At 72.1% G+C, this 55,092-nt stretch carries 55 protein-coding genes (1 of these 55 running past the window's edge); 29 read left to right on the top strand and 26 right to left on the bottom strand.

The window, feature by feature from the left end; all coding sequences use genetic code 11:
* Window positions 1-171: 171 nt before the first annotated feature.
* Both ACZ6Y1_RS20025 and ACZ6Y1_RS20030 read right to left on the bottom strand, forming a co-directional pair.
* The gene (locus tag ACZ6Y1_RS20025) at window positions 172-903 is read right to left on the bottom strand and encodes a hypothetical protein (RefSeq protein ID WP_469631148.1); all 732 of its coding nucleotides are present in this window, start codon (window positions 901-903) and stop codon (window positions 172-174) included.
* A gap of 1,168 nt (window positions 904-2,071) precedes the next feature.
* On the bottom strand, window positions 2,072-4,000 hold the full coding sequence (locus ACZ6Y1_RS20030; protein ID WP_469631151.1) for a helix-turn-helix domain-containing protein: 1,929 nt from the start codon (window positions 3,998-4,000) through the stop codon (window positions 2,072-2,074).
* Window positions 4,001-4,626: 626 nt separating this feature from the next.
* Here ACZ6Y1_RS20030 and ACZ6Y1_RS20035 point away from each other — a divergent pair.
* Window positions 4,627-5,106 (top strand): helix-turn-helix domain-containing protein, encoded by a 480-nt coding sequence (locus ACZ6Y1_RS20035; RefSeq protein WP_469631154.1) that lies wholly within the window; start codon window positions 4,627-4,629, stop codon window positions 5,104-5,106.
* Window positions 5,107-5,109: 3 nt separating this feature from the next.
* Entirely contained in the window at window positions 5,110-5,880 is a 771-nt protein-coding gene (locus ACZ6Y1_RS20040; protein WP_469631157.1) for a hypothetical protein, read from the top strand.
* Between the two features lie 170 nt (window positions 5,881-6,050).
* On the opposite strand, the gene ACZ6Y1_RS20045 is transcribed toward ACZ6Y1_RS20040, so the two are convergent.
* Together ACZ6Y1_RS20045 and ACZ6Y1_RS20050 are read right to left on the bottom strand one after the other, a co-directional pair.
* Window positions 6,051-7,241, bottom strand: coding sequence for a cytochrome P450 family protein (locus tag ACZ6Y1_RS20045; protein ID WP_469631161.1), 1,191 nt, complete (start codon window positions 7,239-7,241; stop codon window positions 6,051-6,053).
* A 141-nt stretch (window positions 7,242-7,382) separates the two neighbouring features.
* Window positions 7,383-7,922 carry a hypothetical protein gene (locus tag ACZ6Y1_RS20050; RefSeq protein ID WP_469631164.1) on the bottom strand — a complete coding sequence of 180 codons (540 nt, stop codon included), beginning with the start codon at window positions 7,920-7,922 and terminating at the stop codon, window positions 7,383-7,385.
* A gap of 239 nt (window positions 7,923-8,161) precedes the next feature.
* Here ACZ6Y1_RS20050 and ACZ6Y1_RS20055 point away from each other — a divergent pair, with 239 nt between their 5' ends.
* Window positions 8,162-9,205 carry an SGNH/GDSL hydrolase family protein gene (locus ACZ6Y1_RS20055; protein WP_469631167.1) on the top strand — a complete coding sequence of 348 codons (1,044 nt, stop codon included), beginning with the start codon at window positions 8,162-8,164 and terminating at the stop codon, window positions 9,203-9,205.
* A gap of 113 nt (window positions 9,206-9,318) precedes the next feature.
* Here ACZ6Y1_RS20055 and ACZ6Y1_RS20060 read toward each other — a convergent pair whose 3' ends face one another.
* The 3 genes from ACZ6Y1_RS20060 to ACZ6Y1_RS20070 all read right to left on the bottom strand — a co-directional run bounded on the left by ACZ6Y1_RS20060 (window position 9,319) and on the right by ACZ6Y1_RS20070 (window position 10,840).
* Complete coding sequence (locus ACZ6Y1_RS20060) at window positions 9,319-9,795, bottom strand: MSMEG_6728 family protein (RefSeq protein WP_469631170.1); 477 nt, start codon at window positions 9,793-9,795, stop codon at window positions 9,319-9,321.
* 186 nt (window positions 9,796-9,981) lie between these two features.
* Window positions 9,982-10,389, bottom strand: a complete 408-nt coding sequence (locus ACZ6Y1_RS20065; protein WP_469631173.1) for an STAS domain-containing protein — start codon at window positions 10,387-10,389, stop codon at window positions 9,982-9,984.
* A 13-nt stretch (window positions 10,390-10,402) separates the two neighbouring features.
* Window positions 10,403-10,840 (bottom strand): AsnC family transcriptional regulator, encoded by a 438-nt coding sequence (locus tag ACZ6Y1_RS20070; protein ID WP_469631176.1) that lies wholly within the window; start codon window positions 10,838-10,840, stop codon window positions 10,403-10,405.
* Window positions 10,841-11,065: 225 nt separating this feature from the next.
* Here ACZ6Y1_RS20070 and ACZ6Y1_RS20075 point away from each other — a divergent pair, with 225 nt between their 5' ends.
* Window positions 11,066-13,861, top strand: a complete 2,796-nt coding sequence (locus ACZ6Y1_RS20075; protein WP_469631179.1) for a heavy metal translocating P-type ATPase — start codon at window positions 11,066-11,068, stop codon at window positions 13,859-13,861.
* A 28-nt stretch (window positions 13,862-13,889) separates the two neighbouring features.
* On the opposite strand, the gene ACZ6Y1_RS20080 is transcribed toward ACZ6Y1_RS20075, so the two are convergent.
* The gene (locus ACZ6Y1_RS20080; protein ID WP_469631182.1) at window positions 13,890-14,312 is read right to left on the bottom strand and encodes a DUF6223 family protein; all 423 of its coding nucleotides are present in this window, start codon (window positions 14,310-14,312) and stop codon (window positions 13,890-13,892) included.
* Window positions 14,313-14,532: 220 nt separating this feature from the next.
* On the opposite strand from ACZ6Y1_RS20080, the gene ACZ6Y1_RS20085 reads away from it, so the two are divergent.
* The 5 genes from ACZ6Y1_RS20085 to ACZ6Y1_RS20105 all read left to right on the top strand — a co-directional run bounded on the left by ACZ6Y1_RS20085 (window position 14,533) and on the right by ACZ6Y1_RS20105 (window position 22,136).
* Window positions 14,533-15,660 (top strand): sensor histidine kinase, encoded by a 1,128-nt coding sequence (locus tag ACZ6Y1_RS20085; RefSeq protein WP_469631185.1) that lies wholly within the window; start codon window positions 14,533-14,535, stop codon window positions 15,658-15,660.
* Window positions 15,657-16,319 carry a response regulator gene (locus tag ACZ6Y1_RS20090; protein WP_469631188.1) on the top strand — a complete coding sequence of 221 codons (663 nt, stop codon included), beginning with the start codon at window positions 15,657-15,659 and terminating at the stop codon, window positions 16,317-16,319. The genes ACZ6Y1_RS20085 and ACZ6Y1_RS20090 overlap by 4 nt, the downstream gene beginning before the upstream one ends.
* A gap of 130 nt (window positions 16,320-16,449) precedes the next feature.
* A complete protein-coding gene (locus ACZ6Y1_RS20095; protein WP_469631191.1) occupies window positions 16,450-17,724 on the top strand; it encodes an APC family permease in 1,275 nt (424 codons plus the stop codon).
* Window positions 17,725-17,901: 177 nt separating this feature from the next.
* On the top strand, window positions 17,902-20,070 hold the full coding sequence (locus ACZ6Y1_RS20100) for a choice-of-anchor A family protein (protein ID WP_469631194.1): 2,169 nt from the start codon (window positions 17,902-17,904) through the stop codon (window positions 20,068-20,070).
* Window positions 20,071-20,747: 677 nt separating this feature from the next.
* Window positions 20,748-22,136 (top strand): 8-oxoguanine deaminase, encoded by a 1,389-nt coding sequence (locus ACZ6Y1_RS20105; RefSeq protein WP_469631196.1) that lies wholly within the window; start codon window positions 20,748-20,750, stop codon window positions 22,134-22,136.
* Window positions 22,137-22,215: 79 nt separating this feature from the next.
* Here ACZ6Y1_RS20105 and ACZ6Y1_RS20110 read toward each other — a convergent pair whose 3' ends face one another.
* Both ACZ6Y1_RS20110 and ACZ6Y1_RS20115 read right to left on the bottom strand, forming a co-directional pair.
* Complete coding sequence (locus tag ACZ6Y1_RS20110; RefSeq protein ID WP_469631199.1) at window positions 22,216-22,632, bottom strand: VOC family protein; 417 nt, start codon at window positions 22,630-22,632, stop codon at window positions 22,216-22,218.
* A gap of 63 nt (window positions 22,633-22,695) precedes the next feature.
* Window positions 22,696-24,327, bottom strand: a complete 1,632-nt coding sequence (locus ACZ6Y1_RS20115; RefSeq protein WP_469631202.1) for a putative glycoside hydrolase — start codon at window positions 24,325-24,327, stop codon at window positions 22,696-22,698.
* A gap of 200 nt (window positions 24,328-24,527) precedes the next feature.
* On the opposite strand from ACZ6Y1_RS20115, the gene ACZ6Y1_RS20120 reads away from it, so the two are divergent.
* From ACZ6Y1_RS20120 to ACZ6Y1_RS20135, 4 genes are all read left to right on the top strand, one after another.
* Window positions 24,528-25,544, top strand: coding sequence for a polysaccharide deacetylase family protein (locus ACZ6Y1_RS20120; RefSeq protein WP_469631206.1), 1,017 nt, complete (start codon window positions 24,528-24,530; stop codon window positions 25,542-25,544).
* 183 nt (window positions 25,545-25,727) lie between these two features.
* Window positions 25,728-26,684, top strand: coding sequence for a GlxA family transcriptional regulator (locus ACZ6Y1_RS20125; RefSeq protein WP_469631209.1), 957 nt, complete (start codon window positions 25,728-25,730; stop codon window positions 26,682-26,684).
* Window positions 26,685-26,801: 117 nt separating this feature from the next.
* Window positions 26,802-27,800, top strand: a complete 999-nt coding sequence (gene gap / locus ACZ6Y1_RS20130; RefSeq protein WP_469631212.1) for a type I glyceraldehyde-3-phosphate dehydrogenase — start codon at window positions 26,802-26,804, stop codon at window positions 27,798-27,800.
* Window positions 27,801-28,004: 204 nt separating this feature from the next.
* Window positions 28,005-28,628, top strand: a complete 624-nt coding sequence (locus ACZ6Y1_RS20135; RefSeq protein ID WP_469631217.1) for a hypothetical protein — start codon at window positions 28,005-28,007, stop codon at window positions 28,626-28,628.
* Between the two features lie 41 nt (window positions 28,629-28,669).
* Here ACZ6Y1_RS20135 and ACZ6Y1_RS20140 read toward each other — a convergent pair whose 3' ends face one another.
* A complete protein-coding gene (locus ACZ6Y1_RS20140; protein ID WP_469631220.1) occupies window positions 28,670-29,230 on the bottom strand; it encodes a TetR/AcrR family transcriptional regulator in 561 nt (186 codons plus the stop codon).
* Between the two features lie 113 nt (window positions 29,231-29,343).
* Between ACZ6Y1_RS20140 and ACZ6Y1_RS20145 the strand changes: the two genes are divergently transcribed.
* The 4 genes from ACZ6Y1_RS20145 (at window position 29,344) to ACZ6Y1_RS20160 (ending at window position 31,305) form a co-directional block, all read left to right on the top strand.
* On the top strand, window positions 29,344-29,997 hold the full coding sequence (locus tag ACZ6Y1_RS20145) for an FMN-dependent NADH-azoreductase (RefSeq protein ID WP_469631223.1): 654 nt from the start codon (window positions 29,344-29,346) through the stop codon (window positions 29,995-29,997).
* Entirely contained in the window at window positions 29,994-30,317 is a 324-nt protein-coding gene (locus ACZ6Y1_RS20150; protein WP_469631227.1) for a DMT family transporter, read from the top strand. Before ACZ6Y1_RS20145 ends, ACZ6Y1_RS20150 begins: the two co-directional genes overlap by 4 nt.
* A 91-nt stretch (window positions 30,318-30,408) precedes the next feature.
* Window positions 30,409-30,819, top strand: a complete 411-nt coding sequence (locus tag ACZ6Y1_RS20155) for a hypothetical protein (protein WP_469631230.1) — start codon at window positions 30,409-30,411, stop codon at window positions 30,817-30,819.
* 39 nt (window positions 30,820-30,858) lie between these two features.
* On the top strand, window positions 30,859-31,305 hold the full coding sequence (locus ACZ6Y1_RS20160; protein ID WP_469631233.1) for an SRPBCC family protein: 447 nt from the start codon (window positions 30,859-30,861) through the stop codon (window positions 31,303-31,305).
* A gap of 97 nt (window positions 31,306-31,402) precedes the next feature.
* Here ACZ6Y1_RS20160 and ACZ6Y1_RS20165 read toward each other — a convergent pair whose 3' ends face one another.
* Complete coding sequence (locus ACZ6Y1_RS20165; RefSeq protein ID WP_469631236.1) at window positions 31,403-32,509, bottom strand: substrate-binding domain-containing protein; 1,107 nt, start codon at window positions 32,507-32,509, stop codon at window positions 31,403-31,405.
* Window positions 32,510-32,825: 316 nt separating this feature from the next.
* On the opposite strand from ACZ6Y1_RS20165, the gene ACZ6Y1_RS20170 reads away from it, so the two are divergent.
* The 3 genes from ACZ6Y1_RS20170 (at window position 32,826) to ACZ6Y1_RS20180 (ending at window position 34,840) form a co-directional block, all read left to right on the top strand.
* The gene (locus tag ACZ6Y1_RS20170; protein ID WP_469631239.1) at window positions 32,826-33,467 is read left to right on the top strand and encodes a hypothetical protein; all 642 of its coding nucleotides are present in this window, start codon (window positions 32,826-32,828) and stop codon (window positions 33,465-33,467) included.
* A gap of 326 nt (window positions 33,468-33,793) precedes the next feature.
* Window positions 33,794-33,979 carry a hypothetical protein gene (locus tag ACZ6Y1_RS20175; protein ID WP_469631242.1) on the top strand — a complete coding sequence of 62 codons (186 nt, stop codon included), beginning with the start codon at window positions 33,794-33,796 and terminating at the stop codon, window positions 33,977-33,979.
* Between the two features lie 399 nt (window positions 33,980-34,378).
* On the top strand, window positions 34,379-34,840 hold the full coding sequence (locus ACZ6Y1_RS20180; protein ID WP_469631245.1) for a hemerythrin domain-containing protein: 462 nt from the start codon (window positions 34,379-34,381) through the stop codon (window positions 34,838-34,840).
* 53 nt (window positions 34,841-34,893) lie between these two features.
* On the opposite strand, the gene ACZ6Y1_RS20185 is transcribed toward ACZ6Y1_RS20180, so the two are convergent.
* From ACZ6Y1_RS20185 to ACZ6Y1_RS20195, 3 genes are all read right to left on the bottom strand, one after another.
* Complete coding sequence (locus ACZ6Y1_RS20185; RefSeq protein WP_469631250.1) at window positions 34,894-35,754, bottom strand: C40 family peptidase; 861 nt, start codon at window positions 35,752-35,754, stop codon at window positions 34,894-34,896.
* A gap of 184 nt (window positions 35,755-35,938) precedes the next feature.
* Window positions 35,939-36,526, bottom strand: coding sequence for a DUF4291 domain-containing protein (locus ACZ6Y1_RS20190; protein WP_469631253.1), 588 nt, complete (start codon window positions 36,524-36,526; stop codon window positions 35,939-35,941).
* A gap of 160 nt (window positions 36,527-36,686) precedes the next feature.
* On the bottom strand, window positions 36,687-37,367 hold the full coding sequence (locus ACZ6Y1_RS20195; protein ID WP_469631255.1) for a DUF4232 domain-containing protein: 681 nt from the start codon (window positions 37,365-37,367) through the stop codon (window positions 36,687-36,689).
* Window positions 37,368-37,788: 421 nt separating this feature from the next.
* Here ACZ6Y1_RS20195 and ACZ6Y1_RS20200 point away from each other — a divergent pair, with 421 nt between their 5' ends.
* Window positions 37,789-38,316, top strand: coding sequence for a hypothetical protein (locus ACZ6Y1_RS20200; RefSeq protein ID WP_469631258.1), 528 nt, complete (start codon window positions 37,789-37,791; stop codon window positions 38,314-38,316).
* Between the two features lie 68 nt (window positions 38,317-38,384).
* Here ACZ6Y1_RS20200 and ACZ6Y1_RS20205 read toward each other — a convergent pair whose 3' ends face one another.
* From ACZ6Y1_RS20205 to ACZ6Y1_RS20220, 4 genes are all read right to left on the bottom strand, one after another.
* Complete coding sequence (locus ACZ6Y1_RS20205; protein ID WP_469631261.1) at window positions 38,385-39,515, bottom strand: FAD-dependent oxidoreductase; 1,131 nt, start codon at window positions 39,513-39,515, stop codon at window positions 38,385-38,387.
* 243 nt (window positions 39,516-39,758) lie between these two features.
* Window positions 39,759-40,592: an ATP-grasp domain-containing protein gene (locus ACZ6Y1_RS20210; RefSeq protein WP_469631448.1), complete on the bottom strand. Its 834-nt coding sequence runs from the start codon at window positions 40,590-40,592 to the stop codon at window positions 39,759-39,761.
* A gap of 553 nt (window positions 40,593-41,145) precedes the next feature.
* Window positions 41,146-41,340, bottom strand: coding sequence for an antitoxin (locus ACZ6Y1_RS20215; RefSeq protein ID WP_469631264.1), 195 nt, complete (start codon window positions 41,338-41,340; stop codon window positions 41,146-41,148).
* A 110-nt stretch (window positions 41,341-41,450) separates the two neighbouring features.
* Complete coding sequence (locus tag ACZ6Y1_RS20220) at window positions 41,451-42,815, bottom strand: glycosyl hydrolase family 28-related protein (RefSeq protein WP_469631267.1); 1,365 nt, start codon at window positions 42,813-42,815, stop codon at window positions 41,451-41,453.
* Between the two features lie 123 nt (window positions 42,816-42,938).
* Between ACZ6Y1_RS20220 and ACZ6Y1_RS20225 the strand changes: the two genes are divergently transcribed.
* The 5 genes from ACZ6Y1_RS20225 (at window position 42,939) to ACZ6Y1_RS20245 (ending at window position 48,275) form a co-directional block, all read left to right on the top strand.
* A complete protein-coding gene (locus ACZ6Y1_RS20225) occupies window positions 42,939-43,505 on the top strand; it encodes an ArsR/SmtB family transcription factor (RefSeq protein WP_469631270.1) in 567 nt (188 codons plus the stop codon).
* A complete protein-coding gene (locus ACZ6Y1_RS20230) occupies window positions 43,505-44,758 on the top strand; it encodes an MFS transporter (protein ID WP_469631274.1) in 1,254 nt (417 codons plus the stop codon). Before ACZ6Y1_RS20225 ends, ACZ6Y1_RS20230 begins: the two co-directional genes overlap by 1 nt.
* A gap of 55 nt (window positions 44,759-44,813) precedes the next feature.
* Complete coding sequence (locus ACZ6Y1_RS20235) at window positions 44,814-45,827, top strand: SPFH domain-containing protein (protein WP_469631277.1); 1,014 nt, start codon at window positions 44,814-44,816, stop codon at window positions 45,825-45,827.
* Complete coding sequence (locus tag ACZ6Y1_RS20240) at window positions 45,824-46,720, top strand: hypothetical protein (protein WP_469631280.1); 897 nt, start codon at window positions 45,824-45,826, stop codon at window positions 46,718-46,720. The genes ACZ6Y1_RS20235 and ACZ6Y1_RS20240 overlap by 4 nt, the downstream gene beginning before the upstream one ends.
* A 139-nt stretch (window positions 46,721-46,859) precedes the next feature.
* The gene (locus tag ACZ6Y1_RS20245) at window positions 46,860-48,275 is read left to right on the top strand and encodes a cellulase family glycosylhydrolase (protein WP_469631283.1); all 1,416 of its coding nucleotides are present in this window, start codon (window positions 46,860-46,862) and stop codon (window positions 48,273-48,275) included.
* A 13-nt stretch (window positions 48,276-48,288) separates the two neighbouring features.
* On the opposite strand, the gene ACZ6Y1_RS20250 is transcribed toward ACZ6Y1_RS20245, so the two are convergent.
* Together ACZ6Y1_RS20250 and ACZ6Y1_RS20255 are read right to left on the bottom strand one after the other, a co-directional pair.
* Window positions 48,289-49,107, bottom strand: coding sequence for an SGNH/GDSL hydrolase family protein (locus ACZ6Y1_RS20250; protein WP_469631286.1), 819 nt, complete (start codon window positions 49,105-49,107; stop codon window positions 48,289-48,291).
* Between the two features lie 5 nt (window positions 49,108-49,112).
* Window positions 49,113-49,829, bottom strand: a complete 717-nt coding sequence (locus ACZ6Y1_RS20255) for a hypothetical protein (protein ID WP_469631289.1) — start codon at window positions 49,827-49,829, stop codon at window positions 49,113-49,115.
* Window positions 49,830-49,898: 69 nt separating this feature from the next.
* Between ACZ6Y1_RS20255 and ACZ6Y1_RS20260 the strand changes: the two genes are divergently transcribed.
* Window positions 49,899-50,399 (top strand): MarR family winged helix-turn-helix transcriptional regulator, encoded by a 501-nt coding sequence (locus ACZ6Y1_RS20260; protein WP_469631292.1) that lies wholly within the window; start codon window positions 49,899-49,901, stop codon window positions 50,397-50,399.
* A gap of 146 nt (window positions 50,400-50,545) precedes the next feature.
* Window positions 50,546-51,151: a GPP34 family phosphoprotein gene (locus ACZ6Y1_RS20265; RefSeq protein WP_469631296.1), complete on the top strand. Its 606-nt coding sequence runs from the start codon at window positions 50,546-50,548 to the stop codon at window positions 51,149-51,151.
* 54 nt (window positions 51,152-51,205) lie between these two features.
* On the opposite strand, the gene ACZ6Y1_RS20270 is transcribed toward ACZ6Y1_RS20265, so the two are convergent.
* Entirely contained in the window at window positions 51,206-51,838 is a 633-nt protein-coding gene (locus ACZ6Y1_RS20270; RefSeq protein WP_469631299.1) for a hypothetical protein, read from the bottom strand.
* A 64-nt stretch (window positions 51,839-51,902) separates the two neighbouring features.
* Complete coding sequence (locus ACZ6Y1_RS20275; RefSeq protein ID WP_469631302.1) at window positions 51,903-52,811, bottom strand: NAD(P)-dependent oxidoreductase; 909 nt, start codon at window positions 52,809-52,811, stop codon at window positions 51,903-51,905.
* An 83-nt stretch (window positions 52,812-52,894) separates the two neighbouring features.
* Between ACZ6Y1_RS20275 and ACZ6Y1_RS20280 the strand changes: the two genes are divergently transcribed.
* Window positions 52,895-53,266 carry a winged helix-turn-helix transcriptional regulator gene (locus ACZ6Y1_RS20280; RefSeq protein WP_469631305.1) on the top strand — a complete coding sequence of 124 codons (372 nt, stop codon included), beginning with the start codon at window positions 52,895-52,897 and terminating at the stop codon, window positions 53,264-53,266.
* A 78-nt stretch (window positions 53,267-53,344) separates the two neighbouring features.
* On the opposite strand, the gene ACZ6Y1_RS20285 is transcribed toward ACZ6Y1_RS20280, so the two are convergent.
* The 3 genes in view from ACZ6Y1_RS20285 to ACZ6Y1_RS20295 are tightly spaced (at most 47 nt apart) and all read right to left on the bottom strand, a layout consistent with a single transcriptional unit that may run on beyond the window.
* On the bottom strand, window positions 53,345-53,824 hold the full coding sequence (locus ACZ6Y1_RS20285) for an NUDIX domain-containing protein (RefSeq protein ID WP_469631308.1): 480 nt from the start codon (window positions 53,822-53,824) through the stop codon (window positions 53,345-53,347).
* Window positions 53,821-54,309, bottom strand: a complete 489-nt coding sequence (locus tag ACZ6Y1_RS20290) for an NUDIX hydrolase (protein ID WP_469631311.1) — start codon at window positions 54,307-54,309, stop codon at window positions 53,821-53,823. Before ACZ6Y1_RS20290 ends, ACZ6Y1_RS20285 begins: the two co-directional genes overlap by 4 nt.
* A gap of 47 nt (window positions 54,310-54,356) precedes the next feature.
* Window positions 54,357-55,092, bottom strand: partial view of a PIG-L family deacetylase gene (locus tag ACZ6Y1_RS20295; protein WP_469631314.1) — the 3' portion only. Its footprint extends 98 nt past the window's final position; 736 of the gene's 834 nt are visible here — the last part of the coding sequence; its start codon lies off the right edge, out of view; it ends in the stop codon at window positions 54,357-54,359.

Below are 55,092 nucleotides of genomic sequence, written 5' to 3' on the forward strand. Positions count from 1 at the left end.
CAGGTCGTCTCTTCAGGATCCTGCCGGTCAAGCCCGCGTCGTCCGGTGCCGTGCATCGGCGCCTTGGCGGAGCGGCCTTGTGCTGGACGTACTCGGGCGCTCCGGCAAGGCGGCGAGGTGCGGTGCGGCGCGGGCCAGGCAAGATCCGGAAGAGACGGCCTGGTCCCGTCGTCAGGCCTGGGCTTCCCATGCGGACATCAGGCCGTCCAGCCACGCGGGCGGCAGCTCCGCCGCGTTCCACTCCTCCCGCAGCGCCGGCGCCGCGGCGAGGAGCCGCTCCAGCACGGCGATGCTCGTCACGGAGTGGAGAAGCGAATAGCGGCCGTGCACGGTGATGGCGCTGCCCGGTCCGAACGCGTCGAAGAGCCGCGCCAGCCGGGCGCCGTAGACCGCGGCGAACTCCGTCAGCCGTCCCGGGTACCCGGCCCGCTCCCGCGGGGTCATGGTGGCGAGGACGGCGACGAGCACCTCCTCGGTCACCTCCGGATCCAGGTCGGAGGCCTCGGTGAACGACAGGTACAGCGGTGTGAGCGCCACCCGCGCCCGCTCCACCTCCATACGGCCGACCCGCTGAGGCTCGCCCGCCGGGCCCCGCTCCCCGCCCGCCCCGACGGCCCGGACCAAGGACCGCTCGGCAACCGCGCCCAGGCCCTTCAGGATTTCCGCCGCACCGTCGCGCCGGCCCTCCCCGTACGCGCCGCCTCCGTCCCCCGGCGCGCTGCGGGCGCCGCCGCTCAGTTCCGTGTGCGCAAGGGCCAGCGCACCCGCCTCGACCAGCCCGATCAGTTGCCACGCGTCATCGGAGCCGACTCCCGCCCGCGCGAGGAGCTGCACCAGCGTCGTCCTCGCGTTGTCGGTACTGACCTCGTCCGGCCAGTGCCGTCCCTCATCGGCCGCTCCCATCGAAGCCTCCTCTTCTCCACCCGTGCGTGCGCGCCGCTTCCTCGTCCTCTGCAATGATCAACGTACGGTGGCCGAGCCGTGCTCCCGGACGCGTTCGGCGGGACGGTAACAGGTGGTCCGGCCAGGATTTCCCGACGGGGACTGCGAGCGGCGGTCCGGCTGTGCCGGGTGCTCGTCCGGGACCCGGTCCGCCACCTGGGCGTCGACGCGCGGGTCGGGGCGGAAGCCTGGTTCGCACGGTAGGCGGGTGATCCGGTGGGAGCGGTTGGAACCGCTCCCACCGGATCACCCGCCTACCGGTGTACGCGACGACCAGGTCGCCGCAAGCATCGCCTTCGCCCTCACGAGCGCGCTCGTGTGCCGTACACCCCCGTGGTCCGGCACTGCGCGATGTCTCGTTCCCCGGTCGTCCAGACCTTCGAATGCGGGATCCGGCCGCGCTTGCATCCACAACGCTATGCATGCGCAGAAAGACCCACCACTGCACAGGTGCACAAACCAAGCGGTACGACCTGAGGGTTCTGCACCACTCGCGGGGCGCATGCCACAGAAATGCACATGCCGCGGCTTCGGCTTTGCGGAACTGCACATCGGGCCTTTTCCCCTCACGCCGCTCCGGGCCCCGCACCGCTTTTCAGCCACTTCATTCAATTCGCAACGCGCCGAAACACGCAGAAGTAAGGGGAAATCCGCGGGCGCCACTTTTTTACGGTCAGTTCGAGACGATTTTCAGCCACACATGGCTCCCGTGTCCACACTACGGAGCCAGGAGATACACCACAGCAACCTCGCGCACGAATCCCCCAGTGGCCGAATCCCATCGACCCCACCGTCACCTCTTCACCGTCGACGACGAGAATGGCGAGGCCTCCACACAACCCTCACATCGGATCTGCGCGATGCCCGCCGAAGATGAAACCGCCAACAATTCGAACGGTCGGCAGAAAAGCCCTTGCAACGCCCTGGCGGGCGGGAGCATACGCCCGCTCCACCGCCACGGTCCTGCGTTTTCGGAGAAATCCCGGGCGGCTCTTCCGAACCATTGGCCAACGCCATCCCCGGCCTACGGAAAGGATCAATACCGAGCCGCGTCAGCTCTGCGGCGCGCCGCCCGGCCCGGGGCCTGTTTTCCGTGGACGCGCCGGCTCCGGGCCCTGCGGCTCCCGGCTCAGGCAGCCGCGCACAGTTCGCGCGACGCCTCGGGGAGTCGGGGCGCACCCGTCATCAGGTGCAGCGCGAACAGCAGGTCGCGCATGCCCGTCAGCGAGGACAGGTCACGGGACAGGTGTCCCTCCAGCGCCCTGATGTGTGAACGCACCGTGGCCTCCGAGAGGCCCAGTTCGCGCGCGGTCGTCTCCAGGTGCGCGTCGGACGTGAGCCAGACCGTCGCCGTGGCGAGCAGCCCACGCCTGTCCTCAACGGCAGATCTGAGCAGCGATTCGGCCCAGGCGCGGATCTGCGGCCCATCGAGCAGCCCCCGAAGGGTGGGCGCAGCGGTTTCCGGACTCCCGGCGGGTGGCTGGGGCAGCTCCCGGTGGGTGACGAGTTCGAGCGCCAGGCCGACGGTGACGCGGTCGGCCAGAGTCGCGAAGTCCATGTGCAGCAGTTCGGCGGCGCGTGCGACCCGCCGCGTGACGGTGTTGCGGTGCAGGTCCAGGCGGCGGGCGGCCACGGTGTAGGGGTAGGCGAGGGCGGTGGGAAGGGTCTCCCGGAGCAGTTCCCACTGCGTTTCGGTCTCCATGAGGGGGTGCAGGAGCCGACGGGCCCACACCTGCGCCTCGTGTGCCGGAAGCAGGCTGAGCAGGTCGGTGTCCTGCACCGAGAGGGCCACCGAGTCCGGCTGGTGCAGGGCGAACCGCTGGGCGGTGGTCGCTTCGTGGAGGGCGTGGGCGAGCAGGGACATGGAGTAGACCCCGCTGCCGCCCAGCGATGCTCCGGCACCGACCGCGGAGACCAGGTGGGTGAGTTCGAGGGCCACCCTGTCGTCCGCCTCCCCGCCCCGGACCGGGTGGATCACCAGGATCCGGTCGTGGCGGCGCCAGTCCGCGACGACCAGGGCGCGGCTGCCCGCGATGGACTCGCAGCGGCTCATGGCGGCGTCCCGTCGGGTGGGCGAGATCTCGACGACGAAGACGCGGGCCGTCTCGGGGTCGAGCAGCCCCGGCGCGAGGTTCCTCATGACCCGGCGGGCCTTGGAGACCTCACCGTCCAGCAGGAGCTCCACGGCGGCGTTGCGCGCGGCCCGGGAGGCGTCCGATGCCGCCCGGTATTCACGGCGCGCCTGGTCCACCAGCCCCAGGAGCTTGGCGGCATGGCGCAACAGCCGCAGATCCGCGTCGTCGAAGGGCGTACGCCGGGCCACGGCGAGGACGGTGTCCGCGGTGGAGGACGGCCCCAGGGAGATGAGCTGGGTGTGCGGACCCGAACGGGCGTCAGGGGTGTTGCCGTCCACGGACTGGCGGATGATGGCCTGCGCGAGTTCCTCGGCGGCCGTGGCCGGCGACGCGACCAGGACGCGGTCCGGTTCGCTGACCAGCACCTGGACGTCGAGGGCCCCGGCGAGCCAGTCGGCGATGCGCTGCATCGCCCGGTGGTCGGCGAGCCGCGCCGGGAGTTCCTGTACGAGTGAGGCGAGTTGGGTGGCCCGGCGCTCGGCGAACGTGAGCCGGAACTGCTGGATGCCCTCGTGCACCCCCTGCCACTGCTCCACCGGCGCGGTGGTGGCGAGGAGGGGGATGCCCAGCCTCTCGGCCAGGTCGACGACGGACTGGGGGTACGGCTGGCGGGAACTGGGCTGCGCGCTGACGATCAGTCCGGCGCTGCGGTCACGGCTCATGCGCTGGAGCAGTACCTCGAGCACCGTGGTGATGCGGCCGCGCAGCCGGAAGGGGGCCGAGCCCGTGATCAGGACCAGGACGCCGCCGGCCAGCGTGGCCGGTGCCCCTTCCTCCAGGAGCTTTTCCGGGGTCACGGAGAAGACGCCCGTGACCTCTGTCGCCTGGGCGGCGACGCTGCACCGGCTGACGAGTGTCAGTTCGAGTTCGGGGTTGCGGGAGGGCAGTGTGCCCAGGGTGGGCAGTGCGCCCAGGGTTGGCATCGAGCGCTCCTCGAAGCGGTCCGGAAGTTGTCGCGTACGGGGTGCCCGTGCCGCCTTCGAGGCCGGCATCAGCACCCCGGTCACGACCTCACGCCTGATCTCCCGCGAGCACGGGGCGCCCGTACGGAAGCGGCATCGCGCCTGCGCGACGCACTGTGCGGAAGGAGCGTTCGGGCGTGCTGGGCGGCGGCCGGAATCCCACCGCCGGAGGACGCGCCTCCCGCGCCATGGCTGCCGGCCTGCGGCCGTCGGCCCTGGATGCCAACTGCGGACTCAACTCTCCCCCTGTGTGGTGCAGCACCGAGCGGCAGGCGCGAACTGCCGGATGTACGGCCGCTTCCGGCCGGTCTCTCCGCCGTGTCCGGCTGCCGGGCCGCCACGGATCGAGGGCCGCCGCGGCAGCTCGATATTCCCTGGTCGCAGGCCTGACAGCCTGTACACGCACGCGGGTGCGCAAGGTTGCGTTCCTGATCGGGATCCTGCCTTGCACACCCCATCGTGTCAACTAAAGTACACAAGCACAGGGCAGGCAGAGCGAGAGACCGGTACGTGGTTGTGTGCATTCATCAGCGGGACCTCCTTGGGGCCGTGAGCGGCACCTCGCGCCCGAGGTGAGCAACAGCCGTTTGTCGATCGCGGACAAACTCAAGGCCCTCATGGCCGGCCGGCGAGGCCGTGGCCACACATCGCGGTCGCTCTCGGAGTCCGTCGACGCCCTGCCCGGCGGCCATCCGTCCGTTTCCTTCGCCACCATCGCCAAGATCGCCAACGGCTCCCAGGACAACCCGACCGTCGGCACGCTCCTGGCCCTGTGCGAAGCTCTGGGCGTCCCACCCGCTCACCTGCTCCCGCACGGCACCTATGACGATCTTGAGGCGCTCGAGGCGTTCGAGGACCCTCTCGCGCGACACGTCCTGGCGCTACTGCGCGGTCTCCCGCACAGTGAGCTGGCGGGCGTCATCACGGACTTGGAACGGCGAAGGGCCCAACTCGGCCTGGACGGGGTTCCGCGCAGTGCGGCCGAGACGCCGCCGAGCAAGCGCCGACGACGGCGGAGTACGGACGAGGCCGCGCGGTATGCGGCCGATTCACTGGAAGGGCTGTAGGCAGTGGACGGCATAGTCTTCGGGACGTGCACGGTGGCCGGTTTGCTGGTCACCGTGCTCTGCACGCGGAGGGCCCTGGGAAACCCGCGGATCTCCACATGGGCCATCGCCACGGCGTTCGGGGTGTGCACCGTGGGCGTCCTGTGCGCCGTCCCCGTGGTCGCGCAGGCCGCACAGGAGACCACCGGCGTCGCCAACTTCGGCAAACTCGTGGCCCACGTCTGCGCGATCCTGTGGTGTGCCGCACTGCAGATCACCATGGTGGACCTGGCCTACCGCCCCGAGTACGTGAGGTCGGCGATCTTCCAGCGCGGCTTCGCCGCCGCGGTCGAGCTGGCGATCATGGTGCCGCTCTTCCTGGCGACGAACGCACCCGACGTCGAGTTCACCACCGCCTACGTCGACGACCCGAAGATCGCGGCCTATCTGCTGCTCTACCTCTCCTACGTCATGATCACCTGCGGGGAGCTGGCGTTCATGTGCGGCAGGACGGCACGGCGCAACTGGGGGATCCGCCCCTGGAGCGGCGTCGGGTTCTCCCTGTCCGCCGTGGCGGCCGCCCTCGGACTGGCGTACGCACTGACCAAGGGGAGCTACATCATCTTCTTCACCCTCGACCACCCGTGGTCGCTGAAGGCCGAGGAGTTCATCAGCCCCACCCTGAGCGGCCTGGCGGTGCTCTTCCTCTTCGCGGGCCTGACGCTCCCCATGGTCGGCACCCTGCGTGAACGACTCCGCCAGAAGAAGGCTGTGGCTGCGGGCCAATACAGCTAGGGGTTCGGCCGGAGAGGTTTGCCGGGTCGCGGTGTCGCGCGAGCCCTGCCGTCGCCTCCGAGGCGGCGGCAGGGCCGTACTGTCGGGCGGGTTCGGACTCGTCACCGGCGGCCCGCCCCCAGTGACCTGACCCGCCACCGGCCGGTGACCCACCGGAAACCCCGCAGGGCTCAAGCCGATTCGAGCACCGCTCGGTACCGGACCGGCAGCTTCTCCAGGCCCCGCGCGCGCAGCGACCGGCGCCACCGGGGGGCCGGGTCCACCAGTTCCAGCGTGGGGTAGCGCTCCAGGAGGGCGGCCAGGGCGATCTCCGTCTCGGCGCGCGCCAGGGGTCCGCCGATGCAGTAGTGGATACCGTGCCCGAGCGCCAGGTGGCCGCTCGTGTCACGGTCGAAGTCCAGCGCCCCGGGGTGCGGGAAGCGTGCCGGGTCCCGGTTGGCGGCGGCGAGGGACAGGAGCACCGTCTCCCCCGCCGGAACGGTGACCCCGGCGATGGTGACGTCCTCGGTCGGGAACCTGCGGATCGCGAGGAGGGCGGGTCCCTCGAGCCGGGCGAGTTCGACGACCGCCGCCGGAAGCAGGGAAGGGTCCTTGCGGAGCCGGGCCAGGTGGTCCGGTTGCCGCAGGAGGGTGTGGACGGCGTTGCCGATGAGCTGGGCCGTGTTCTCGTAGCCGGCGAACAGGACGAGGAAGACCACCGACAGCAGTTCGTCCTCGCTCAGGCGGTCCCCGTCGGCGTCCCGGACGGCAATCAGATCGGACAGCAGGTCGTCGGCCGGTTCGCTGCGCTTGTGCGCCACGAGCCCGGTGAGGAAGCCGAGCATCGCCACCAGCGCCTCCTTCACGGCCGCCGGCCGGGCGGGGTCCGGCGCGACCAGGGCATCGGTCCAGCTGCGGAAGTCCACGCGACGCTCTTCAGGTATCCCCAACAAGTCACAGATCACGATGACCGGAAGCGCCACTGCGTACTCGGCCACCAGGTCCGCGGTCCCGGCCGGACCCAGCTTGTCGAGAAGGCGGTCGGCGGTCGTACGGATCGGTGCCCGCAACCGCTCCACCCGCCGTGAGGTGAAGGCCCGGCCCACCAGTCCACGGATCCGGGTGTGATCCGGAGCGTCCATGTTGAGCAGGTTGGCGTCCAGCGCCGGCGGGAGAGCGAAGCCGCGGTACGTCCCCTCCGCCGCATTCTTCTTGTCCAGGGAGAGCCTGGGATCGGCCAGCGCCTCACGGACGTCGTCGTAGCGCGTGACCAGCCACGCAGGAGTGCCATCGGTGCCCGTGATCCGGCACACGGGCGCAGTGTCCCGAAGCCGCTCGTAGACGGAATACGGGTGCTCGATCAGTTCGGCATGAAGATCCATGAGCCCACCCTAGAGCGCAGCGGCATCCCCGCCGCGCCCGCGGTCTTGCGTACGGCGCCGCCCCGGCCGACCACGCTGGGCGGCACGGGCACGACGGGGGGCCGCGCCGGTGCGACCGGCATGGAGGGCGCAGCCGGGAGGTCAGCATCCTTCCTCCTCGACCTCCAACGCTTGCCGCGCGAGGCCGATGAACTGGACGTGGGCGTCCCGGAAATCCCGGTAGGCAGCGTCGTAGTCGCGTCTCCGCTGTGGACCGCCGTCACCGACGAGCGCCTTCAGCAGCGGCTGCACCCGTCGCGCCATCTGCCGCACTTCCTCCGCCGCGGCGGAGACTTCGGCAGGACCGTCGAGCCGAACCTCATGGGTCGCCTTGTTCATCTTCCCGATGGCCGGGCCGATGCGCTCATACATCCGCGTCAGGAGCCGGTCCTTGGTCCCGCGGTCAGGCGCCGCGTCAACGTCGTCGATCTGCCAGGTGACTTCATTGAACGCGTGCGCGCAGTTCATCATTTCCAGGTAGGTGGATCGACGGCGGTCGCGCTGCTCACGAAGTGCCTGTGCCCTCGCGGTTGTTCGGGCCTGGGCCAGCGCCGCGCCCGAGGTCGCCCGTGCCGTGATGCAGCTGGCCCCGAGTGCCGTCAGCGCAGTGAGGATGCCGACCCACAGTCCGCTGTTCGCCATGATCGTGGAGTCTGCCACCGGGGGACCCGACGGGACAGACCGCATATCGGCCGTGCCTCCGACACAGAGGACGGCATGTGACGGCGCGAATGATCTGACCATTTACCTCCATCGAGGGTGGTAGGCCCGATTCGTCGCATGGGCAGGCCGACGACCTGGATGATCTTGGCCGAGGCGCCTTCCGCCCGCCCGGGAGCCACGTTCCGGCCCCGGGTTTCTTTGCTGACCCCGGAGGATCCATGCGACACCCTGTTTCCCGCCTGCGCACGCGGGCGTTGGCCGTCGGGCTCGTGCTGGCCGCGTCCGCCCTCGTGCCTTCCGGCACGGCCGGTGCGGCCGATCAGTACGAGTGGGCCGCGCTCGGCGACTCGTACACCGCCGGCGGCTTCGTCGGCGAGCCGCTGCCCGCGCTGGGCGATGCGTCGCGGGACGGCTGCGACCGCACTTCTGACGCATACCCCGGCCTGGTCGAGCGGGAGCTCGCGGAGTTCCCTCCGGGCAAGCCCGTCAACCTGACCAACGTCAGCTGCGGCAACGCCGCCATCGCCCACATCGCCAAGGACAACCAGACGCCGATCAGCCCGGTCCAGCCCCCCGCCGACGGCTGGCCCGCGGTGGACCCCCAGATCAAGCGGGCCAGCCTCAACGAGCAGACCGACATCGTCACCATCGGCGTGGGCGGCAACAGCCTGCCCTTCGGCGGCATGCTCCTCAAGTGCCTCGAACAGGGTGCGGCCAACAAGTCCTGCCGCGAGTACTACACCAACCCGCCCCAGGGCGAGGAGAACATCCAGGACAAGCTCGCCCGAGTCCAGGACGAGTACATCGAGATGCTGGCCCTGGTGCACCAGGCCGCACCCAACGGCAAGGTGATCACGGTCGGCTACCCGGCGGTCCTGCCGGAGGAAGCCGGCTCCTGCAACCGCCTCTCCCTCAACGAGCTCGGCTCGATCACGCACGCCGACGTCGACTGGCTGCGTGACGACGTCCTCAAGCAGCTGAACAGCACCATCAAGCGGGTCACCGAATTCTTCGGCGACCGCTACGTCGATGTCTACTCCTCCAGCGTGGGCCACGACGCCTGCCAGCCCGCCGAAGACAAGTGGGTGGAGGGCATCTGCGGCGACGCGGCGGACTACTGGCCCGCCGGGGTCCCCGGCACCCTGCTGAACTGCGCTCTCCTCGGCAAGCGCGCCACCCTGGTCCACCCCAACGCCGAAGGCCACGCCAACGCCGCCGCCCACGTCGAGCGAGCCATCCGCATCGCTCTCCTCGATCGCTGACCACGGAGCCCCCGCCCGGTCCCCTCGCCGCCCCGGCCGTCGTGCGCGGCGGGGCGGCGGGGCGGCCGTTCGCCAGGGGTTGCGGACGGTGGCTCCCGGCCGCCTCCGGGTGCTCACGCCGGCCGGGTGTCGCGGTCGGAGGCGGGCCAGACGTACGGCAGGTCGTCCGCCACGCGGGGGAAGTGCGGGCGGTAGAAGTCCGGGTCCTTGCGCACCAGGGCGGACTGGTGGCTGCGGTGGAAGTCCGGAGCGCCGAGCCACGGGGGCAGCTCGCCCTCCTCGGCCAGCCGCTCCTGCGTCCTGGGCTCCCCGCCCGGCAGCCACGACCGGAAGTCCCGCATGAGGGTGACGGCGCACGTGTCACCGCGTCCCTCGGCCGTCCAGGTCAGGCAGATGTCCAGTCCGTACCGTACGAGGGCCTCCTCGTACCCGGCCCACATGCGCACGGCCGGGTGCCGGCGCCACCCGTAGCCCGGGACGATCAGCCCGCGCAGCACCTGGAGCGCCTCGACGCGTTGCTTGCCCAGCCGCCGGACGTCGAGAACCGCCGCCGAGTCCTGGAACGACGGGTAGGGAAGGAACGTCTGCACCGGGTCACCTCGATCGTCCGCACCACGTGTCACGTCTCGCGCAGGACCCGGACGCTCATTCACGGCCATTTCAATGGACGACTTGCCGCCCGGGCTCGACCGACACGCGCTCGATCGACTGGACGAGTCCTCCGCCCGCCTCGTCGCGTCATCGGCGCGGGGCCACGGTGTCCGCGCGGGCGTCCGTCACCGCACCGTTCCTGGGAGAGAGCCGCCCGGCGGGACTGAAGTCACGGCCGGCCCGTAGCGCCTGGCCGTCACCTGCAGGTGTGGAGGGTGGACGGTCAGCAGACGCTCGGCGCCGGTGACGCTCAGCAGACGGGTGACCGGGCGGCTGAGTGCGGTGAGGACGACGGTCTTCCCGGTCTCCTGGGCCAGCTCGTCCAAGTCCAGCAGGACGTGCAGGCCCGAGCTGTCGCAGAAGGTGACGTCAGCCAGGTCGATGTCGAGACCGCCGCGGCTTGCGGACAGGGCCGCGGTGAGGGCTTCCCGCAGGCCGGCCGCATGGTCCACATCGATCTCGCCGCTCAACCGGGCCAGCACCCGGGGCCCCGATTCGAAGACCACGGCGACGCGTTCGGCATATGAGGTCATGGCCTTGCTCCCTTCACCGCCCCGATACGCGGGGAAAGGCCTGGCAGGACAGGGGTGCGGCCCGGTGACCGCCTGCGGCGCGCGGATCAGCCGCGCGGTCGCGCTCACGACGGTCACCGGCCGTGGGAGGGGCGCCGCCGGCCGGTCGGGCCGCCGGGCCCAGGCCGATCAGCAGCTGCAAGAGGTTGGCGATCTGATGGGCCCCCTCCGCCGGGTGGCGGAAAAGGGTCCCGGGGGTGACCGCGTAACGGTTGCGGCGGCCGTTCCGTACCCGGGTCAGGTACCCGGCGCTCTCCAGATCCGCGACGATGGCCTGGGCCGCCCGTTCAGTGATCCGGCAGGTCTCGGCCATGTCCCGCAACCGCGTCTCCGGATCCGCGAGGATCATCGCGAGGATCCGGGCGTGGTGCGTGACGAACGTCCAGCTGGTCCGAGGCTTCACCGGCTCCATACCCGAATTGTACGATTTGCGATTCCGGTTTCGGCAGCCCGGAATCCGCGATCGGGAACGCCCTGATCCGCGCCGGTCTCCTCGGCCAGCAGCCGCGACCAGCCACGCACTCGGGGTCGCGCCTCCCCGCCACCGGCGCGTCCCGCCGGTCGGCGGGGCCCTGCGCGGAGGGCCGGGAGCGGGCGCATGCTGGAAGGGACGGGCCGAACCGGGAGGCGAGGACCCATGGACTCCCTTGACGTGGTGGTCGTGGTGGCCGCGGTGGCCGTGATCGGCGGGTTGGGCTGGTACTTCTTCGGCCCCCGCCGGGCCGGATCCGCCCGGCTGGAGGACGGGGTGCAGCGGGTGGACGTGGTCGTGCGGGGCGGCTACAGCCCGAACCTGATCAAGGTCCGCCAGGGCACGCCGCTGGAGCTGGTCTTCGACCGCCAGGAGTCCGGGGAGTGCACCTCCCGGGTGGTGTTCCCGGACCTGCACGCGAGTGCCGGGCTGCCCGCACACACACGTACCACGGTGCGTCTGAACCCGGACCAACCGGGGACGTTCGGCTTCGCCTGCGGCATGAACATGATCCACGGCACCCTGCTCGTCGAACCGGACGGCCGGCCGGAAACCGCGTCACCGCCGCCACCGCCGGCGGCCGACCGGGCCGCCACCCCGTCGAGCGGCGCCCCGGCGACCCCAGCCTCGGCCTCGGCCGCCGTGGAGCGGTCGGCGGCCCAGGCCGAGGCCGCCGACGCCGCCGAGCGGCAGGCGGAGATCGCGGATCTGACCCGCAGGGTCGTGACCGGTGCGGTCCTCACCGCCCCGGTGCTGTTCGCGGTGATGGCGCACGAGCTCTTCGGGGCCGAGTGGATACCGGGATGGATGCTGAACCACTGGCTCCAGCTGGCCCTGATCACCCCGGTGATGGTCTACACCGGGTGGCCGGTCCACGTGACCGGCTGGCTCGCGCTGCGCCACCGCAGCGCCGACATGAACTCGCTCATCACCCTCGGCACCAGCGCCGCCTACGGCTACAGCCTCCTCGTCACCCTCGCCCCCGGCCTGCTGCCGGAGGACGTACGCGAGGTGTACTACGAGGCCGTCGGCGTCATCCTCACCCTCATCCTGCTCGGCAGGCTGCTGGAGGCCCGTGCGAAGGCCGGCACGGGCGAGGCCATCCGTTCCCTGCTCGGGCTCCAGGCCCGCACCGCGCGTGTCGTACGGGACGGGACCGAGAGCGAGATCCCCGTCGAGGACGTGGCCGTCGGCGACGAGATCGTGATCCGGCCGGGAGAGAAGATCCCGGTCGACGCCGAGGTACTGAGCGGATCCTCCGCGGTCGACGAATCGATGGTCACGGGCGAGCCGATGCCGGCCACCAAACGCGCCGGGGACACGGTCGTCGGCGCCACCGTCAACACCACCGGCTCCCTGCGCGTACGCGCCGCCAAAGTCGGCGCGGACACGATGCTCGCCCAGATCATCCGTCTCGTGCAGGCGGCGCAGGCGTCCAAGGCGCCCATCCAGCGTCTCGCGGACGCCGTCTCCGCCTACTTCGTGCCCGCTGTCATCGCCATCGCCGTCGCCACGTTCGCCGTCTGGTTCACCGTCGGGCCCGCCCCCGCCCTCACCCTGGCCCTGGTCTCGGCCGTCGCCGTGCTGATCATCGCCTGCCCCTGCGCACTCGGGCTGGCCACCCCCCTGTCGGTGATGGTCGGCACCGGCAAGGGAGCCCAGGCCGGCATCCTCATCCGCTCCGCCGAGGCCCTGGAGACCGCCCACAAGCTCGACACCGTCGTCCTCGACAAGACCGGCACCGTCACCGCCGGAAAGCCCGTCCTCACCGACGTCCACACCGCCGACGGCACCGACGAGGCCGAGCTGCTGCGCCTGGTGGCCGCGGCCGAGGAACCGAGCGAACACCCGCTCGGACAGGCCATCGTCGGCGGCGCCCGAGAACGCGGGATGACCGCGGCTTCCGCTTCCGCTTCCGTCTCCGGCTTCGACTCCGTCACCGGCCAGGGCGTCAGGGCGACCGTCGACGGCCACGCGGTCCTCGTGGGCACCGCCCGCCTCCTGGCCGGCGCCGGAATCGACACCGGCTCGCTGGGCGCGGAGGCGGCGCGCCTGTCGGCCGAGGGGAAGACGCCCGTGCTCGCCGGGATCGACGGCAGGCCGGCGGGGGTCCTGGCGGTGGCCGACACCGTCAAGGACGACTCCGCGGACGCCATCGCGGCCCTGCGACGCCTCGGCATCGAGGTGGTCATGCTCACCGGCGACAACGCGCGTACCGCCGCCGCGATCGCCGCCCAGGTCGGCATCGGCCGGGTGCTGGCCGAAGTACTGCCCGAGCACAAGGCCGACGAGATCCGCCGTCTCCAGGCTGAAGGCCGCACCGTCGGCATGGTCGGCGACGGCATCAACGACGCCCCCGCACTGGCCGCCGCCGACGTGGGCCTCGCGATCGGCACCGGGACCGACGTCGCCATCGAGGCCGCCGACATCACCCTGATCTCCGGTTCCCTCACCGGAGTCGTCACCGCCGTCAGCCTCTCCCGCGCCACCATGCGCAACATCAGGCAGAACCTGTTCTTCGCCCTCGTCTACAACGCCGTCGGCGTCCCCCTCGCCGCCGGCGTCCTCTACCCGCTGTGGGGCATCCGCCTGAGCCCGATCATCGCCGCCGGAGCGATGGCGCTGAGCTCCCTGTCCGTCGTGACCAACGCCTCCCGCCTGCGCCGGTGGAGCCCCGCTCCCCTGCCGCACGGCGCACCGGCGCGGGTTCAGCCCCGGGTCGAGACTCCGGCCGAGCACCCGAAATCCCCCAGCCGCCCCGTCACCGCGGGTACCGCACGCCGGGTCGTGGACCCCGTGTGCGGTATGCGGATCGACCCGGCGGACGCCGCGGAGCACCGCAGGACCGACACCGGCGAGTACTTCTTCTGCTCCGCCCACTGCGCGGCCGCCTTCGACGCCGACCCGGGCCGGTACACCGCCACACACGCCACACACGACGGCGCCCGCGAAAACCGGTGAGCCGGACGTGCGCTCGTGGACGCCGCGGTCAGCTGGCGCGGCGGTAGCGGGCTCGGGCCAACCCGCCGAGGACCGTGGCGAGCAGGCCCAGCACCAGGGCCCCGGCGCCCGCGACCACCCCGTTGCCGGTGCCGGGACCACCATCGGCGGTGGCCAGCACCAGCCCGCCGTTGACCAGGGCGATCAGCCCTGCCGCCAAGGCCACGACGGCCTTCCTCTCCCCGTTGCCCTCTCCGGTACGACGGGCGGAGCGGGTCAGGGCCAGCCTGCCGACGACCACGGCGGCCACCGCCAGCAGCGCGGCCGCGCTGGCCCAGATGCGATCGAAGGTCGGGCCGTAGACGGTGGCGGCGGCGGACTGGACCGAGGTGTGTGCCGACGCCGGTGCGGCGAGCCCGATACCCGCGATGGCGGCGGACGCGGCGGCGGTGGACAGGCGACGAACGGACATGGGAGGTGCTCCTTCTCTTGCTACGACTGGACGCAGTCCGAGCATGTCCGCCGGCCCCGCGCCGGTCGTCCTGCCGCGGCAGGCACTTGGCGCTGCCGCCGACGGCGCACCCGGCTGCCGCGGACGCGGCAGAAGCCGCGAAAGTACTGCGTACGCGGTAGTCGGCCGCTCATCCGTGAGCGGGACTCGCCCCAGGGCGGCATCCGGCTAGGGTGCGCGCATGAACAGAGGACGGTTCGGCCTCCCGGCCGGTGTCGAAGACTGGGCGGTCGCCGTAGGCGTGGCGGCGGCGCTGCTGGTCACCGGGCTGTCCGGGCAGCACTCCGCGACCGGCCTCCACCTGCTCGGGTACGTGCTGCTGGCGGCCGGCGGGCTGGCGCTGGCCGCGCGACGCCGGGCTCCGCTCCCGGTCCTGGCGGTCACCGGGCTGTGCGCGGTGGGTTACCAGGCGGCCGGTTTCGACGTGCCCGTCGTCGCGTACCTGTTCGCGGTGTACGCCGCAGTGCGGGCGGGACACCGCACCCTCACGGTGGCGGCGAGCGTGATCATGCTGGCGGCTCTCCCCCTCGCGGCCCTGGCCTCGGGCCTGCACAGCGCGGGTGAGGCGTTCGCGCAGGCCCGGGGTGCCCTCGAGATCGCCTGGCTGATCGCGGCCGGCGCCGCGGGCGAGGCTCTGCGGCAGGCGGAGCGGCGGGCGGAGGAGGCCGAGCGCACCCGGGAGGAGACCGCGATGCGCCGCGCCGACGAGGAACGGCTGCGCATCGCACGGGAGTTGCACGATTCGCTCACCCACCAGATCTCGGTGATCAAGGTGCAGGCCGAGGTCGCCGTCCACGTCGCCCGCAAGCGCGGCGAACGGGTGCCGGAGGCCCTTCTGGCGATCCAGGAGGCCGGACGTGAGGCGACCCGGGAGCTGCGCGCGACGCTGGAGGCGCTGCGCGACGACGACACGGCCCCGCCGCGCGGGCTCGACCACGTCCCGGAACTGGTGGAGCGGGCCCGTGCCATCGGCCTGGAGGCGACGCTGACGATCGAAGGCCGACGGCACGACGTACCGGCCGCGGTGGAACGCACCGTCTACCGCATCGTTCAGGAATCGCTCACCAACGTCGCCCGTCACGCGGACGCGGCCACGGCGTCGGTCCGGATCGACTGCCGTCCGGACGTCCTCGCCATACGCGTCGATGACGACGGCAAGGCCGCACCGGGCACCTCCCCGGCGCCCGGCGTCGGGCTGCTCGGCATGCGCGAACGCGTCACCGCCCTCGGCGGCCGGCTGCGCGCCGGACCGCGCGGCGAGGGCGGCTTCAGCGTCCAGGCCGAACTTCCCGTGGGTCAGACGTCGTGATCCGTGTCCTGCTGGTCGACGACCAGCCGCTCCTCCGCAGCGGATTCCGGGCGCTCCTCGACCTGGAGGACGACATCGAGGTGGTGGCCGAGGCCGCCGACGGCGACGAAGGGCTGGAGCTCGCCAGGCGGCACGTGCCCGACATCGCGCTCGTCGACATCCAGATGCCGGTCATGGACGGCATCGAGGCGACCCGGCGCATCGCGGCAGACCCGGCCCTGGCCGGGGTGCACGTCGTCATCCTCACCAACTACGGCCTGGACGAATACGTCTTCGACGCCCTGCGCGCCGGCGCCGCCGGATTCCTCGTCAAGGACATCGTGCCGGAGGACTTCCTGCACGCCGTCCGCGTTGCCGCGCGCGGTGACGCCCTGCTGGCGCCCTCGATCACCCGCAAGCTCATCCATCGGTACGTCAGCCGGCCGCTGCCCGCCACCACGGCACCGGCTCCGGGAGGGCTGACCGGCCGCGAACGCGAAGCCGTCGTACTCGTCGCGCAGGGCCTGTCGAACGACGAGATCGCGGACCGCATGGTGATCAGCCCGCTGACCGCGAAAACCCACGTGAACCGGGCCATGGCCAAGCTCCATGCCCGCGACCGTGCCCAGCTCGTGGTCTTCGCCTACGAATCCGGCCTGGTGACCGCGCGCAACGGCTGACGTCCACCCGCCCGAGCCCGGCCGCCGTCCCCGTGGCCGGACGAACGGCCGGGGTGTTCAACTCGATCCCTTATCGTGCCCGCGGACCGCGGAACCTGTCCGCGGGCGCATCCGTCAAGGAGAGACTCACTTGAGCAGCACGCCTTCCCCCGTCTCCGGGTTGCCGGACGAGCTCCACCGGCACCTCGGCGTACCGGACGCGGTGCTGATCGGGCTGGGGTCGATGATCGGCGCCGGGATCTTCGCCTCCCTGGCTCCGGCGGCCCGCGCTGCGGGCTCGGGCCTGCTGCTCGGCCTCGCTCTGGCGGCGGTCGTGGCCTACTGCAACGCCACCTCCTCGGCCCGGCTCGCCGCCCTCTACCCGGCCTCCGGCGGCACCTACGTCTACGGGCGGGAGCGCCTCGGCGAGTTCTGGGGCTACCTGGCCGGCTGGGCGTTCGTGGTGGGCAAGACCGCCTCCTGCGCGGCGATGGCCCTGACCGTCGGCAGCTACATCTGGCCCGGCCAGGCCCACGCGGTCGCGGTCGCCGCCGTGGTGGCCCTGACCGCGGTCAACTACGCCGGCGTCCAGAAGTCCGCCCTGCTCACGCGCATCTTCGTGGCCTTCGTCCTCGCGGTGCTCACCGCGGTCGTGATCGCCTGCCTCACCTCCGGCGCCGTGGATCCGGCCCGTCTGGACATCGGCACGGACGCGACCGCCGGGGGAGTCCTCCAGGCCGCGGGGCTGCTCTTCTTCGCGTTCGCCGGCTACGCCCGCATCGCCACCCTCGGCGAAGAGGTCCGCGACCCCGCCCGCACCATCCCCCGCGCCGTCCCGATCGCGCTCGGCATCACCCTCGTCGTCTACGCCGCCGTCGCCGTGTCCGTCCTGCTGGTCCTCGGCCCGGGCGGCCTCGCCGCGGCCGGGGCCCCGCTCACGGAAGCCGCGCGTGCGGCCGGCGCCGACTGGCTCGTCCCCGTCGTACGCGTCGGCGCCGCCGTCGCCGCCCTGGGCTCCCTGCTCGCCCTCATCCTCGGTGTTTCCCGCACCACCCTGGCCATGGCCCGCGACCACCACCTCCCCCACGCCCTCGCCGCGGTCCACCCGAAGTTCAAGGTCCCCCACCGTGCCGAACTCCTCGTCGGCGCCGTCGTCGCCGTAGCGGCCGCGACCACGGACGTGCGCGGCGCGATCGGCTTCTCCTCCTTCGGAGTCCTGGCGTACTACGCCGTCGCCAACGCCTCGGCATGGACCCTGAGCCCCTCCGAGGGCCGTCCGGCCCGGATCGTCCCCGCCCTCGGCCTCGTCGGCTGCCTCGTCCTGGCCTTCGCCCTGCCGCTGCCCTCCGTGATCACGGGTGCGGCCGTACTGCTCCTCGGCGCCGCCGCATACGGCATCCGCCGCACGACGGCCCTCCGGGATTAGGTACATGCACGCTCCCAGCCGAAGCCGGCCCGCTTCGCCCGCACGGAACGCCCGGCAAGTGAGTGATTGTCGTACCGGGATTCCGTAGCGGAGGAGTGTCCTCCGGCCGTCGTGCCTCACCGCGCCCACAGTCTGTCAGGGCATCAGCGTGAGCAGTGCCGTAACGGACGGAGCGTCATGTCAGCAGGAAACCGGGCCCTCGGGCTGGCCGTGGGGATCGTACTGGCCGCCGTCGGGTCGCCCACCGCCCTTGCCGCCGGGCACGGCGCCGGCCCGGCGGCCGCACACGCCCTGCGGGCCCCGCTGCCCAGCGGTCTGGGGCCGTGCATCCCCGGTACGGGACCCGGCGAAGCCTGTCCGCCGTTCTGGCCGGAACCCAACAACCTCCCCTTCACCGGCCGGGACAACAACATCAACGTCTTCGTCGGCGGCAACATGCTGGTCCGTCGCGGCGCCGCCGAGGCCGAGGGCAAGGTCGTCGTCCTCGGCGACTTCGACATGAACAAGAGCGCCGGCGGCAACGTCTACAACGTCGGCATCGCCGGAGTCGGCTCCCGGGTGCCCCCGTCGAACGGCTCTGACTTCCTGACCGCCGGGAACGACGTACGCGTGGCCTCGGGCCAGCGGCTGCTGGCCGACGGGGGCGTGATCCGCTACGGGGCGGCCCTGACCGGAACCGCGACCGGCACGCTCACCCACGACCCGGACGCGGCCGCCCCCTACACCGTCCTGCGGGACCGCCTCACCGCCGCGAGCGACTGCTACGCCGGCCAGGTGGCGACCGGTACCACCACGTGGACCCCTCAGGAGACCGTCTTCACCGGCAACGGAACCTCCCCGTTGCAGGTCTTCACCGTCTCCCGGGACCTGTCGGGCCCGGGCACGGCCCAGCAGACGATCCGCTTCGAGGGCGTTCCGGCCGGCGCCACCGTCCTCGTGAACGTGCTGGGCTCCTCCCCCACGGTCCGCGTCAACAACGTGCTCCTGCCCGCCGGGCTGCGCGAGCGGCTGCTGTGGAACTTCCCCGGCGCCGACACCGCCGAGATCGCGGGCTCGGCGCAGCTCGGCGGCAGCGTCCTGATCGGCCCCCGGACCTCCGTGGCCACCGTCTCCGTGATCGGCCTCAACGGCCGCTTCCTCACCGCCGGCAGCATGACGCACACCAGCCCGACCGAAACCACGGGTCTCGGAGCGGAATTCCACGCGTACCCCTTCAACGGCGACCTTCCCTCGTGCACGGCGGTGCCGCCCGTCACCGGGAACGTGTCCGTGGTCAAGCACGACGAGGACGGCAGCGCGCTGGCCGGGGCCGTCTTCGAGCTGTGGCGGGAGACGAACGGCACCGAGGGCCTCCAGACCGGCGGCCGGAGCCCCGACACCAAGGTGTCCGACTGCACCACCGGCTCCGACGGCCTGTGCAGCCGCGAGGAGGAGATCGGTACGTACTACTGGCGCGAGACCGCGGCGCCGCCCGGGTACCTGCTCCCCGACGAGCCGGTCCGCCGGCTGGAGCTGACGCGGGAGAACGCCGGAGCCGGGGTGAGCCTCACGGCGGTCAACCGCTGGCAGACGCCGCCGGTCCCCACCGGCGAGGTGGTGCTCACCAAACGGGACGAGGGCACCGGGGCGGTCCTCCCCGGAGCCCGCTTCGAACTGTGGCGGGAGACCAACGACGTGACGGGGCTGCAGAGCACGGGTGGGAACGCCGACACCCGGCTGTCCGCGGTCTGCGTGACCGACGGACGGGGCACCTGCCGGGTCAGCCTGCCGGTGCGGGAGACGTACTACTGGCGCGAGACCGGCCTTCCGGACGGGTACGAACCCTCCGGCAGTCCCGTCACGGTCTTCGAACTCGACGAGGCCGACACAGGACGGGAGAAGGCGGTCACGGTCACCAACCGGAAGCGGGAGTCGGACCGGCCCGGCTCGATCCGCGTCCTGAAGAAGGACGCCAAGAAGGACCGGCCCCTTCCCGGAGCCGTGTTCCGCCTCTGGAGGGAGACGAACGGCACGTCCGGCCTGCAGACCCGGGCCCCCGGCGCCGACACCCCCGTGGGTGACGAGTGCACCACCGACGAGCAGGGCGTCTGCGCATTCACCTCGCTCGACAACGGCCAGTACTACGTGGTCGAGACGCGTGTCCCCGACGGCTACGTCCTTGCGGGCGACCCCGTCACCGGTCCGCTGACGCTGGACGCCGCCACACCCGGCCACCAGGTCGCCGTCACCGTCCACAACCGGCGGGACAAGCACCACAAGGAGCACAAGCCCGACGGACACGTCAAGCCCGGGAAGCCCGGCCACCACGAGGGCCACGAGCCGGGCCACGAGAAGCCTGGGCACTGAACGGCCCCGGGGACGGTGGCGTGCTGCCGGAGCGCCTCCCGCTGGAGACCGGGAGGCGCTCCGGGCGCGCATGCAGGGACGTCGACCCCGGACAAAACGGGCACGAGGCCGGAGGCTATTGACGAACCAGACGGCAGTTCCTACGTTTGGGTGCGCCACGCACGAAATCACACTTTCGGATCGTGGAAACCATGGGGCGGGGCCTGTTCTCGCGGGCTCCGTCGGGTGGGCGACGAAACCGTCGCCCGCCAGGGTCGTCCCAACGCCACCGCGCTCCTCTCGCAGCCCGGTGAGCGCTCCCGGGCCCGAAGCCACCGGCAGGTGACTGGAAGGCCGAGAATGCACAGCCGGAGCGTGTTTCCGGAACCTTGGACGTCCCGACACGTCGCGGCCCGGCGCTCCGCCGCCGCCTGCCCCGACGAGTGGGACCGCGCCGCGTACGAGGACGGCATCGCCCGCACCGAGCACTGCGGGTCTTCCCATGGGCCGGGCCTGCTCCCGCCGCCGCGGCGGGTGGGCGGCGACGCCGTCGCCCTCCGGCACGTCGCGAAGAGGCGCGGTCGATCCGCCCCCGCCGAGCGGCTCCTCGCCTCCCCCTCAGCGGCGCGGCCGCAAACACGTTCACCGCACGTCATATCCGGACATCCGAGTCTCCGAAGCAGTAAGGACACGCCACCATGGCAACAGCAGCATCCGCTCAGCGCACCGTGATCGAGAACTGCGCGATCGCCACCGTCGACGCCCGGGACACCGAGTACGCCTCGGGCCATCTCGTCATCGCGGGCAACAGGATCGAGTCGGTCGGCCCGGGCAAGGCTCCCGAGGGGCTCACGGACGTGGTCCGGCGCATCGACGCCACGGGGCACCTCGTCACCCCGGGCCTGGTCAACACCCACCACCACTTCTACCAGTGGATCACCCGCGGCCTCGCGACCGACCACAACCTCTTCGACTGGCTCGTCGCCCTGTACCCCACCTGGGCGCGCATCGACGAGGCGATGGTGCACGCGGCCGCGCAGGGATCCCTCGCGATGATGGCCCGCGGCGGAGTGACGACCGCCATGGACCACCACTACGTCTTCCCGCAGGGCTCCGGCGACCTGTCCGGCGCCATCATCGGCGCCGCCCGCGACATGGGCGTCCGCTTCACCCTCGCCCGCGGCTCCATGGACCGCAGCGAGAAGGACGGCGGCCTGCCGCCGGACTTCGCGGTCGAGACGCTGGACGGTGCCCTCGCCGCCACCGAGGAGACCGTCAGGAAGCACCACGACGCGTCCTTCGACGCGATGACCCGGATCGCGGTCGCCCCCTGCTCCCCGTTCTCCGTCTCGACCGAACTGCTCAGCCAGGGAGCCGAACTCGCCCGCCGCCTCGGAGTGCGGATGCACACCCACGGTTCGGAGACCGTGGAGGAGGAGAAGTTCTGCCACGAGCTGTTCGGCATGGGCCCCACCGACTACTTCGAATCGACGGGCTGGCTCGGCGAGGACGTGTGGATGGCGCACTGCGTCCACATGAACGACTCCGACATCGAAGCCTTCGCGCGCACTCGGACCGGAGTGGCGCACTGTCCCTCCTCCAACGCGCGCCTCGCCGCCGGCATCGCCCGCGTCCCCGACATGCTCAAGGCCGGCGTGCCGGTCGGCCTCGGTGTCGACGGCACCGCCTCCAACGAGTCGGGCGAACTCCACACCGAGCTGCGCAACGCGCTGCTCATCAACCGCCTCGGCGCCCATCGCGAGGCCGCACTCAACGCGCGCCAGGCCCTGCGCCTCGCCACCTACGGCGGTGCGCAGGTTCTCGGCCGCGCCGACGGCGTCGGCTCCCTGGAGCCGGGCAAGCTCGCCGACCTGGTGCTGTGGAAGCTCGACACCCTCGCACACGCCTCCATCGCCGACCCTGTCATCGCCCTCGTCCTCGGCGCGGCGGCCCTGGTCACCGCGTCGTTCGTCAACGGGCGTCAGATCGTCGAGAACGGGCGGCTGCTGACCGTCGACGAGGACGCGATCGCGCGGTCCACCAGGGACGAGGCCCAGCGCCTCGCCCGCACCGCCGCCGAGGGCTGAACCGCCGTACGGGGCCGTGGACCGGAAGAGTCCACGGCCCCGCGCGGGCCGGCCGCTCCCGCCGGCGCCACGCACGGACTCAGGACGGGCGTCCCGCCCCTCCGGGAAGCGTGGCGGGTGGAGCGGCGGCCAGGACGAAGGAGTGCCCCGCCGGATCGCTGAGGCGGCGTACCGGGCGCGGGCCGTCCTCGACGCTCGTGTCGACCGGACGGGCTCCCAGGGAGACGGCTTCCCGTTCGGCCTGGTCGAGGTCGTCCGCCGCAACCTGGATGCGCAGGTGGGCCTGGAGCGCGTCCTCCGGCCTGGGCCAGCTCGGCGGTGCGTAACCCGCGTCTCGGCGGAAGGCGAGCCTGCTGCCCGACGGGACGAACACCTCCACCTCGTCCGGCGTCGGTCCGGGCCGTACCTCCGCGTCGAGCAGGGCGGCGTAGAACCGGGCGAGCGTCTCGGGTTCGGCGCAGTCCAGGGCCAGTACGGGCGTCTTGTCTACGGTCATGGCGCGCGCATACCCGCGGCGCCGAACCGCACACGGCACGGATCCGGCCAACTGCCGCCGCTGTCAGTGCGCGGCGATCTGCTGGAGCGCCGCACCCTGGTAGCGGGCGCCGGCGTTCCACAGGATGAAGGAGTTCATCCTGTTCGCCGCCGCGGCCTTGATCTGAGCGGCCACTTCCGTCGGCCCGTAGGTGCTGCCCATCGAGAAGTCCTGCAGCCACGGCACGACCTCCGCCTGGGTCCCCTTCACCTGCCGGGCGAAGTCGGCGAGCGAGCGCTGCACGATCGCGTACGGCGCGGTGTCGGGCTGTGCGACGCCGTACTCCCCCGGTCCCCAGTGGGACGGGTAGACCATGGGCGCGATGTAGTCGCTCACCTTCGCCAGCGCCCCGATGTCCTGGGCGATCTCGGTGGGCCGGGTCGCGGCGATGCCGAAGACGGAGACACCCAGGTACGCCGCGTGCGGACGCAGGGCGGTCCGCGTGTCGGCGACGAAGGAGGTGATGGACTGTTCCGGGGTGGCGGACCCGATGCCCGGGAAGCTCATGTGCGACAGCGGTCCGTCGGGCCGGCGCACGTAGTCGTAGAGGATGTCGTCGAAGCCCAGCCGAGCCGCTTCGACGGCGAGGTCCTGGTTGTACTTGCGCACCGTCGGGTCGGCGAAGTTGGTGAAGGACAGGGCTCCGTAGTGCCCGCCGTCGTAGGGCTGTCCCTCCGGGGTCAGCACGAGCTGGTCGCGCTTCCCGTTCTTCCAGGCGGCCGCCGCGAGTTTGGGGTCGCGGAAGGCGACGATGCGGCCGATGACCTGAGCGCCGGCGGCGTGGAGTTCGGCGATGGCCTTGCGGGCGTCGTAGTAGCCCTTGGCGGCGCCGATCTGCCGGGCAAGCGGCACCTGGGAGGCGTATCCGACCTCGCCGTCCTCGTCCTTGACGTCCAGTTCGACGGCGTTGAGCTTGCCGCTGCGCACCAGGGAGAGGACGTTGCCCCGCAGGGTGTCGTCACCCCAGCCGATGGCCGTGATGTGCGCGGCGCGGATCATGGGGCGGCGGCCCCGGGCGGACACGGCCTTGGTGGTGGTGTTCCCCGCGCGGTCGACAGCGGTGATCGTCACCACGCGGGTGCCCTTGGGCACCGTGGCCTTGAAGGTCCCGGATCCGTCGACGGGGACCTTCTTCCCGTCGACGGTCACGCGGGCGTCGGCGGACGCGCTGCCGGTGATGGTCACGGGAGCTCCGGCGTTCGTGACCGCGGGGTCGGCGACCTTCAGGTCGGGTGGTGTGGAGTCCACGGTGAAGCCGACGACTCTGCGGTACGAGGCGAAGGGAACACCCGTGTCCCCCGCCACCACCAGGGTGTGCCGCCCCTCGGTCAGGTGTGGCAGGCCCAGTCGCAGCCGGGCGTCCTGCCCCGCGGTCACGGGAACCGTCGCCCCGTCGAGAGCGACGTGCACCTTCTCCCGCCGGCCGGCGCTCTCGGCGTCGAGGTAGGCGCTGACCTGCGCGGCCTTGCGGGCATCGAGGACGGCGCCGTCGGCGAGACCCTCCACTCCCGGCCCGGACGCGAGGAAGGCCCAGGCCCCGCCCCCCGCCGCGGCCAGGGCGAGCACTCCCGTCGTCGCCATGAAGCCGCGCCGACGGGCCGGCCGGCGCAGACCGGAGGAAGAGGAGTAGGGGGATATGTGCCTCTTGGCCATCATGACGTCCTTAGCGCTGTGACCGGATGATGCTCCATTGATTGCCGTACGGACGCACGGATCCTCGGTTCCGTGTGGATTTCACGCGAACGGCCGGGGCCCGTCCCGGCGTGGCGGCTGCGCCGATCAGGGGACTGTGCGATATGGGAACCCGCGTCGCCGGTAGGTATGGCTCGTCCGGTCCACCTCGGGAGGGGTCCCGCATGCGTCACCCGTTCATTCCGCTCTGCGCCCTGGCCGGCGCCGCCGCCCTGCTCGCCGCAGGCTGCTCCCCGGGCTCCTCACCGCCCGCCGGAAAGCGACAGATGGCGCCGTCGGCTGCGACTTCGGCCACCCACGGCGCCGCGAGATCCGCGGCGGAAGTGGGCGCCGACGAGCTCGGCGACGTGCCCGTTCTGATGTACCACCAGCTCACCGCGAAACCGGCCGGCGTGTACGACCGGAGCCCGGCCGACTTCCGGGCCGAACTGGAGCGCCTGGCCCGGGAGAACTACGTCCCGGTCACCGCGCAGGCCTTCCAGACGGGCCGCATCGACATCCCGGCCGGAACGCACCCGGTGGTCCTCACGTTCGACGATTCGACCAACAGCCAGCTGCGGCTCGGCCCGGACGGCGCACCGGCAGCGGACACCGCTGTCGCCATCCTGACGGAGACGGCGAAGAAGTTCCCCTCGTTCAAGCCGGTCGCGACGTTCTTCGTCAACGCGGACGCCTTCTCGGCAACCGGTTCCGCCAAGGCGCTTACGTGGCTGAGGACGCACCGATACGAGGTGGGGAACCACACAGACCGCCATCAGAACCTGCGCTCCCTGGACGAGGCCGGCGCCGCGCAGGCCATCACCGCCGGCCAGCACGCGATCGAGGCGGCCGCGCCGGGCACGCGGGTCACCTCGCTCGCCCTGCCCTTCGGGGCCATGCCCGAGTCCGACGGGGTCGCCGCACGGGGAGCCGGATACCGCCACGACGGGGTGTACCTCGTGGGGGCGAACCCCTCGGTCTCGCCGTACGCCAAGGCCTTCACCCCCGGCGCGATCCCGCGGATCCGTTCGGCGGGGCCGAAGGACGCGGACGCCGAGTTCGGCTCGTCGCGCTGGCTCGACAAGCTCGCCTCCGGCCCGGGCCGGTACGTCTCCGACGGGGACCCGAACACGGTCGCCTTCCCGCGTGCCTCCCAGGACAAGCTGGCCCCGGCCTTCGCCTCTCGGGCCCGGCCGTACTAGCAGTGCTCTGTCAGGAGGGTTCCGGGCGGCGGCGCCGGTTCGCGGCGGTGCCGACTCCCGTCTGCCGTGCCGGCTGCCGGCGGCGGTGCCGGATCCCGGCGGCCGCGGTTCCCGTCCGGGGCCGCGGCCTGCGCGCTCGCCGGCCCCGGCCGTCCCCGTTCCCCGCCGCGTACCCTCGTGACCGTGCCGTCTTCCCCTCTCCGCCGTGTCGCCGTTCTCGTCCTCGAGGGCGCCAAACCCCTCGATGTCGGGATCCCCGCGCAGGTGTTCACGACCCGCGCCAGCATGCCGTACGAGGTGCGGGTGTGCGGTGCCGGACCCGGCCTCGTGACCGGGGGCGACGGGCTGTCGTACCACGTGACGCACGGGCTGGAGGCGCTGGCGTGGGCCGACATCGTCTTCGTCCCCGGCTACCGTTTTCCCGACCGCGACGACCCGCCGCAGGCCGTGCTCGACGCACTGGTCGCCGCCCACCGGCGGGGCGCGCGGCTCGCCGCCATCTCGACCGGCGCGTTCGCGCTCGCCGCCACCGGCCTGCTCGACGGCAAGCGCGCCACGACCCACTGGCATTACGCCCGGGCGTTCACCGCCCGGTATCCCCTCGTCCGGCTCGACGAGAACGTCCTGTTCGTCGACGAGGGCAGCGTACTGACGTCGGCCGGCGCCGCCTCCGGCATCGACCTGTGCCTGCACATCCTGCGGCACGACCTCGGCGTGTCCGCCTCGAACCACGCCGCCCGGCGGCTGGTCGCGGCCCCGTACCGCAGCGGCGGCCAGGCCCAGTACGTGCCCCGCAGCGTGCCCGAGCCGCTCGGCGAGCGGTTCGCCGCCACCCGCGAGTGGGCCCTGCACCGGCTCGGCGAGCCCCTCACCCTCGAAGCGCTCGCCGAACACGCGGGGGTCTCGGCGCGTACGTTCTCGCGGCGCTTCGCCGAGGACACCGGGTACACGCCGATGCAGTGGGTCATGCGTGCCCGGATCGACGTGGCCCGGGAGCTGCTGGAGCGCTCGGAGCGGAGTGTCGAGCAGATCGCCGCCGATGTCGGCCTCGGAACCGGGTCGAATCTGCGGCTGCACTTCCACCGCATCCTCGGGACCACCCCGACCGACTACCGGCGCACCTTCACCCGAGGTGAATAGGGGAAGCGGCCCCCGCGGACCCCGGCTGGCGGGATCCTTGCGAACCATGGCGATCTCGCCGCTGTCGCGGACGGTCGACGGGCGCGAACCTGGTGGCGAACGAAAGGGACATCGCTCATGACTCGCATCGCCATCAACGGATTCGGCCGCATCGGACGCAACGTGCTGCGCGCGCTGCTCGAACGTGACAGTGACCTCGAAGTCGTCGCCGTCAACGACCTCACCGAGCCCACCACGCTCGCGCGGCTGCTCGCCTACGACACCACCGCCGGCCGGCTCGGGCGCCCCGTGACCGTCGACGGGAACGTCCTCGTCGTCGACGGCCGCCGTATCGCGGTGCTGGCCGAACGCGAACCCGAGCAGCTGCCGTGGGCCGAGCTCGGCGTGGACATCGTGCTGGAGGCGACCGGCCGCTTCACCTCGGCCGAGGCCGCGCGCGGCCACATCAAGGCGGGGGCTCGCAAGGTGCTCGTCAGCGCACCTTCCGACGGCGCCGACGTCACGCTCGCCTACGGGGTCAACACCGACGCCTACGACCCGGCCGCGCACACGATCGTCTCGAACGCCTCGTGCACGACCAACGCGCTGGCCCCGCTGGCCTCCGTACTCGACGACCTCGCCGGCATCGAGCACGGCTTCATGACCACGGTGCACGCCTACACGCAGGAGCAGAACCTGCAGGACGGCCCGCACCGCGATGCCCGGCGGGCGCGCGCCGCAGCCGTCAACATCGTGCCGACCTCGACGGGCGCCGCCAAGGCGATCGGCCTCGTGCTGCCGAACCTCTCGGGCAAGCTGTCGGGCGACTCGATCCGCGTGCCGGTCCCGGTGGGCTCGATCGTCGAGCTCAACACCACCGTCGCCCGCGAGGTGACGCGCGAGGAGGTCCTGGAGGCCTACCGCACTGCGGCGCAGGGACCGCTGGCGGGGGTGCTGGAGTACTCCGAAGACCCTCTCGTCTCCTCCGACATCACGGGCAACCCCGCCTCGTCGATCTTCGACTCGGAGCTGACCCGCGTCGACGGACGCCACGTCAAGGTGGTCGCCTGGTACGACAACGAGTGGGGCTTCTCGAACCGCGTGATCGACACGCTCACCCTCCTCGCCGCCGGCTGAGCAGACCGCAGGGCAGACGGCCGCGTCCCGGGGAGTGACGGCTCCCCGGGACGCGGTCGACGACCCGGGCCCCGACGTGCACGGTTTCCCGCCGGCCATCCGGGGCGAAGCGGCACTCCTCGCCGGCGGATCCGCCCTTTCGGGCCGGGGACCCGCGCTCGGCTGGCTAGCCTTGTCGCAGTCCGGTCCTGGAGGGGGAGTGAAGTGACCCACACGCGTGGCGAGGAGACGGCGCCGGCCGAACAGACGCCCTCGCAGGCAGGCGGCCCGGGGAGCTACCCGGGGAGCAACCCGCCCAGATGGGCCTGGTGGGTCATCGGCATCGTGATACCCGTCCTGGGCATCGGGGCCACGATGTGGACCACCTCCGCCAAGAGTCCGGGCCCCTCCCCTCCCCCGGCCCGGACTCCGGGCGCCGTCCCGCCGGAAACACCGCCGCCCGGCCGGGCGCCGAACGAGGCGTCCCCGGTGTCCTCTTCTCCCACGAGCGCCGTGCCGGCGGTCTTCCTGGGCGTATGGGAGGGATCGATCAGTGACGACACCGGGGAACACCATCGGCGCATGACCATCCGGCAGGGGAAGGTCGGTGACGAGATGGTCACCACACGCACCACCAGTAACGCGACCGGCAGCACGATCCAGTGCAGGGGAACGGGCACCCTCGTGGCCGCCGACTCCACCACGATCGAACTCGACACGATGGTCACCGAGAGCATCCCCACCGGCAGGTGCAAGAGCATCGGCGAGCAGACCCTGACCCTTCTGGACGACCATCGTGTCCGGTACCGGACCGGAGAGGCGACCGGGATCCTCACCCGCCAGCGCTGACCGCGCGGCCAGGTGGCGGTGGGGCCGGCCGTCCCTAGGAATCAGTCGGCGGCCAGCACGCTCGCCAGCCGCCCCAGTGCCGCCTTGACACGGTCCGGCGTCACCCCCTGCGCTCGCTGCTGGAGGAAGACCTCAGGAGCCAGCGGCGCGAGCAGGCTGTCGACCAGGGCCTCCGGGTCCGGGGCGCCGGACTCGCGCAGCAGGGCGAGGACATGGACGCGCCAGAAGCCGTACGCGCCGACGATGAAGCGCTTCCCGCCGGTCTCGGCGCCCAGCACCAAGTGGCCGTGGGTGTCCAGCAGGTCGACCATGGCCGCGTAGAAGGCGGTGAGCCGCTCGCGCGGCGGCGCACCGGGACCCAGCGGCGGCGCACCGCGCAACAGCTCTTCCTGCAGGCGGCGTTCGTGCTCGTCGAGGAGGGCCGCCGCGATGGACGTGACGTCCGGGTAGCGGCGGTAGAGCGTGCCGCGGCCGATGCCGGCCGCCCGGGCGATGTCCTCCATCGTGACCGCCCGCGGATCACCGGCGGCGAACACCTCGGCGGCGGCGGAGAGCACCTTGGCCCGGTTGCGGGCGGCGTCCGCACGTTCACTCGTCCCCATGGGGCCCCAGCCTACCGGAATAACTGGACACCGTGTCCGGTTGAGCCTCTCGTCGGGTATAACTGGACGCCGTGTCCGGTTACTGCTTTCCGTCGATACCGAGGGGTCCCGTCATGAGTACGCTGCTGCACCTCGATGCCAGCGCCCGCCGCCAGTCCTTCAGCCGGGAGGCCGGCGACGCCGTCGCCGGCGCCTGGCGGGCGCGCCACCCGGGTGGCGTCCACATCCACCGCGACCTGGCCCGGACCCCCGTCCCGCAGATCGGCGAGGCATGGACCGAGCTGTGCGACTACGTCCTGGAGCACGAGATCACCGACCCCGCCCGCTACCGGGAGGCCGTACGCACTGCGGCGCAGGAGGCGGCCTGGGCCGTCGTCGAGCCGCTGCTGTCCGAACTCGTCGCCGCCGACGTCGTGTTGATCGCCACGCCGATGTACAACTACTCGGTCCCGGCGTCCCTGAAGGCCTGGATCGACCAGGTCACCTTCCCGCGCATGTCCCTGGCCGGACGGCGGTTCGTCGTGACGTACGCACGCGGCGGAGCGTACGGCCCGGGCACCCCGCGCCACCCTTACGACCACCAGGAGCGCTACCTGCGCGACTTCTTCGCCGGACACTTCGCCGTACCGGAGGAGGCCATGACCTTCCTCGGCACCGAGCTGGTCAACTCCCGCACCGATCCCGCCCTCGCGGGCCGGCGCGCGGCGCACGACGCGTCCCGCGCGGCCGCACTGGAAGCCGCGCGCACGGCAGGAGCGTCTCTGTGAGCTGGCTCCTCCTCATCACCGCCGGCCTGGTGGAGGTCGCCTGGTCGCAGAGCATCAAACCGACGGCCGGGTTCACCCGCCCGCTGCCCACGCTGCTCTGCTTCGCGCTCGCCGCCGTCGCGGTCTATCTGCTGTCCATGGCGATGAAGGGCCTGCCGGTCGGCACGGCGTACGCCGTCTTCACCGGGATCGGCGCGGCCGGCGCCATCACACTGGGCGTCGTGGTCCACAAGGACCCGCTGACCCCGGGCCGCCTCCTCGCCCTCGCCCTGATCATCGGCGGCGTGGCACTGTCCCACGCCACCTCCCAGGCCGAGTAGGCGTCCGTCGTTCTCGCTTGACCGTTCACAAGCCGGGTAGGCGCCGACCGTGTCCGGCGGCTGTCCGGGCGCGGATACAAGGAGGACTTCCATGCTTCTCGTCCTCGGACTCATCATCCTGATCGCCGCTGCCGTCGTCGGACTCGTCGGAGTGTTCGGGAACACCGGTCCCGCGCACGGTCTCGGGGCCGGCGGTGACTTCTCGATCTTCGGCTATCACGCCACCGGTTCGACCGGAGCCCTGTTTCTGACCGGAATCATCGTGGGGGCCGCAGCTCTCCTGGGCCTGGCCCTGACCATGATCGGCGCCCGCCGCTCGGCCCGCCGTTCGGCCCGGGCCCGGCGGGACCTGGACGCGGCCCGCAACCAGGCAGCCATCGACCGTGACCGGGAGCCGCAGGGCGACGGACCGACCGGACAACCCGACGACACTCCGGCCGCCGACACCCCCCGCCGTCGAGGCCGCTGGTTCGGCCACGGCCACCGGACCGCGCCCCACTGACCAGGCGGCCCCGCCCCGCGAGCCTCTAGGACCCCCACGGTGAACGCACCCGCTACGGACGTACTCGTACTCGAGCGACACGTCGCCGCGCGCCCCAGGACGGTGTTCTCCTTCCTCACCGAGGACGACAAGTGGCTCGCGTGGATGGGCAAGAACGGGGAGTTCCGCTTCGCGCCCGGCGGCGGCTACCGGACGAACGTCCGGGGCGACGACGTCGCCGCGGGCCGGTTCATCGAGATCGACCCACCCGTGCGGATCGTGTTCACCTGGGGCTGGGTCCAGGGCGATCCAGCCGTGCCTCCCGGCTCCAGCACGGTGGACATCACCCTCGAACCGGTCGAGGACGGCACCCTGCTTCGGCTCACACACCGCGGCCTCCCCTCCCCCGCCGCCTGCACGGCCCACGCCGAGGGCTGGACGCACTACCTGCGCCGCCTGGTGATCTGGGCAGAAGGCGGCGACCCCGGCCCCGACGACTGGAGGTGACCCCGGCGCCGGCTGCCCTGCCGTGCTGCCCTACCGGTGCTGCCCTGCCGTGCCGCCCTGATGGCAACCGGCCGTACGCACCCGGTCGCGGGCGCCGCTACTTCAGGCCGATCTCCTCGCACGCGGCCCTCAGCCTGTCGGTGCAGATCTCCGCGACCGTGTACACGTCGTCCTGGATCACCGTGGCCCTGATGTTGCCCCTGTTCAGCGCGATGCCGGGGACGAGCACCGACGGCACCCGCTTGGTCGTCGGGCTGTCGACGATCTGGTTGATGATGCCGTCGATCCTCTCGCCCTTGGCGAGGGCGACGGCCAACTCCGCCGCGGCCGAGGCTTCGGGGGCGTACGGCTTGTACACGGTCATGAGCTGCTCGCCCATGACGACCCGCTGCACGGCGGGGAGTTCGGCGTCCTGGCCGGTCACCGGCGGCAGCGGGGACACCCCGGCGGCCCTCAGGGCGGCGATGGCGCCGCCCGCCACGCCGTCGTTGGCCGAGTAGATCCCCACGATCTTGCTTTTGCCGAGGGCCGAGATCGCGGCCGTCATGTTGGCGGTGGCGTTCTCCGGCTTCCAGTCGACCGTGTCGTACTCCTTGCCGATGTTCACCTCGCCGTCGAGGACGGAGTGCGCGCTCTGCTTGAACTGCCGCGCGTTCGGGTCGGTGACCGAGCCGTTCATCATGACGACCTGGCCGGACCTGGCCTTGTCGCCCAGCGCATCGAGCAGCGCCTTTGCCTGGACCCTGCCGATGTCGTGGTTGTCGAAGGAGGTGTAGGCGTCGATCGGGCCCTCGGCCAGGCGGTCGTAGGCAACCACCGGGATGCCGGCGTCCTTGGCCTTCTTGACCGAGCCGGCGATGCTCTTGGAGTCCACCGGGTCAATGATCAGGACGTCCACCTTCTTGCCGATCATCGCCTCGACCTGCGCATTCTGAACAGCCGCGTCCTGCCTGGCATTGACGTAGAGCACTTCGCCCTTGCCGCGGGTGAATCTGCCGACCTCCTTTTCGATGAGCGGTTTGTCGAACTTCTCGTAGCGCACGGTCTCGTCCTCGGGAAGCAGGAGACCGACTCTGATCGTGTCGCTTTTGGCGGCACTCCCGGGTCTTCCGTCGCCTTCGTCCGCGGATCCGCAAGCGGCGAGCGAGACGGTGATCGCGGAAGCGGCCACGGCAACGGCGGCCCGCCCCAGATGTGCGTTCACTACGTAAACCTCCCTGACGAGGCCGTATTCGTCCGGCCGAGGTAGGCGAAGTCAACTCGCCGCCGTCACCACCGTCAAGGAGTGAATTCTTAACGAGATGGCAACGTTCCAAGTAGGCCGCATTCACTGAAAATGCTTCTCTATCGGGGCATTTCCTCACAGCCGTGCGGTGATTCGCACTTCAACTTGTAAAGGCGTGCTTCGCTCCGAGCGTCGTCGTGCCCGCCCGAAACGGATGGCGGCCGGTCGCGGTCTTTACGTGCCGCATGGCATCGCGGTTACGTGGAGGGCACCGGCACGAGCCACGGGGGCGGGCATGACGCGTTGGCATGGAGGATGGGGACGCGGGCTCGCGCGCACCGCGACGGCGCTGGCCGTGCCGCCGCTGGCCGCGGCCCTGGCGTTCGGGGTGGCCCGGGAGTCGGCGTACGGGTCGCTGAGCGACTGGGAGTTCCTCGTCGGCGGGCTGCTGCTCCCGTTGGTCCTGCTCGGCTTGCACGCCGCCCTCGCCGCACGGCGCGGGGCCTCGGTCATCGCGCTGTCCGCCCTCCCAGCCTGCCTCGGCGCCCTCCTCGCGCTCGCGTCCGTCGGGCACAGCGTGCTGGAGGACAGGGGCGTCGAAATCAGCTGCGTCGTCCTGAAGGTCACCGAGCACACCGAGACGGAGTCCTCCATGGACGCCGAGGGCCACTGGACCTCCACGACCCGGACCTCGTACGACCACCGCCTGGACTGCCCCGCAGGCGGCCCGAAGCACCTGGACACCTCCTCGCGGCTCGCGAAGGAGGGCGAGTCCCTCGCTGTGGTGCACGACCCCCGGGGCAAGGTCTCCCCGCGGGCCGCCGGGGACGTCCACGGCTGGGGGATGCGCGCCGCGGCCGAGGTCATGGTCGGGATGGCAATGCTCGTGGGGCTCGCCGGCGGAATCCGGGAGGCCTACGAGAAACGGCGCCGGTGAAGAGCCAAAACCTCCACTGCCGAACGGCGCCGCGCGTCGGCAGCGCCCGGCCGCCCGGCCGCCCGGCCGCCCGGCCGCCGCAAACGTGCGGGAAACTCACCTCGGGCCCGGCCCGGAGGGCCCCGCCCGCGCCTTCGGCGGGGCCGACTAGCACCTGGCCGGCCACGCCGACGTTCATCGACGTCACCCTCACCACGGAGGGCGGCATTCGCGTCGCGGACAACGGACGGGGTCTGGCCGTCCAGGTCGAGCCGTCTCATGGTCGAGGTCCACCGGGACGGCCACCGCTGGACCCAGGAGTACGAGAAGGCACCCCGATCACCGCCTTGACGAGGAACGAGGCGACGGACCGGCACGGCACGACGATCGCGTTCCTGCCGGACCCCGAGGTCTGCACACCGACGGCCCTTCGGGCCTTCGTGGCCCGGCTCAACCCCTGTCCTCCGAGTCTCGTCCACTCCCAGGCCCTCGGTTTCGAGTCGGAGAACGAGAGCAGGACGACGAGGACATGACCGCCGAGGCCGTTCTCAGCGGCCTGACCGCGGTCGTCTCCGTGAAGCTCGCCCACCCCGTCTTCGAGGGCGCCACCAGGACCTGCCGCGTCGGCTCAGCCCGTTGTGGAGTTCACGAAGGCCGCGCCCCGGGCGGCGCGAAAGCACGCCCCGTGGGCGGGGGCACGCCGGTCGCCTGGTCCCCGCAGCCGATGTCGCGGACGCGTCCGCCGCAGGGCCGGACACGGCACGCATATAATCTGGTGCAGCGTCGCGTGCCGGTGGCGGACAGATCGTCAGGCATGGAGGCGTCGTACCGGAAGGTGGCTACGGCCATTCCCGTCTCGATTTCACAGAAGATCCCGCTTCCCTCCTCCGGGGATCACTTCCCCGGCCCCCGACCGCGACGGGAGGGTGATCGTGAAGCCTGATCGCCTCACCGCCTGGAGCGGGGAACTGCAGCGGGTCCACGGCAAGCTGCGCACCGCGCTGGCGCTGGCGCGGGCACGACTGGACGGGGGCGACCCCGCCGACATCGGCACCGACCTGTTGTTGTTCTGCCACGGGTTCTGCGCAGCCCTCTCCGGCCATCACCGCGCCGAGGACGGTTCGCTGTTCCCGCAAGTGCTGCGGGCACGACCCGACCTGGCGCCGGTGGTCGCGAAACTGACACAGGACCACAACATGATCGAGCACCTCATCGGTGCCCTGCGGAAGGCGGTGGCCGACTCGGCCGACCCGGAGGTGGCACACCTCCACCTCGACGGAATCGAGGCGGTCATGGAGACCCACTTCACGTACGAGGAGAGGCAACTCGGCCCGGTGCTGGACGGCATGGACGCCGACTTCGACCGCACCGAGGTCTTCGGACCGATCAGCTGAGCCGGCCGCGTCCCGCTCCGGACGTCGGCGGGAGCGGCGGTGCGGTGGTGTGCTCAGGGGCAGGTGCGTACGCCGTCCAGCCAGGCCGGGCCCTTGATGTAGATGTTGGTGATCCACGCCCCGTACTCGGGCAGGTAGGACCAGGCGTCGTTGGTGTAGCCCTCGGCCGTCACGGGCTCGGCGTGCTTCTGGCAGTCGATGCGCACGGTGGTCGGGCCGGGGAACCGGTGCGCCCGCGGGCTCCCCGTGGACGGTTCCGTGTGGGTCCAGACGTCCGTGCCCCACGTGCTGAACGTACCGGGCGCCGGCGTCGCCGACGCGGCGATACGGACCGCTCCCGCGTAGTCGCCGCCCAGCCGCACGTCGCTGACGGTGATCCGGGTGCCGGATTCGCGGGCCTCGACCATCTTGCCCGCGCCCAGGTAGATCGCGATGTGGTGGATGGAGCCCCCTGACCCCCAGGCCAGGAGGTCCCCCGGCAGCAGCGGCCCGGTTCCCTCGGCCGCCGCGAACCGCTGCTGCACCTGGGGCGAGTTGAACTGGTGGTAGGCGTTGCCGGCCAGCGGGTCGCCGCCGGCCGCGCGGGCATAGGCGTACCGGACCAGCCCCGAGCAGTCGAAGCCCAGCCGCTCCGGGTCGTGCGCGCTGTCCGGGTCGGTCGGGTCGACCTGACCGTACGTCGGCCCCGGCTGCGGCCCGTGGCCACCGCCCCAGGTGTACCAGACGCCGATCTGTTCGCACGCGGCCCGTACCGCCCTCTCCGCCACCGCCGAGGCGCCGGTGGCCAGCACGTCGCACGACCCCGCCGCCTTCGGCGCGGGTGCCGCGGCCGCCGGGGTGAGGTGAGGCCCCGCCCCCGACGCCAGGAGGGCCGCCGCTGCCACTGCCGCCCCCACCGTCGTACGCATCGCCATGTCCGTTCCCCGTCCGTTCCCCGTTTCCGCCGCGGTGTCCCGCGGGTGGTGGTGCCCGTCGTCTTCGCACCGGCCGACTGTCGCCGGGCACTCCGAGACTGTGCCCCCTCACCCCTCCGCGTCGAGGAGGCGCGCGTAGCCCAACACAACGGGAAACGGGAAACGCCTGGGAAACCCCTTCCCATCAGGGTTTTTGAAAGACCGTCAAGACACCGCCGCTCAGCGGCCGGGTGCCGTGGCCCGGCGTCGGGTAGACCCGCTCCGCGGGGAACAGCCGCTGTGCCTTGGCGGCATGCCCCGTCTTGATCAGCTCCGCCGCCTTGCGGACCCGGGGGGTGAGGTCGGTGAGGCTGACGGTCCAGTCCTCGGCGAAGGTACGGATCAGAGTGCGGCCGATGCCGACCTGGATGCTGTAGTGGTTGAGCGCCGCTCCGCGCAGCGAGCGTTCCGGGTCCCACTGGACGTGCACGGCGGCTCGGGCCACCGCAGCCGGGTCGCCGGTCGTGAGGGCCGCCTGCGACAGGGCTTCCTCCCAGCCCTGCCGGGTCATCCGCACGGCGAGAACCCGCTCCTGCCCGGGTTTGCGGGCCCAGTTGCTGCGGTGCATCAGCCACAGGAAGGAGGGCTTGATCCACGTCATCCGGTGGAACGAGAACGGCGCGACGAAGCGGCCCGCTCGCAGTGCGGCGTCGGCGATGGCGGGTGGGTACGCCTGGTAGACCACGATCGTGTGGGCGTCGTAGTCGGCGCGGATCTCGTACTGGGCTGCCATGCGCCGCACCCTGCCATCCGCTCCGCCCGCCTCGCGAGGCGTTTTCCCGGCAGCTCGGCCGACCTCGTCCGGTCCGCCGACGGCCGCCTCCGGCGCGAGCGGTTCCACTGCGGCCGGGCGCTGGTCGACCCGGCCGGCCGGCGTCCGGGCCGCCCTCCGGTCAGGACGGCTTGCCGGCGGAGAAGGCGCTGACCGTCACCTTGTTGTCGCATTCGGCGAAGACGCCGCCGTCGGTCATGGCGATCTGGTGCGAGCCCGCGCCGGGCACACCGATGACGAGCGTCGGGAAGCTTGCGGGAGTGGCGCCCGAGACGCAGTACCCGTCCGCCTCGCCCTGGACGTTGACGAAGGTCAGCTTCGTCCAGGCGCGGGCTCCGGGAGCCAGCGTCACTGTCGACGCCGTACCGCTGTGGGTGGCGGCCAGCGGCAGGTTCTTGTCGGGCGAGCCGTTGCCCGCACCGGCCACCGTCGGGTATCCGGTGAGCGTGCAGGCGTGCTTCGCGGTGTTGGCGACCGAGAGCACCGCGGCGCCGGTCCCGGTGCCCGGCGGCCGCACCGCGGCCTGCTGGGCGTCGGAGACCTTGACCTCGTCGGCGGTGCAGGGCTTCGTCCCGCCGCCCGGGGCGGACGCCGAGGGGATGGGCGCGGTCCCGCCGGAGCCTCCGGTGGAGGAGGAGCCGGGCGTGGGCGTCGGGGCGGCCGGCACGGAGGCGGCCGGGGTGGCCGGCGGCGTGCCCGCCGCCCCGTCGTCGGCCGGGCCGCAGCCGGACATCAGGGCGGTGGCGGCGGCCGCCGCCACGAGCGCCGCCGTCGAGCGGCGGAGGCCTGCTGAGTACTGCATGGGATGCTCCTCGGTGTCTCCCGGCCGGCCCCGCACCGGCACGTGCAGGGACACGGCACCACGGCCCGCCCGAGTTCCCGTGCTGCGCCGTTGTGGCAGTCCTGTCACGCGACCATGACGTACGGCCCTGGCCCCGGCCCGCGCGGGGCTGCCCCGTACGGTACGCCGTGCCGAGGCGGCGCGGCCGGAGGCGGCCGTGCCCCGAGGGGCGAGGGGCCGGCGGGTGTGGTGAGCCTCCGGCCTTCGTGCACGGAACGGACCTGCCCGGCAGCACGCCGTCACCACGCCGCTTCCTGCACGTCCGGAGGCCTGAACTCCCCACGTCCGCACTAGTCTTACGATCATGGCCTTGCGACCCGATGAGTTCTACGACCACGCACGTGCGGCTGCGGATGATGAGCTTCGGCTTCCGCTCGCACGGATGACCGGATGGGACGTCAGTCCCTTCGAGGCGGAGGGCCTGCGTGTCTCCGCGCTCCGCCCGCCCGTTCTCCCCGAGGCGCCGCGGCACGGGGAGGACCCGGCGGACTGCCACGAGTGCCGCTCCCGCGACGAGGGCATCTGGCTCAACGACCGCTGGCGGCTCGCCCGGATACCAGGCGTCGGCGTGCCGCTGGTCCTGATGCTCTACCCGCGCGACCACTACGACATGGCCGACCTGCCCGACGAACTGGCCGCCGAGCTCGGCGTGCTCACCACCCACATCGTCCGCCACGTGCAAGCAGTGCCCCACATCAGCCGGGCCCACGTCTACCGCATCGGCGACGGGGCCGCGCACCTGCACGTGTGGTTCTTCGCCCGGCCCGAGGGACAGGCCCAGCTGTACGGATCGTGGCTGCCCGTCTGGGACGACCTCCTGCCCGAGTACCCGGCCGATGTGGCGGACGCGGACGCAACTGCCGTTGCCGAAGCCCTGATTGCCTCCTACGGAGGCCGTCGCACGACGTGACGACGTGACGACGTGCACGTCCCGCCCCGCTCCCGGCTCTACCGGGAACGGGACAGACGGTCAGGGGGTCAGAGGCACTTCGCGGTGATCATGTCGATAAGGCCATGGGCGGTGTTGTGCTCGGAGTCGATCCCGGGGACCACCCCGCCTTCGAAGACGGTGGGCTCGGAGCTGCGGGGGAACATGGCCTGCTCGTACTCGGTGAGCGCGGTCTCGACGTCGTCGGGGTGCGCGGCGAGGGCCCTGCCGAGTTCGGCGCCGTCGTACATGGCCAGGTTGGCGCCTTCACCGTTCGGGGCCGCGAGGTGGGCGGCGTCGCCGAGCAGGGTGACCCCTGGCACCCGGTCCCACCGGTGCCCGGCCGGCAGAGCGTAGTGGGGCCGCAGGACCGGCGGTGTGTCGCCGTCGGTGATCAGCGCGGTGAGTTCGGGGGCCCAGCCGTCGAACTCGGCGGCGATCCGCGCGGTGGCGGTGGCGGCATCGGTGAAGTCGATGGCTGCGAACCAGTCCTGCGGCCTGCTCAGCGCCACGTAGGCGTGCAGGGTGTCGCCGCTTTCGCGGTGAGCGAAGATCTCCCGGCCCGGCGCGGGCGCGATCAGCATTCCGCCGCCGACCGCCTTCGCGGCGGCCGGGTGCCGGGTGTCGGCGTGGAACAGGTACGTCTCGACGAACGACGTGCCGACGTACTCGGGGGTGGCGCTGGACAGCAGCGGCCGTACGCGGGACCAGGCGCCGTCCGCGCCGACCAGCAGGCCGGTGACGACGGTGCCGCCGTCGGCGAACATCACCTCGTGGCGGCCCGGCCCGACGGTGCGGGTGGCGCTGACCTTGTGGCCCCAACGGACCGTACCGGCCGGAAGCGAGTCGAGCAGGATCTGCCGTAACGCGCCGCGGTACACCTCGGGGCGGCCGCCCGCGCCGTCGTCGGCCTTGTCGAGCAGGACGGTGCCGTCCTTGTCGAGGACCCGTATCGCCTGGTGACCCTCCAGGATGATGGCGTGGAACTCGTCCGTCAGACCCGCCTCCTTGAGAGCGAGCTGTCCGTCGTGGTCGTGGATGTCGAGTAGTCCGCCCTGCGTGCGCGCCGTCGGGGAGGGCTCCGCCTCGTAGACCGTGGCCGGGATTCCGTGGACGTGCAGGACGCGGGCCAGCGTGAGCCCGCCGAGTCCGGCGCCGATGATCGTGACGGGTACGTGCATGGTGACTCCTGGGGTCGGGGCCGCCCGGCGCTCTCTGGACGGGCGTTCGCGGGAAACGCTCCCGCGCCTCGCCGACAGGCCACCGACACCGGACCGGCCGACGCCGACGGATGACCGACAGCGCATGTCGGTCGTTCACGCAGCGTGGAGCTGCGTACCTCGCACCGTGCGGGACCGGATCCGGGCCGAAGCACCCCCCTGCCGGGCCGCCGACGCCAGGCGTGCGCGTCGGCGGCCCGGCAGTCAGTCACGGCCGGCGAGGAGGGTGTCCTCGGTGTTCCGGCAGAACCGGCGGTCTCGCTCCGCCATCCGTGTGCGCGGACCGGCTGAGCGGAGGACGACCTCCAGGGCCCGGTCGGGGTCCGCGGCGTAGCTGTTGCTGAACCAGGCCATGTTCGCCTCGACCACCGCCCACCGGTCGGCGGCGCCGGCCTCGGGCGTGGTCAGGAGCCCGATGTCCATCACCACCGCGCTGGGCAGGCCGTCGCCGCACGCGGCCAGGAGATCATCCGCGAACTCCAGGGCAGCGCCTTCACAGCGGTGCCCTGCCAGCGGCACGGCGTCGAGGCGGCCGAAGGTGGCGTACTGCGAACCCGTGCGGACCTCGCCGTCGAGGACGTACAGGCGGAACTCGGCCGCCCAGGTCACCACGTCGCCGACCTGTACCGGCACCTCCGGTGACAGCTCCGGCCCCTTCGGGAGGCGGCTGCCGTCCGCGTAGACGGCGGCCGGGAAGCTCTTGTCGGTCGGCGGCTTGACGAAGGCCGGACGCGACAGAGCGCGCGCCTCGCCCAGGGTCGTCAGGGCGATGTGCCGTCGGGTGTACTCGTACGGCAGCGTGGTCAGCCAGTCGTCGGTCGGCTCCAGGAGCGCGATCTCGAGGGCGTCCACGACGCGTGCTCCGAAAGCGGGGCCGCCGTAGTAGTGGGCACCGTGCCTGCCCGCGGCGGCAGCCGTACCGTCGTGGGCGGGGAGTACTGCCACCTCCATCCCCCGCCTGCGCGCCGACGTCGCCAACAGTTCGGCCGTGGTGGTGTATTGCGGCGCCAGCGCCAGGAAACCGTGCTTCGTCACGATCGCTGACGATGCCACCGCTCCGGCCGGAGCGTCCACAGGATTCGCGCCCGGACGGACGCACCCCGGCGGTGCCGATCCTGCGCGAGGACGTCTACGCCTGGCCGCGGCTCGGGATGGGAGCGGCTCGCCGGGGTGGTCGCGGGCGTGGTGCTGAGCACCGTCCTGCCGCACTGAGTGACGGACCCCGCGTGGTCCTTCCAGCGGGGCTGCTACTGAGGGGGATCCCGCCCGGCCGGAGCGGGGCGCGGCGGCCCCGGAGGGCGCGGCGGCCGTCGCTCCGGCCGCTCTGCCGGAGCGGGCGCGCCCCATGGCTGCGCCCGCAGGCCTGCCGGGACGCCTCCGACCGCGCGGCCGCCGGCCGGCCCCTCTGGTGCGCCGCCGGCCCGGACGCTCGCCGGAGGGGCTCGACGGCCGCCTGGTCCTGGCCGGACGGACGGTACCGACTCTCCAGTACTTCAGTTCCGCCGGGCCCGCGCGGCCCGCCGCGGACGGTCCGTACGACCCCGCCCCGCACGCCCTCGTACCCCTGGCACGCGCGCGGGGCGCCACCGCGTCACCGCTGGGGCGGCTGGTTCTGCCCCTGGTCCCCGCCCAGTTGTTCCTTGAGCTTCTCCTGGGCCGTGTCGACCTGACTGCTGTATTTGCCCTGGGTCCTGTCGTCCACGAAGTCACCGGCCTTGTCGACGCCCTGCGCCGCCTGGTCCTCGTGACCCTTCAGCATCTGCTTGAGCTTGTCCAACACGGACATAGTGGCCTCCTCGCCATGGGTTCAAAACCTCCTCCAGGGTCAGGTCTCCTCGCACAAACCGCATCCGCTGAGTCCTGAGCTGCGGATACGGAGGAGGCCACGCATCGGTGTCAGGCGTTGAGCGCCGACCAGAGCCACTGGCCGCCGACCCGGACGTAGAGCCGCTTGTTGACGGAGTCCACGGCCATGGTGCCGTCGAGGGGCTGACGGGTGAAGGAGGCGTCGGTGACCGGGCCGGGCACGAGGCGCAGGGGCGGGTTCGGCGCGTTCTTGACGGGGATGGTTCCGGTCGCCTGGGCGCCGAGGGTGCCGTAGCTGTTCTCCACCCGGAAGTCACCGGTCGAGGACTGCTCGTAGTAGATGTGGGTGCCGGTGGGGGCGGTGGCGTAGAGACCGACGACGTTGCGCAGCACCGCGGTGGAGTTCGGGCCGGAGTAGAGCGCGACGCCCGCGTTGACGGTGGCCTTGTCCCGGTTGGCGATGACCACGTTCTCCAGCGCGCTGGCGCTCGCCGCCCAGCTGATGATGTTCCGCGCGGTGGCCGGGGTGCCCGCCGCGAAGTCACCGGCGTAGCAGTAGATGTTGGTGGCGTAGATGTGCCGGCAGCCCGCGTCGGTCTTCAGGTGAGGGCCGCCCTGCATGCGGGAGGTCTCGAACTTGCAGTCGGTGATGTAGACGCCGTTGGGGTTGTTGGTGGTGACGGCGCCCTGGCCGATCCACAGCGCGCCGGTGCCGAAGGCCTCCAGGCGGCAGCCGATGAAGTGGATCTGGTTGATGTTGTCCTTGCTGTGGCCCCAGGCGCCGTCGGTGGCGGAGGAGGCGTTGCGCAGCCAGATGTTGGGCTGGGTCGTGCTGCCGGTGGTGCCGGTGCAGTCCTCGATGACCAGGTTGTAGAACCGGGAGTCCCAGAACTCCACGGCGTCGATGCACATGTCCTTGTTCGAGGTCATGAAGACGTCGCGGAAGTAGGAGTTGTTGTTGTAGTAGAGCTCCAGCAGGAGGCCGGTCCTGCCGTTGCCGTTGAAGCCGAGGTTCTCTACGGAGCAGTAGCGGCGGTGGGTGGCCCCGGTGGAGTAGGCCGCTCCCGTGCCGGACATCCGGAGCAGGATGCCGTCGGCGCCCTTGATCAGCATGGAGGCCTTCGCCCCGGCGCCGGCCAGGCGGATGCCGTCGGCCCTGACGGCGAGCGCGGGGGTCCCGGCTGCGGGCTTGACCAGGTACTTCCCCGCGGGGAAGTACACGGTGCCGCCGCCCGCCGCGGCGGCGGCGTCGAGTGCGCGCTGGATGGCGGCGGTGTCGTCGGCCGACCCGTCGCCGACGGCGCCGTGGGCCTTGACGTCGAACCAGTCCGGCGTACCGGCGGCCGTGGTCGCCGCGGCGGCCGTACCGGCTCCGGATATGAGCGCGGTCCCGGTGAGCCCGGCCACGGCTCCGGTCAGCAGGGCGCGGCGGGCGGTCTTCGGCTGTTCGGTCATGGTCTCCCCCTGGTGATGACGGACTACACAGATGATCTTGCCACCCGCCTCCGACAGGGCGATGCCGGAAGTCCCCGCGAAATCCCCTTGCTCAATGGTCAAGAAACGTTGACCATTGTGTCCATGCCAACCGATGATCTTCCCGGGACGTTCCACGTCACCACTGACGAGCAGCTGCGCGCCGTCTCCAACCTCACGCGTCACCGGATCATGGCGGTACTCCGCTTCGAGCCCGCGACCATCACCCAGATCGCCGAGCGGGTGGGCCTCGCGAAAGGCAGTTCCAGCTATCACGTACGGCTGCTCGAGCGGGCCGGCCTCGTGAAGGTGGTGCGCACGCGGAAGGTGCGCGGCGTCAACGAGCGGTACTACGCGATGGCCGCGGGGACGATCGTGATGCCGGATCCGGGCGAGGGAGGGCCGGACCTGCTGATGCGGCACGCGGTCGCGGACCTGGAGGCGGCGCCGGCGGACGGTGAGCGCCACGTGCGGATGGCGCATCTGCGGCTCACCGATGAGCAGTTCGCGGAGCTCGGTGCTCGGCTGGACGCCCTGGCGGACGAGTACCGGGCACTGTCCGATCCGTCGCTGCCGGACGCGTCGTTCGTCTTCGCGCTGTTCCACCCGGCAGCGGGCGAGCGGGGCAAGCAACACGAACAGCACGAGCAGCACGAGGGGGAAACCAAGTGATGACGGACGACGTCCGTAAGCTGCCGACCGGGTTCGGGCGGCTGTGGACCGCGCAGACCGTGTCCTCGCTCGGCGACGGGGTGTCGCACGCCGCGCTGCCCCTGCTCGCCCTGACGTTGACACGGGATCCGATGGCGCTCGCCGTCGTCACGGCCGCCGGAACGCTGCCGTGGCTGCTCTTCGGGGTGCTCGGCGGTGCGCTGGTGGACCGCTGGGACCGCCGGCGCACGATGTGGATCACGGACGCGGCGCGCGCGGCGCTGCTCGCGGTACCGGCGGCAGCGGCCGCGCTCGACGTGCTGAGCATTCCGCTGCTCGCGGCCGTCGCCTTCCTGCTCGGCCTCGGCGGACTCTTCTTCGACACGGCCGCCACGGCCTACCTGCCGGACCTGCTCGGCCGCGAGCCCGCACTCCTGGAACGCGCCAACTCCCGCCTGCGCGGCGCCCAGACCGCCATGTCCGGCTTCGCCGGCCCGCCTGCGGGCAGTGCCCTGCTCGCGCTCGGACGGGCCTTCCCACTGCTCGCCGACGCGCTGTCGTTCCTGCTCTCCGCACTGCTCGTCCGGTCGCTGCCCGCCACGCCCCGGCCCGTGCCGGAGGCCCGCGAGTCGCTGCTGCGGCAGGCCCGGGCCGGCGCCTCGTACGTGTTCCGCGACCGGCTGCTCCTCGGGCTCGCACTGCGCCCGGCGGTCGGGAACATCGCCTTCATCGCCGTGGAGACCGTGCTCGCCCTCTTCGCGCACGAGCGTCTCGGCATCGGCGCCCTCGGCTTCGGCCTGCTCCTCACGGCGGAGGCCTCCGGCGGTCTGCTCGGCGCGGGCATCGCGTCCTTCCTCGGCCGGCGGCTCGGCACCGGCACCGCACTGACCTGCACGGCCGCAGTCGAGGGGCTCGCCGTCCTCGGCCTTGCCGCCGCCCCGAATCCGTACGTGGCCGGCCTCGCGCTCGCCGTCTGCGGCGCGGGCATGGGCGCCACGATGGTGCTCGCGCCCTCGCTCCGGCAGTCGATCGTCCCCGCGCACCTGATGGGCCGGGTCGCGTCCACCTCCCGCATGCTCGCCATGTGCGCCGCCCCGTTCGGCGCCTTCGTCGGCGGGTGGCTGGCCACCGCGTACGGCGTGCGCGCCCCGCTGTACGCCGCCGCCGGTCTCCTGCTCGCCATGACGGCCGTCACGGCGACGATGACCAGCAACCGCCGGGTCGAGGCGGCGCTGCGGGCCGCCGCCCCGGCTCCCGCCTTTTCGTCCCCTTGACGATATACGCCCTTCCGGTTATCGTCACGATGACGAAAGCAAGGGGGTTCTCACCATGGCCGACATCACCCGGCGCTTCGGCTGGCGTCATCTGCGATCCGCGCCCACCACCCACATACGCCACCACAAGCGCGGCCGTCTCGTCCATGACGGCCGGGGGCTCAGCTTCTGGTACCGGTCACTGTCGGCGGCGCTGTCCGAAGTGCCCGTCGACGACCGGGAGCTGGCCATGGCGTTCCACGCCCGTACGGCCGACTTCCAGGACGTCACCGTGCAGGCCACCGTCACCTACCGGATCAGCGACCCGGCCGCGGCGGCGGACCGGCTCGACTTCTCCGTGGACCCGGACAGCGGCAGTTGGCGCGGCGCGCCCCTGGAGCAGATCTCCACCCTCCTCACCGAGACCGCACAGCAGCACACGCTGGACGTGCTGGCCCGGACCCCGCTGGCCGTCGCCCTGGTGGACGGTGTCGCCTCCGTACGGCAGAGCGTCGCCGCCGGTCTCGCCGCCGAACCGCGGCTCCCGGACACCGGTATCGACGTGGTGGCCGTGCGCGTCGTCGCGATCCGGCCCGAGGCCGAGGTGGAGCGCGCCCTGCGCACCCCGGCCCGCGAGCAGATCCAGCAGGAGGCGGACCGGGCCACCTACGAACGGCGGGCCGTCGCCGTCGAGCGGGAGCGGACGATCGCCGAGAACGAGCTGGCCAGTCAGATCGAACTGGCGCGGCGCGAGGAACAGCTGATCGAGCAGCGGGGCGTCAACTCCCGCCGGGAGGCCGAGGAGAAGGCGGCGGCCGACAGCGTACGGACCGAGGCCGAGGCGGCGCGCAAGGTACGCCTGGCCCGGGCGGACGCCGCAGCGGCGCGCGAGACCGGAGCGGCGCGGGCCGAGGCCCAGGCTTCCTGGCTGCGGGTGCACGACGAGGCCGGCGCGGGCACGCTGTACGCCCTGGCGGCGACCCGGCTGGCGGAGAACCTGCCGCGCGTCGAGAGCATCACGCTCACCCCGGACGTCCTCACCGGGCTCCTCAGCAGGCTCGGGCGTCCGGACGCCGGTTCCGAGGCGTGAGCCTGGCCCCTCGGGCGGTGCTCGTGCACCGCAGGACCGAGTACGAGGAACTGATCGACCGTCACGGGACGCACGGGCAGGCCGCGTTCTTCCTCTCCAGCCGTGGCCGCTCGATCGACGACGTGGTGGACCGCCACAACCGGACCCGGCAGGCCCTGCGCGAAGTGGCGGCGGCGGTACCGCTCACCTGGCGCAGCTCCCAGGTGGAGCGGGCGGACCTGGACCGCTTCCTGTTCGCGCCGGAGGACGTGGTGGTCGTGGTGGGGCAGGACGGCCTGGTCGCCAACACCGCCAAGTACCTCTCCGGACAGCCGGTGGTCGGCATCGACACCGACCCGGGCCGTAACCCCGGGGTCCTGGTCCGTCACCGATGCACCGACACGGCCGCCCTCCTGCGCGCCGCGGCCGGCGGGGGGCCGACGGAAGACCTGACCATGGTCGAGGCCGTCGCCGACGACACCCAGCGCCTTCTCGCCCTGAACGAGATCTACCTGGGCTCACCCGGCCACCAGACGGCCCGCTACCGCCTGAGCCCCGACGGCGAGGCTGGGCCGGGCGAGGCCCAGGCGTCGTCCGGTGTGCTCGTCGGCACCGGCACCGGCGCCACCGGCTGGCTGCGCTCCCTGTGGCTGGAACGCGGCAGCACCGCACAGCTGCCCGCACCGTCGGACCGCCGGCTGCTGTGGTTCGTCCGCGAGGCCTGGCCGTCGCCCGCGACCGGAACCTCCAGGGTCTGCGGCCATCTGGACCAGCGCGAGGGCCTGCGGCTGACGGTGGAGTCGGACCGGATCGTGGTGTTCGGCGACGGCATGGAGGCCGACGCCCTGCAGCTGACCTGGGGTCAGAGCGTACGACTGGGCATCGCGGCGACGGCGCTGCGCCTGCTGACGTGAGCACCCCGCCCGGCGGTGCGGGAAGCAGACGGGTCTCGGCAACTGCAGCGAAACGATGGGAACTTGCCTCACTCGTCAGTAACATCCGACCCGCAAGTGACACATCGTCAGAGACGTCGCCTCCGAAAGGGTCTCCTGCATGCGCCGGACCTCCCGCTTGGCCCCCGTCGCCCTCGCCGTGGCAGCCCTCCTGCTCGGCGTCCTCCCCGCGCAGGCCCAGGCCCGCCCCGACCGCCCCGACCGTGTCACCGTCGGCGACCGCACCTTCATCGCGGACGGCCAGGGCCGCGCGCTGCAGTGGCGCGGCTTCAACCTCGCCGACAAGAGCGGACGGGGCGCCGACGCGTTCGCCGACATCCACGAGAGCGACCTCAGGGACATGGCCGCCAGGGGGTTCAACCTCGCGCGCCTGGCGTTCTTCTGGGACGACCTCGAACCGGCCCCGGGGCAGTACGACCGCGGCTACCTCGCCAAGATGCGCCGCATCCTCGACTGGGCCGCCCGCTACCACGTCAAGGTCGTCCTGGACGCCCACCAGGACGTGTACGGCCCGCACTTCGGCTCCCGCGGCGTACCCGCCTGGGCCACGCGCGACGAGGGGCTGCCGTTCTGGCCGATCCCCGAGGACTGGTTCTCCGAGTACTTCGAACCGTCCGTACAGGCCGCCTTCGACCACCTGTACAAGGACGCCGATCTCCGCACCGCGCACGCCCGCATGTGGACGACGGTCGCCGCCTCCCTGGGCGGGCACCCGGCACTGCTCGGCTACGACCTGATGAACGAGCCGTTCGCCCGGTTCCTCGAGGGCGAGGACCTGCCCGCCGCCGCGGCCCGCTTCGAGGCCGGCGAGCTCACCGAGATGTGGAACCGCCTCGCGCGGGCAGTCCGCCTGGTGGACCGGAAGTCGTGGGTGTTCGTCGAACCCACCGTCATCGTCGGCCTCGGCGTCCCCACCCGGATGGGGACCGTCGACGACCCGCACGCCGGGTACGCGCCGCACTTCTACGAGACCGCGATGGAGACCGGCGGCGACTACGACCCCGACGGCACCTTCATCCCCGCCTACGAAGCCGCGATCAGCGACTACCCGGCCCGTCACCGCATGCCGGTGGTCGTCGGCGAGTGGGGCGGCAACCCCTACGTTCCGCACGCGAGCCGGTTCGTCACCGACATGACGGCCTCCCTGGACCGCTTCTCCAGCGGCTGGACGTGGTGGCAGTGGTGCCGGGGCGGCGGCTACTGCTTCCTCGACCAGACGGGCGCGCCGAAGCCCAACGCCCGGCTGCTCGTCCAGCCCTACGCGCGGGCCGTCGCGGGTGACCCGCTCGGCTTCGCGTACGACCCCGCCACCCGCACCTACACCCTCACCTTCCGCACCCGCGACAACGCGGAGGGACCCACCGAGATCACCGTGCCGAAGGACACCTACCCGGACGGCTACCGGGTCACGGTCCGGGGCCGCGGCGCCACATGGGAGGGCCACGGCCAGACCGTCACCGTGAACACCCGCGGGAGGAGCGGGAGCACGTACGAGGTCACGGTCGGCCCGCGGTAGCCCACCCGCGCGGTCACGGCGGGCCCGGTTCCGTCGCCAGCGCCTCCACCACCGCTGCGGTGACGTGCTGTTGACCGGCCGGGGTGAGGTGGACGCCGTCCTCCTCCCAGTGGCCGTGCGCGGCGGCCCGGGTGTCGACCGTGACCTCGGGCTCGGCGAGCAGGAGTTCCGCGACGGCGTCGAGGTCGGGCCCGGCCCAGCCGAGACCGGCCCGCCGGAAGTGGACGTACTGCGCGACCCGCCCGGGATCGACGCCGGTCGGGGTGAGCCAGACCCACCGGGCCCCGGTCCGCCGGACCGTCAGGTCGCGCAGGGCCCTCAGGGTGCGGCGGGTCTCGGCGGCGGAGACCAGCGGGACCCCGTCCAGCCGCTGGACGTCGTTCGCCCCCAGCATGCACAGCACCCAGTCGGGCCGTTGGAACGCGAGGAGCGGGAGGTTCGCCAGGGCCTGGGTCGTCGTACTGCCGGACACGGCCATGTTGGTGCAGCGCACGCCTTCCGGAAGCAGGTGCCGAAGGATCTCGAACCAGGACAGCCGGTCGGCGGTGGTGCTCTCCCCGACGGCCACGACGTGTTCGCCCGGCCGGAACGGCAGAACGGCCAGGCCTGCGGCCGCTCCCGGTTCGGCCGCGAGGGCGGCGGCGGCCGCCCGGTTCCGCGCCTCGAACCGGTCCAGGCGCGTCCGGTAGCCGGCCGGTTCGAGCCCGAACAGGGCCCCGAGCGCGGCCTCGTCGGAGGCGGGGCCGAGATGACGCAGGACCTTCTCGGGCTGGTGGAAGCGGAGCATCCGTTCCGCGGGGTCGGGTGCGGGGGCGGTGGTGGAGCTCGTCATGGCGGTCAGCCCTCCGTACGGACGCGGCGGCGCGGCAGCAGGAACCCGGCCGCGATCAGCCACAGCAGACCGGCGAACCGGGCGACCGGAAGCAGCAGGGCGGCCCCGTCGGCCAGCAGAACCAGCGTGGACAGTTCGGCGACCGCCGCGACGGCCAGTCCCGCCACGGCGAGGGCGCGCGGGAGCAGCCCGGCGAGCAGCCCCGGTACGGCGATCCCGGCGACCAGCAGCCCCAGCAGGACGACGTGGCCGGGCCCGCCGAGCCCGAAGGCCAGGTACTGCAGGGCCCTTACGACGTCGTCGTGCCCCGCGACCTCGGGCCGGGAGAGCACCCAGGTGACCAGTCCGGAGCAGGCGAGGAAGGCCGAGGCGAGGGCGCCTCCGGCGAGCGCGATGGTGGCGCCGGGGGCACGTACGCCGAGCTTGTGCAGCCGCGCCGAGACGGTCGCGGCGTAGATCGCGAGCGGCACCGAGGCCGCGAACTGCAGGGCTCCGGAAAGGCGGGCCGCGTCGGCGTGGTCACGGAACCAGGCGGTCACCGTGTCGGTGGAGCCGAAGGGCGAGGGAAAGGTGTCCCCGCCGGCGAGGACGGTGCTGAGCACGAGCCCGGCGAGGAAGAGGGCGGTGAAGACCACGGCGAGGATGCCGGGCGGCGGTCCGGCCTGCGGGTCCCGGCGGTTGTGCGGCTCCCGGGCGGCAGCGGTCGATGAGGTGGCGGTCACGGCAGAATCCGTTCTCTGAGGTTAATCGTTCACCGAGGAGAATCATTTTGCGTGGCTTACGATAGGCGGGTGAACAGTTCCCGGCAACCGCATACGACGGGCTCCGCCCCGGCCACCGGGCCGCGCGGGGCCGCGTTCCTCCTCGCCCAGATCGGCGCGCACGCCGCCGGACGCTTCGCGGAACGCGTCGGCCACCTCGGGCTGACCCCGGCGGACGTCGGACTGCTGCGCATGGTCGCCGGGCAGCCGGGGCGCAGCCAGCGGGCCCTCGCCGAGGAGCTGGGCGTCGTACCGAGCCGTGTCGTCACGCTGATCGACGGCCTGGAGGGCAAGGACCTCGTCGAACGGCGGCGCAGCGCCGAGGACCGCCGCAACTACGAACTCCACCTCACGGCGGAGGGCAGACGCACCCTCGGCGCGGTCTCCCGGGCGGCCGCGGCCCATGAGGACGCCCTGCTCGCCGCCCTCGACCCGGAGCAGCGCACCCACCTCCTGGGCCTGCTCGAACGCGTCGCGGCCGAACAGGAACTGACTCCCGGGGTCCACCCCGGCTACCGCACCCGCGGCTGACGCCCGGCCGGCGTCCGGACGGCCTTGGCGGGAGCAGGCGTGGAATCGCGGATGGGCGGCGAGCCCGGAGGCGATACTTGATCCGCATCCGCACCGCTGTCGGCGGCGGCGCGAGTCCGGTTCGGCGGATCACGAGGGAGCCCTTCATGACCACGGCGCAAGACCTGTTCATCATCGCCCTGGAGGCGCCGCCGGAGCGCCCTGTGGGACAGGGCGACCTGTCCCTGGCCCTCGCCGGCGCCGAGCTGATCGATCTCATCACGGCGGAGACCGTCGCCCTGGACGACGACCTCGTCCTGCCGGGCCCGCAGCCGGTGCTGGACGAGCGGTTGCTCGGGGCGGCGGCGTCGGCGCTCGTGCGGCAGGAGCCGTACGAGCGCGTCGAGGACTGGCTGTGGCGCAGGGGCCGCGACCTGTCCGCGGCCTACCAGGGCGTGTTCGAGGAGGACGGCCTGCTGTCCCCGGCGCGGCGCGGCCGCCTGTCGTGGGGGGCCAAGCACCTGGAACTCGCCGACACGCCGGCCCGGCAGCGGGCGCGGAGGCGCTGGGAGGAGGGCGAACCCGTCCTCCAGGCCCTCGCCGTGGCCGTCGGCATCCGCCGCGGGCCGTCCGAGGACGCTCCCGGCCCGGACGGCGAAGCGGTGACGACCGTGCTGGCCGCCGTCAACGACGCCGTGATGGAACTGGAGGCGGTGCGCCAGCGGCGGACCATCGAGAACGCGGCCTTCGCCAACGTCTGGCGGGCCCCCTGAGTGCTGCCCGCGGGCCGGCGGGAGCCGGACTGCTCCGGTACGCGATCGGGGCCGTCACCCGCGCCTGAGGGGCCGGGGCCCAGCGCGTTCGACCGTGGACAGGACCCGTACCAGTGCCGGCGCCGCGGGAGCCGATCCGAAGCCGAAGCGCACCGGAGGGACGACGGGAGCCAGAGGGCCGAGGTCGATCCCGTCGAAGGACGCGTCGGCGGCGACGATCGGCCACAGGTCACCGGCCGCGTACCACTGCCGGTACCCGGGGCGGGAACTCCCCCGGGTCCGTACGCCGGCCATCAGGCGGGCGGGGACGTCGGCGACGGCCGCCCACAGCGGCCGCCGGACGAGCGGCCGCGGGACGGCCCGCAGGGCGTAGCCGAGAGTCCCGCGACGGCCCACGGTGAAGTCCAGGACCAGGGACGACCCCGCCACGACCTCCCACACGCGGCCGCGCGTGCGCACCCTCACCGGGGTCGTCCGGACCTCGTCGAAGTGATAGACACCCGCGACGTACTCCGCGGTGGGCGCGGTGGGCGCCAGCAGCACGCGCCGGCCGTCGGCCCGTTCCACCATCACGTCACTGAACGGCCCGAAGGGCGAGCGGGGCCAGTGACCGACGACCACGCGCGTGCCGGAGCCCGTTCCGACGGCGGCGATCCAGCCGTCGAAGGTCAGCCGTTCACGTCGCACTCCAGGTCTGTACCCCTGGCCGTGGCCCCGTATGCTTGGCCGCCCGCCCCCGGCCCCCGGCGGGTCAGTGCGGTGCTCTGATGCCGTCGATGATGCGGGTCCAGTTGTCGCCGCCGTGTCCGTCCTTGATCGCGCGCCGGTAGTGGGTCTGCACCGCCAGTGGGAGCGCGAGGTCGAGGCCGAGTGACGCGCTCGTCTCGACGATGTGGTCCGACGTCGCGCCCATCATGGTGACCGTGCTGAGCTCGCCGGGGTGCTCCCCCGCATCGAGCGCGGTGCCCGGGTTCGCCTCCCCCGCCCTCAGGATGGCGCCGATGGAGTCCGCGGCGGAGAGCAGCTCGGGGAGCGCGTCCTTGGCCGGCATGCCCGCGGTGCCCAGCATCGCGGTCGCGTGCATCAGTGCGGACAGGGTGGTGAGGAACACCGCGAGCTGGGCTTGGTACATCATCTGGGCGAGGCCCGGGTCCTCACCGAGGTACTTCGGTGTTCCGAGGAGGGTCAGGGCGGGCAGGTGGCTCTCCAACGCCTCGGCGCGGCCGCTGTAGTAGGCGTAGGCCGCCGGCGTGCCGACCATCGGCGCGGGGACCATGACACCTCCGGTGAGGAAGGTGGCGCCGTGGCCCGCCGCCCAGGCTTCCGCTTCCCGTGTGCGTTCGGGGGTGTCGGAGCTGAGGTTGACCAGGGTCCGGCCGGTGAGGGATCCGGTGGCGCTGTGGAGGACGTCGTACATCGCCTGGTAGTCGGTGAGGCTGAGGATCACGAGGTCACTGGCTTCGACCGCCTCGCGGGGTGTCGCGGCGAGGCGTGCTCCGTCGGTGAGGAGGTCGTCGGCCCGGCTCGCGGTGCGGTTCCACACGGTGACCGGGTGACCGGCGGTGAGGAGGGTGCGTGTCATCGCCCGGCCCATCGGGCCGAGCCCGATCACGGTCACGGGGCTGTTCCGGCTGGTGGCGTGTTCCTGTCGTTCGTTCACCTCTCCATCCTCGGAGAGTCACGCTAATCTCGTAAGTACCCACTATTTTCTGCGGTACTTACCTTTTAGTAAGGGGGACGGGGATGGCGAGGGCGCCGAGGAGCGGGCCCTACATCTGCGGCATCGATGCCGCGCTCGATGTGGTGAGCGGGAAGTGGAAGGGCCTGATCCTCTGGGAGTTGGAGGCGCGCGGTGTACTCCGCTTCGCGGAGCTCCGCCGCGGGCTGCCGGGAGTGAGCGAGAAGATGCTGACCCAGCACCTGCGGGAGATGGAGGCGGACGGCCTCGTGCACCGGGAGGTCTATGCCGAAGTGCCGCCGCGGGTGGAGTACTCCCTGACCGAGCACGGCCGCACGCTCAACCAAGCGCTCGGTCCGCTCGGCGCGTGGGGGGTCGAGCGGATACGCCGCGAGGGCTCGGAAAAGGTCGTGGTCGAGGAGACCGCACGGGTCTGAGCGGCGTGCGGGAGGCACGGGGCCGGGCAACGGAAGACCGCGGCACCGGCAACCGTGTGAGGCGCGTCCGGGGCCTGGTCAGGCCGTGTCACCCAGGTACTGCGTCTGCCACGTACCTGCGGCCGCCCGGGCGGCGACGTCGATGAGCCGGTCGCGCAGGTACAGCGGGATCATCCGCAGCCCGGCGACCTTGTCGAGCGGGACCCACTCGACGCCGGTGTGGGTCGGATCGGGGATGAGCCCGCCCAGCGTGGACGGCTCCGACACGACCTCGCACCAGAACAGCGCGTCGACCCGGTGGTTGCGGTCGTACGCGATGGGCCCGTCCTCGTGGTTGGCGGGGATGTGTTCGCGCAGGAACAGCAGCTGTCCGGCGCGAACGGTCACCCCGGTCTCCTCCAGCACCTCCCGCTCCACGGCGCGGTGCAGAGGCTCGCCCGGCTCCTGCCCACCGCCGGGCGGCAGCCACGTGCCGGGCTGGGGCCAGTTCCCCCTGACGAGCAGGACGTGGCCGTCACGGACGACCAGGCCGGTGGCGGCGGTGCGGATGCGGTTCATGTGGGCAACCCCTCCTGCAGGTACACGGCCCGGCCGGTCAGGGCTGCGGAATGGAGCGCGGTGAGCGTCCGAGCCTGCGCCGCGAGGGGATCCGGAAGGTCGTGGGGCTGGTGGTAGGCGTGCCGGTCGTGTTCGGAGCTGAGCCGGATCCGCTGGCCGGCGGCGAGCCGCGCGGCGAAGAAGTAGTCCACCACCGGGCCGGTGCCGAGGACGTCGGCCCTGTGGTCGACGCCGATGAGGCGGGCTTGCGGACCCAGCGCGACGCCGGTCTCCTCGCCCATCTCCCGGCGGGCCGCCGGCCACGGGTTCTCTCCGCCGTCGACCATGCCGCCCGGCAGCCACCACGTCCCGCTGGCCTGCTCCTGGCCGGGGCCGTACCGGAGCAGCAGCATCCGGTCCTGGTCGTCCAGCAGCATGACGCACGACGCCACGAGCGCCTGCGGCTGCGTCTTCACCCACTCCTCGCGGGGGATCCAGTCACCCACTCACGCCTCCGTCTCAGTGGCCTGCCCCGCCCGGCCGGACGGGCGGGTCAGCGCAGTCCGGCGAAGAGGTCGTTCTCGGGAACCGCCGCTCCGGTGGTGTCCTTGACCCGTACGAAGGTCTCCATACCCATCAGTTCACCGAACCTCTCCTTGCCCATCCTGAGGAAGAAGATGTTCTCCCCCTGACTGGCGTGCGCGGCCAGCGCGTCGAACTTCTGACCGCTGAACGCGGTGGTGTCCACCCACGTGGTGATCTCGTCATCGGGGAGGCCGATCTCGGCCAGCGCGGCGGCCTCGGCCGGGTCCGGCTCCGGCATGTCCGCGTGGAACTCGCGCATGATCTCCCCGAACCGCCGCATCGCCGAGCGGGGCACCGTCGTCCAGTACACCTTCGGCGTCAGCGTGGTCATCTCCAGTGCCGCCATCGTGATGCGGTGGGCCTGGATGTGATCGGGGTGGCCGTAGAAGCCGTTCTCGTCGTAGGTGACGACCACATCGGGCCGGTAGTGCCTCATGAGTTCGGCGAGTCGGGCGGCGCCCTCCTCGACGGGGGTCCGCCAGAAGGATCCCGGGGCGTCGTTGCTCGGCCAGCCCATCATCCCGGAGTCGGCGTAGTCCAGCACCTCCAGATCGCCGATCTTCAGGACCTCACAGCTCGCCTCCAGTTCCTGACGGCGCATCGAGGCCACGGTCGCCGGATCGTGCCCGGGATCGCCCGGCTTGACACCGCCCGGCCCGTCACCACAGCGGCCGTCGGTACACGTCACGAGTACCGTGCGCATG

Source organism: Streptomyces sp. NPDC053432 (assembly GCF_055585365.1).

Coding starts and splice junctions, on each gene's coding strand:
- ACZ6Y1_RS20215 (WP_469631264.1), bottom strand. CDS start 41,340: ATGTCCGTGTTGGACAAGCTCAAGCAGATGCTGAAGGGTCACGAGGAC.
- ACZ6Y1_RS20220 (WP_469631267.1), bottom strand. CDS start 42,815: ATGACCGAACAGCCGAAGACCGCCCGCCGCGCCCTGCTGACCGGAGCC.
- ACZ6Y1_RS20080 (WP_469631182.1), bottom strand. CDS start 14,312: ATGTCCGTTCGTCGCCTGTCCACCGCCGCCGCGTCCGCCGCCATCGCG.
- ACZ6Y1_RS20105 (WP_469631196.1), top strand. CDS start 20,748: ATGGCAACAGCAGCATCCGCTCAGCGCACCGTGATCGAGAACTGCGCG.
- ACZ6Y1_RS20140 (WP_469631220.1), bottom strand. CDS start 29,230: ATGGGGACGAGTGAACGTGCGGACGCCGCCCGCAACCGGGCCAAGGTG.
- ACZ6Y1_RS20250 (WP_469631286.1), bottom strand. CDS start 49,107: ATGACGAGCTCCACCACCGCCCCCGCACCCGACCCCGCGGAACGGATG.
- ACZ6Y1_RS20155 (WP_469631230.1), top strand. CDS start 30,409: ATGCTTCTCGTCCTCGGACTCATCATCCTGATCGCCGCTGCCGTCGTC.
- ACZ6Y1_RS20115 (WP_469631202.1), bottom strand. CDS start 24,327: ATGATGGCCAAGAGGCACATATCCCCCTACTCCTCTTCCTCCGGTCTG.
- ACZ6Y1_RS20075 (WP_469631179.1), top strand. CDS start 11,066: ATGGACTCCCTTGACGTGGTGGTCGTGGTGGCCGCGGTGGCCGTGATC.
- ACZ6Y1_RS20045 (WP_469631161.1), bottom strand. CDS start 7,241: ATGGATCTTCATGCCGAACTGATCGAGCACCCGTATTCCGTCTACGAG.
- ACZ6Y1_RS20245 (WP_469631283.1), top strand. CDS start 46,860: ATGCGCCGGACCTCCCGCTTGGCCCCCGTCGCCCTCGCCGTGGCAGCC.
- ACZ6Y1_RS20145 (WP_469631223.1), top strand. CDS start 29,344: ATGAGTACGCTGCTGCACCTCGATGCCAGCGCCCGCCGCCAGTCCTTC.
- ACZ6Y1_RS20110 (WP_469631199.1), bottom strand. CDS start 22,632: ATGACCGTAGACAAGACGCCCGTACTGGCCCTGGACTGCGCCGAACCC.
- ACZ6Y1_RS20195 (WP_469631255.1), bottom strand. CDS start 37,367: ATGCAGTACTCAGCAGGCCTCCGCCGCTCGACGGCGGCGCTCGTGGCG.
- ACZ6Y1_RS20170 (WP_469631239.1), top strand. CDS start 32,826: ATGACGCGTTGGCATGGAGGATGGGGACGCGGGCTCGCGCGCACCGCG.
- ACZ6Y1_RS20030 (WP_469631151.1), bottom strand. CDS start 4,000: ATGCCAACCCTGGGCGCACTGCCCACCCTGGGCACACTGCCCTCCCGC.
- ACZ6Y1_RS20280 (WP_469631305.1), top strand. CDS start 52,895: ATGGCGAGGGCGCCGAGGAGCGGGCCCTACATCTGCGGCATCGATGCC.
- ACZ6Y1_RS20230 (WP_469631274.1), top strand. CDS start 43,505: ATGACGGACGACGTCCGTAAGCTGCCGACCGGGTTCGGGCGGCTGTGG.
- ACZ6Y1_RS20205 (WP_469631261.1), bottom strand. CDS start 39,515: ATGCACGTACCCGTCACGATCATCGGCGCCGGACTCGGCGGGCTCACG.
- ACZ6Y1_RS20200 (WP_469631258.1), top strand. CDS start 37,789: ATGACCGGATGGGACGTCAGTCCCTTCGAGGCGGAGGGCCTGCGTGTC.
- ACZ6Y1_RS20120 (WP_469631206.1), top strand. CDS start 24,528: ATGCGTCACCCGTTCATTCCGCTCTGCGCCCTGGCCGGCGCCGCCGCC.
- ACZ6Y1_RS20185 (WP_469631250.1), bottom strand. CDS start 35,754: ATGGCGATGCGTACGACGGTGGGGGCGGCAGTGGCAGCGGCGGCCCTC.
- ACZ6Y1_RS20085 (WP_469631185.1), top strand. CDS start 14,533: ATGAACAGAGGACGGTTCGGCCTCCCGGCCGGTGTCGAAGACTGGGCG.
- ACZ6Y1_RS20190 (WP_469631253.1), bottom strand. CDS start 36,526: ATGGCAGCCCAGTACGAGATCCGCGCCGACTACGACGCCCACACGATC.
- ACZ6Y1_RS20285 (WP_469631308.1), bottom strand. CDS start 53,824: ATGAACCGCATCCGCACCGCCGCCACCGGCCTGGTCGTCCGTGACGGC.
- ACZ6Y1_RS20235 (WP_469631277.1), top strand. CDS start 44,814: ATGGCCGACATCACCCGGCGCTTCGGCTGGCGTCATCTGCGATCCGCG.
- ACZ6Y1_RS20070 (WP_469631176.1), bottom strand. CDS start 10,840: ATGGAGCCGGTGAAGCCTCGGACCAGCTGGACGTTCGTCACGCACCAC.
- ACZ6Y1_RS20265 (WP_469631296.1), top strand. CDS start 50,546: ATGACCACGGCGCAAGACCTGTTCATCATCGCCCTGGAGGCGCCGCCG.
- ACZ6Y1_RS20055 (WP_469631167.1), top strand. CDS start 8,162: ATGCGACACCCTGTTTCCCGCCTGCGCACGCGGGCGTTGGCCGTCGGG.
- ACZ6Y1_RS20100 (WP_469631194.1), top strand. CDS start 17,902: ATGTCAGCAGGAAACCGGGCCCTCGGGCTGGCCGTGGGGATCGTACTG.
- gap (WP_469631212.1), top strand. CDS start 26,802: ATGACTCGCATCGCCATCAACGGATTCGGCCGCATCGGACGCAACGTG.
- ACZ6Y1_RS20025 (WP_469631148.1), bottom strand. CDS start 903: ATGGGAGCGGCCGATGAGGGACGGCACTGGCCGGACGAGGTCAGTACC.
- ACZ6Y1_RS20065 (WP_469631173.1), bottom strand. CDS start 10,389: ATGACCTCATATGCCGAACGCGTCGCCGTGGTCTTCGAATCGGGGCCC.
- ACZ6Y1_RS20050 (WP_469631164.1), bottom strand. CDS start 7,922: ATGGCGAACAGCGGACTGTGGGTCGGCATCCTCACTGCGCTGACGGCA.
- ACZ6Y1_RS20225 (WP_469631270.1), top strand. CDS start 42,939: ATGCCAACCGATGATCTTCCCGGGACGTTCCACGTCACCACTGACGAG.